Below are 45172 nucleotides of genomic sequence, written 5' to 3'. Positions count from 1 at the left end.
AAAAAAGCTCGGTTTGAAGCGTATTTTCAATGCAGTCAGCTACTGCCAATATTAAAAGAGGTTGGAACAAATCAATGAACTGCACCCAGTCAAGTAGACAAGTAAATAATTAAAAAATTGGTTATCTTTCTAAAAATGCTGTGTTTAGTTTATTAGATGAGAATATAGACAACGAATTATAATTTGTAAATGGTGTGTAGAAAAACTATGAGCGGAATTAATGTGTATTTATAGTTACGATGTTATGGTAGGTACAAATTGTATACTGATAGTAAAAATATTTATTAAATAGAAGCAAACTATAATAGGTTAGACGCTTACTTAATGAAATTGAACTGTAATGTGATTTAAATAAAGGTAAAATGTAAGATTAATCAAGCGTTGATGTTAGGGGTGTTAAAGGTGTCTATAACTAGAGGAATAAATCATATTGGTTTGACAGTACCTAATATTGATGATGCGACACGTTTTTTTACTGATGCATTAGAAGGACAAATCGCATATGATAGCCAAACAAAATTAGAACCACCAAGAGATGGAAATTTTGTGGAACATGTGCTTGGGTTAACACCGGGTGCTCAAATTGTCAAAAAACGTATGATGGTTTTTGGTAATGGACCTAATATTGAAATGTTCGAGTTTGAAAATGCGCAACAGCAACCAGCACAGCGATTACAAGATATCGGTTTTACACATATTTCATTTTATGTTGATAATTTTGAAGCTGCATTGCAACGTGTAAAAAAAGCGGGAGGACAGCCTATTTCTGAACCTCATAGCAATACTAAATACGAAGACACAGCAGATAATCAAACTGTGTACATTAAAACTCCATGGGGGAGTTTGATAGAATTACAAACAGTGCCTCATGGATATTATTACCCGGGTAATAGTGAACGTGCTGTATTTATTCCAAAGTCGCAAAAGACTTATGACTAAAGTGAGATGTCATAACTTATTTTGAAAAAATCCGCTGCGCTGAAAGCATATGTGAGTTGTACCGTAAGTCATGAATGTTTCACAAAATATAGCTGACAAAAGAAGGTGTAAGCAATGACGATAAATTTAAATTCAGTTACAGCATTTTATCAATTTATAAATAACCATGAAATTGCTGTAGTTCATGTAATGAGAGACAATTGTAGTGTTTGTCATGCAGTGCTACCTCAAATAGAAGGTGTAGTTAGTGAATATCCCAATGTCGCTTTTGGTATCATTAATCAAAGTGAAGTTGAAGCTATAGCAGGAGAACTTACAATATTTACAGTACCTGTAGATTTGATTTTTTTAAATGGCAAAGAAATGCATCGTCAAGGCAGGTTTATTGATATGCAACAATTTGAAAAGCAATTATCTTTAATGTATAACAGTTTAGAGCATTAGAGAAAGTGTTATAATCATTTTATTTTTTTACAAAATTCAAACTATGTGTATATAGTGTAGGGACTAGGACAAAATAGATTCGTCCTAGTCTCTTTTCATATTGGCAGTAGGTGAATGCATTGAAAATGCGCTTCAAATCAAGCTTTTTACAATACTAGTCATCCTTGCCGGGGTGGGACGACGAAATCATTTTTTCAAAATCAGATTTCTGTCCCACTCCCTTTGCGACTACAGGTCATCACTAAAATAAATATAATGTTTCACAATTGAATTGTATCATGTATGATATAAGTATTATCAAATAGAATATGGGGGTTAACGATGAAAATAGAACGTATAACACCAGACGAAGCTATTAACTTATATCATTGTATGAAGAAAAAAGATCAAGAATCACAATACATGTTGTACTTGCCAGATGAAAGAACTTTCGAATCTTCGAATCTATATCAAGATTTAGCAGAAAATTACTATATCGGTGTAAAGTAAAATGATAATACTATTGTTGGTTATTTATCTGTTCATATTAGTGAAATTAAAAAAATCAAACATATTGGTTATATACATACAGGACTAATGGAAGATTTTCATCAACAAGGATTTGCCACAAAAATGTTTAATGAAAGTATACAATGGGCTATGTCCCGAGGATTAAGACGTTTAGAATTGACGGTTATTACTTATAATAGCCCAGCTATCAATTTTTATGAAAAAATTGGATTTAAAATTGAAGGTATAAAACGTGAATCAGTTTATATGGATGGTTTGTATCATGATGAATTATATATGGCAAAACTGTTAGAAGGGCAAATGAGTGAAGTGATAGAGAGTATTTAGTAACGTTAAAGGGGTTTGACTAATATTTGATCGCAAAATTAGTTAAAATAAAGGTAATAGTTTGTATGGAGGTTTATGTATGATAAAAAAATTAATAGCTATTACTAGTGCAACATTTTTAGCATCTTACGGTTACGCTAAAATACTAGAGAAAAGGAGTTATTCTAGTTTTTTATATGAAATGATGTTTCGTATAACGAATATGAAACGTACTTTTATGACAGTAGAAGCGGCTCAACAAGCTTTAAAGCAAGTTGAAAATACGACAAAAGCACCTTATAAAGGGACAAGCTATGATTTTAATAATGAAGTTTTAATTGAACAAGTTCATGGTTCGACGGTATATGTGATTAATCAACAACAATCACGTCAGCAACCCGTTATACTATATTTACATGGTGGTGCATGGTTCCAAAATCCATTAAAGCAACATTTTGAATATATAGATTTATTAGCATCGACAATGGATGCTAAAGTCATTATGCCGATATATCCTAAGGTACCTCATGGGACTTACCAAGATACTTTTGACTTATTGGAGGCACTATATAGTAAGATGTTGCATCAAGTAGAACATTCACATCAACTAACGATAATGGGTGATTCGGCTGGTGGCCAACTTACCCTATCGTTTGCGCAATATTTGAAACAATTGCAATTACCGCAACCAAGCAATTTAGTATTATTATCACCAGTGTTGGATGCAACATTTAGTAATCCACAAGCAAGATTATATGAACATATAGATCCTATGTTAGGTATTGATGGCAGTAAATTTTTCTTAAAATTATGGGCTGACTCTTTACCACTCAGCAATTGGAAAGTATCTCCGATTAATGGCGATTTAACAGATTTAGGTCATATTACAATATCAATAGGAACTAAAGAAACACTGTACCCGGATGCAGTCAAATTGTCCAATATGTTAAATGAACAAAATATTACGCATGATTTTTTACCTGGTTATAAGTTATTCCATATTCATCAAATATTCCCTATACCAGAACGACAACAACTATTAGTAAAATTAAAAAATATTATTAGTAAACATTAAGATTAAACTACTTAATGAGCTAGTATGGATATATGATTAAGAGAATTAAGACATATAGAAAAACAAGGATTCAGTGAACTTACTAATGTTCAACTGAATCCTTGTTTTTCTTAGCTGTCAGGCTGTTTTTTTTAATGATAGTATAACTATCAAAATTAAAATCAACAACATACCAACAAGTTGGAATGGCAAAAATTGAATTTTTAACCATAAAACACTGGAAACTACTGCTACCACTGGTTCGATAGTACCGTATAGCGTAGTTTCTTTGGCAGATAAATATTGCAAACTATTGATGAAAAAGAAAAAAGCAATAGTTGTTCCAGCAATAATACCGAATAGTAAGTAGTTTATCGTAGCAAAATTTAAACTCTCATAGTTGAAATGCCAAATAGGTGTTTGAAAATTCATGAGTATACCTGACAGCATCATAGCCCAACCCACAACTAAAATGGGAGAAAAACTATTAAGCAGTCTAGGTGCATATATTGTATAAAAGGCAAGCGATAATCCTGAAATTATACCCCATATAAGACTTGGTGGGGCCACAACGATTTGGCTAATAGATCCATTCGTTAACAATGAAAATGTACCGGTTAAAGTTAATACTATGGCAATAATATCAAACAGTTGCAAAACTTCTTTTTTGCGTATTACATACCAAATAATCACGTAGACTGGCGCGATATATTGTAATAACGTTGCAACGGCAGCATTACCATAATTGATGGAAGCCATATATGAATATTGAACCAACAACATGCCCAATATTGAAAATAACATCAATGCAAGTAAGGTTGATTTGTTTTTGAAAATAGCAAATAGTGAGTGACGTCTATACATAAGCTTATATAACGACAATAATAGAATTCCACTAATGGTTAGTCTAGCCGTGACGTACCAGTTCATATTAATACCATGATGACGAAAAAGTTCATCAGATACAGTACCTCCGAGCCCCCAAAATGTTGCACCAATAATAGCAAAACAAATGCCAAGAAATCGTTTAGTAAAAAAATATGACATCATTTATCTCCAATCATGTAAGTTAATTATATTATAAGCAGATATTTTTTGATAAAATACTTAAAAATGAGTCGAAAATAGCAAAATATTGAGGTGAGGTCATGCCGGAGCCAATCATTATAAATGAACAACAAGAAGAATTAATACACTATCCAGATAAGCAATGGAAACATGTCATACTGCATAATGTGATGACAGATATTATGTTTGGTTATATACCTTTACATTGGCATCACGCATTACAATTTATGTATGTCATAAAAGGTGAATTGATAGTACACATTAGTGGAAGTAAGCATTATTTGAATGCAGGAGACGGGATATTTATTAATTCTAATATTATCCATGAAATAGCTGAACAACAACCATATACTGAATATTACTGTTGGAATGTGGAGTTACCTCACATAAGTCAATATGTAGAATTTGAATATGGAGATTATATTTTGCAACATACCCAGCACATACCATATATTGTACTTCGTCAAAGTGAAACTAAATATGAAGATATACTTAGTTTTATTAAAAATGCAGGTCAAACGTATGATCAACAGTCTACACATTATCAACTAACGATATTAAACTACTATTATAATTGCTTAAAATGGTTATACGATTACATGGGTCAACATGTGAATCAACAGCGTTATCAATTTGATTATCGTATAAAACACTTGATAACATTGATGCAACAAAATTATCATCATAAGATAACATTAACTGATTTAAGTGAGCACATACATATGAGCAAAGCAGAGACCATCAAGCTCTTCAAAAAATATGTAGGTTACACACCATTGAGCTATTTATTAAATTATCGACTAGAAAAAAGTAAAGAACAATTGTTATTACCATTATATTCTGTGACAGAAGTTGCTATGAACTGTGGCTTTGCCACAACTAGTTATTTTATTAAAGCATTTAAAGCGCACTATCAAGAAACACCAAAGCAGTTTCAACTGCGACAATTAAATTTAAGGTGAGACTGCGCAACAACGCAATAATTTTATAGTTATAATATATTAAAAGGTGACTGTCGTTAAGACGCAAACTATAGCGTCTCAAAAACAGTCACCTATTTTGTGTCTTAATGTGCTGATAAATAGCGTGGAATAAATTCTGTATATAAATTAATGAAAGTTAAATATTTTTCTTTGTCCACATGCTCATCTACTTGATGTGCTTGAGTTATTAAACCTGGTCCATACATAATAAATGGGAAGTTTTCATCTTTACCTACTAATAAATCAGAAGCATCAGTAACGCCAGGAGAAGCTAATGTTTCTAAATCAGTATTTAAATACGTTTGGCCCAGTTCATATGCTAAGTTCACTAACTTATTGTCACCTGTAGTATAAACAGGAGGTCTAGACATATAAGTATCAATTGTAATGTCTGTTTGAGTTGTTTCGATTTGTTTTAGAATATCATTGAAATAGGATATAAATTGCTTGTTATCATGTTCAGGTATCGTCCTAATATTAAATTCAGTTTCAGCGTATTCAGGTATAGAATTTACTTGAGTACCACCACTGAATAATGTGGCATTCATTAAGGGTTTACCTAATAAATCATTAGTTTGGTTAAATTGTGAAAACTGTTCTTCTGCTTTATAGATGAATGCTACTAATGGAGAAATGGCATTGAAGCCCCAATCAGGCATAGAACTATGTGACGCTTTGCCGTTAGAGCTGACACGAATATCCATAGAGCCTTTATGTGCGTAAATAATACGATCTTCGGAAGGCTCAGCAATTAATAGTGCCTCAACATCATCCATATAACCTTTTGAGTGAAATGCTTTCGCACCTTCACCTATTATTTCTTCTCCAGCAGTAGCGAGTAAACGGAGTGTACCTTGGGTTAATAAACCTTGTTCATGAATATCTATCATACTAATTACTAAAGCAGCTAAACCAGATTTCATGTCAGCAGAGCCACGACCGTATAATTTCCCATCAACTTCAGTAAGTTTAAAAGGATCATACGTCCATTTCTCTTCATTACCAGCTGACACGACATCCATATGACCAGAAACACCTAAGACAGGACTACCTGAACCAATTTCAGCTACAAGATTCGCACGCGTGTCATTTATTTTAATAATTTCAGATTTTATACCATAACGAGAAAACAGTTGATGTAAGTAGTTACATACTTCCAGCTCATTGTCATTTACGGATTTAATTTCTACTAAATCTCTCAAAATTTGAACTTTTTCATTTTCACTAAATTTACTCATATAAAAATCCCCTTTGTTTTATAAAATTTAACCTTTGATTACTAGTATATAGAAAAATAATCATAAATATAAAATAAAAGGAATCGTTCAATACTTTGTATATTATAATCTGGAATGTTTATATCATATTTTAAGCAGGCTGACTGAATGACGCCGTTGTATTTTGTTGAATATTAGTTTTTACTTCATTTGGTAATTCAATAGTCGAAGGCAAAGCATTTAATTTAACACTAGTCTTCTTAGTTGCACTTTCATTGTAATCGATGTTTTCAACATTTTTTGTGTTATCCGCATCCAAAACAGAACCTCGCATATCATTTCCTTGGACACTGCCGACTAAAATCATAATCAAATAACCACCACAAACAATTAGAATTGCACCAAGATAAATTGCAACAGCTAACTTTACAGATTTATTCATGTTTACCTCCAAAATAAGTATATGATATGTTTCAACTTAAAGGTAACACGTGAACTTTAATTGATTGTAAAAATCTAGTAAAAATTATATTTCTTGAAGTGAATTTTTATTGCTTTATATTTTACCTTCTAAAAATTAAAAAATTATTTTCATTTTTTTGAATGATTATTAAAGTCGTATTAAATTAGTGTTGATAAGATATTAAATGGAATTGTAAATTTAACTTTACAATTTATTTACTTGTAATTTATACGATTAAAACTAGCTAAATAACTGCATGGTAGCATAGCGTTAATAGATGGTAGAAATTAATTATTTACGATTTAAATATTTCACGAAGTCGTTTATACCGTCGGCAATTAATTTTTCACCTTAAAATAAAAGCAATACAATTACTGTGTTTAACGAAGAGAGGGACTAAGTTTGTTACTTATCATCATTTGCGTTGGCTTAATATTATGGTTAGGAATTGTAGAAAAAAAGAAACATTCCTTGCGATTATCCAAAATCCCGGTTCGAATTAATATTAATGGTATTAGGGGGAAATCCACTATTACAAGATTAATTTATGGAACATTACGTGAAGATCAATATCGAGTCATTGGTAAAACTACTGGCACAGATGCACGTATGCTGTATTGGTTTACACCAAGAGAATATCCGGTATATAGAAAGCCACAAGGGGCTAATATAGGTGAGCAACGTGATATTATTCGCAAAGTAGTAAAACAAAAAGCGAACGCACTCGTAAATGAATGTATGGCGGTTAACCCAGACTATCAAATCACATTCCAAAGGGATTTGGTAAAAGCCAATATTGGAGTTATTGTGAATGTGATGGAAGACCATATGGATGTGTTAGGGCCTACATTAAAGGAAGTTGCTGAGGCATTTACAGCAACCATACCGTATAAAGGACATCTTGTTGTCATGAAAGATGACTATACGGAATATTTCGCCAAAGTTGCGAAACGACGTAAAACGAAACTTATTGTTGTAGATAAAGATGAAGTACCTGAATCATTTTTAAGAGAGTTTGATTATTTAGTTTTCCCTGATAATGTTGCGATTGCTATGGGAGTTGCAGAGGCATTAGGTATAGATAGAAATGTAGCACTACAAGGTATGTTAGATGCACCGCCAGATTCTGGAGCAGTTGAAGTGAAATATTTCAATGCAAATCAAACAACTAATGTCTATGTTAACGCTTTTGCAGCCAACGAACCACAATCAACTAAAGCTATTTTAAATAAAATTGAATCTTATAACTATCCATATAGTAAACGGATTATTATTTTGAATTGTCGTGCGGATAGGGTGGATAGAACAAAAGCATTTGCTGAAAATTTTATCGAAGATGTGCCATTTGATACGTTGATTTGTACAGGTAAAAGTACGCAAATGGTTACTGATGTGATGCGACAATATCCAGAAAAAAATTATTTGAATTTTGAAGGTAGTGACTTTAAAGAAATAGAACAAGCGTTATATCAAGAATGTGAAAATGCGTTAGTGTTCTGTGTGGGTAATATTCATGGCCCAGGTAAAAAAATAGCAGAATTCATAGAAGGGATAAAATAATATGATAGGTTCAGAGTTATACTTTTCATTGTTTGTAGGCATCGTCTTAAGTCTACTATTTGCAGAAAAATTTGGTATTAGTCCAGCGGGCTTAGTTGTTCCTGGTTATCTAGCGTTAATTTTCGATCAACCGATAATGTTATTATCAGTATTAATTATCAGTTGTATTACATATTTTATAGTCAATCATGGAATTAGTAGGGTGGTTATTTTATACGGCCGTAGGAAGTTTGCGGCAATGATTTTAACTGGTATGGTACTGAAATTTATATTTGACTTGATGTACCCCATAACCCCCTTTGAGATGGTTGAAATGTCCGGCATAGGGGTGGTAATTCCTGGCATTATTGCGAATACAATTCAAAAGCAAGGTGCAATTATCACATTATCTACATGTATGTTACTGACATGTATTACATATGTCATCCTATTCTTTTACAGCTTTATCAACTAGTTAGGAGCATGGAATATGAAGAAATCAAAACGATTTACAATAGATGAACGTGTTCTGAAATGGACGAAGCGGCATAAAAAATATAATTTGATGTACACTTCAATTATTTTGATTATTGCTGTAGTGTTATTGATATTTGCTATGAAAGCACAAAAAATTACACCAGTAGAAGTAATGGCTAAACCTAATAATGAATTAAGGATGACTTATCTAGGAAATATCAATATGAATGACCATATCAGAAAAAATAATCTAAATGACACATTTGGTGCAGTTAAAGATATCTTGAAAGGAAGTGATTATTCAACAACTAGTTTACATTTGTCCCAATTTTCAGATGATCAAAAAGTGAATATGCAAGAAAATATTGATAATATCATGTATTTGAAATCATTGAATATGAAAAGTGTTAATTTGATAAATGAAACATTAGATAACGTGCAAGCACGAGATTTACAAAGAGCAGTTGAAGCACAGACAGGATATAACTTCTTAACAGGGAATGGTTCTAATCCAATCAATAGTAAAACAGTACAACAAGATATTAAAGGTAAAAAGGTAGCTAATGTCTCCTTTACTGATATTGAGTCAGATTACAGTGATACATTAAAAAATACAACATCAATTAGTTTAGAACCAAGCATATTTATACCGTTAATCAAGAAATTAAAAGAACAAAATGATTATGTTGTAGTTAATGTTGACTGGGGGATACCAGATGAAAGACATGTAACAACACGCCAACAAAAATATGCGCACGCGTTAGCAGATGCTGGTGCAGATGTTATTATCGGCCATAATACAGTAGTACAAGAAATTGAAAAATATAAAGATACTGATATCTTCTACAGTTTAGGTAACGTAACATCTGAAAACTTCCTTTCAAAAAACCAACAAGGATTAGCAGTACAACAAAATTGGAATGGTAAAACATCAGACTTTAAAGTAACCCCATTACGTTCGAAAGCTGGAAAAGTTTCTAAAGCAAATCCAAATAAGGTAGAAGAAAAGAAATTATTAAACACACTTGAAAGTGACACTATTAATCTTAAAAAAGAGAAAGGAGGCTACCATTATGAACCTAAAAAATAATTGGTTAAGTATTACGGTAATTTCAATCATTTTAGTTATTTTCTTGATGATTGTGTTTGCAAATGCCAATGAAGGTTTAGATAAATATGAACAAAACGAACTAGAAGCTAAACACCATCAATATTTATCTAAAGGGGCAAGCTAATATGAGTATATACAATAAGAAAACACTCATCGTCATATTGATTTTAACTATGCTTATATCGATACTCTTTTTTATGATTACCAAAAAAGATAATTATGATAAAGATGAATTATATGAAAATAAAATTGCAGATCATAACCAAACAAATGCGAATAAGAAGTATGGTGTAGCGTCAAACAATCCTATTGCTACCAAAGTGGGTAATAAAATTATTGAAGATGGAGGTAACGCAGTTGATGCATCAATAGGTGTTTCATATGCATTGGCGGTGACTGAGCCTCACTCTTCTGGTTTAGGTGGCGGTGGTGCCATGTTGTATTATGATGGACAAGAAAATGTACCACCTAAACAGTGGCAATATAAAGATATCTCTTCTTTTAAATATAAAAAAGGGGATAAAATTGGTACGCCAGGATTTGTAGATGGCATGCATACAGTACATAAAGATGCTGGGAAAATGTCTGAAAAAGATATTTTAAATCATGTTATTCCATTAGCCGAAGAAGGTTTTGAAGTAGATTCAGAATTAGAACGCAGTTTGAAACTTTATGGTTCTGATGTTGATAGAGATTCTCCTTTCTTTGATGATGAAAAAACAAAACGCGAAGGTGATGTCATCAAACAACCGGAGTTAGCTAAAACGTTAAAAGGTATTCGCGACAATGGTCCAGAATATTTTTATGATGAAATTGGTGATAAAATATCCAGTCAATTAGATGATAAATTAACAGAAAAAGATTTTGAAAGTTATAAAACTGAAAAGAAAGAACCGGTGAGTACGACGTACTTAAATCATAAAATATACTCTGCCTCTAACCCATTAGGTGGGACATTAATGTTACAAGGTTTAAAAGTGGATGAAGCAACTGGTAATGCTACAACACCCGAAAATCGTACCGATTATATTACAGGTATTTTAAAATCACGTGCTTTAATGTATCGCAATAGAGACATTGTGAATGGACAAGATCAAGATTATGATGAATATTTATCACAAGATTACTTACTTGGTAAATTAAATGAGTTGAATATGAATACTAGTATGGGTAGTGACTTCAATACAAATAATATAGATAACACGAGTACAACTCATTTTGTTGTAGTAGATAAGCAAGGTAAAATGACTAGTACAACAAACACACTATCTAGTTTCTTTGGCTCAGGTAAATATATGAAACAAGGTTTCTATATGAATAATTCATTGTCTAACTTCTCTAACAACCCGAATAGTCCTAACTTCCATGGTAAGCATAAGATTCCACGGTCATACACAGCACCTTCTATCGTGGTGGGATCCGATTATTATATGGGTATAGGAACACCTGGTGGTAACAAAATACCTACAACGCTTAATGAAGTGTTGGTTGATTACTTAAGAGGTGATGGGACTTTACAAGAATCTATCGATAAACCGAGATTTTATAATGATGGATCTACTGTATTTTATGAAAATGCTATGAGTGATGAAGATATTAATGTCTTCAAAAGTCTTGGATATAGTGTAGAAGAAAAGCGTAATGATCCAAACTTTGGCAGTGTACAAGGTGTCATTTACAATAAAAATGATAAGACTGTTGAAATAGGACAAGACGTAGGTAACAGATAATATAGACTTTAATGACTTCTGTCGTACAAACCGAATGGTTAGTGCGATAGAAGTTTTTTATTTGAACAACTTTTATTTTAATAAATATCGGGAATAGTATAACGTATATTTAGTTAATCGAGATGTTGACATATAAGGTGAGTCAATTATTCAATTACAAGTGAAACCAGTATCTATGCTTTAATAATAGTAAATAGTTACCATTTAAATAGGTTTAAATTAAATGGATATAACTAGCAAAGAAAAATGATAATTGGTATGATGATGATAATCACAAGCCTAACACAACTTAAATTTTTTTGAGTCACTTGAACAAAATAACTGTCTAGGTAGGACATGGAAGGTATATATGGAGTTAAAATACAAGTAGCTTTCGGTATACATGTTTGATAGTGTACTTAAATGAATTATTACAGAGGAGGAAATACATATGATATATGCGGGTATATTAGCAGGTGGCGTCGGATCCAGAATGGGGAATGTTCCGTTACCAAAACAATTTTTAGATTTAGATGGGAAGCCAATCATTGTGCATACAGTAGAAAAATTTTTATTAACGAGTGAGTTCGATAAAATATACATTGCTACGCCTCAAAAATGGATTTCACATACACGAGATACATTACGTAAATTTCATATTACAGATGAGCGTGTAGAAGTGGTACAAGGTGGTTCTGATCGAAATGAAACCATTATGAGTATAATTAATGTTATAGAACAAGACCATAAAATTACAGACGAAGATGTAATTGTTACTCATGATGCAGTGCGTCCATTTTTAACAAGACGTATTATTAAAGAAAATATTGATAATGTTATTAAATATGGCGCAGTAGATACAGTTATAACAGCAACAGATACTATCATCACATCTGAAGGTGGACAGGTAATTGATGAAATCCCTGTTCGAGATAAGATGTATCAAGGGCAAACGCCACAATCTTTCAATATAAATTTATTACGTGATAGTTATAATGAGCTAAGTGCAGATGAGAAAAAAATTCTCACAGACGCTTGCAAAATATTAGTTGTGTCTAACAAAAAAGTAAACCTAGTATTAGGAGAATTATACAACATTAAAATAACAACACCTTATGATCTTAAAGTAGCAAACTCTATCATTAAGGGTGGGATGATATATGATTAATCAAGTGTATCAATTAGTGGCACCACGACAAATTGAAGTTACTTATAATAATGAGGATATAACACGTGACAAAGTTATTGTACGTCCGTTATATTTATCAATTTGTGCAGCAGATCAACGCTATTATACAGGTAGTAGAAATCAAACTGTGCTAGAAAAAAAACTACCTATGTCTTTAATTCATGAAGGTGTAGGCGAAGTTGTTTATGATAGTAAAGGCGAGTATAAAATTGGGACTAAAGTTATAATGGTGCCAAATATGCCTGTCGAAGAAGATGAAGTCATTGCGGAAAACTATTTGCCAAGTAGTAAGTTTAGATCGAGTGGTTATGATGGTTTTATGCAGGATTATGTCTTTTTAGACCACGATCGTGTTGTTGCAGTGGAAGATGATATTGATTTAAGTACGATTGCTTACTCTGAACTCGTTTCAGTAAGTTGGCATGCGATTCAACGTTTTGAACGAAAATCAATAAAAAATAAAAATAGCTTTGGTATATGGGGTGATGGTAATTTAGGCTATATAACTGCCATCTTATTACATAAATTATACCCAGAAGCGAAAATCTATGTATTTGGTAAAACTGATTTTAAGCTGAGCCATTTTTCATTTGTGGAGCAAGTATATCATATTCATAATGTGCCAGAAGATGTAACTTTTGATCATGGCTTCGAGTGTGTAGGTGGTAAAGGAAGTCAATCTGCCATTGATCAAATAATTGATTTAATTTCACCTGAAGGCAGTATTGCGCTTTTGGGTGTCAGTGAATATCCAGTTGAAATTAATACCCGACTTGTACTCGAAAAGGGTATTACAATGATTGGAAGTAGTAGAAGCGGTGCACAAGATTTTCAAGATGTCGCGAACTTTTATAAAGCACATCCAGATGTAGTAGATAAATTATCGCTGCTTAAAGGAAATGAATTTGAAGTTAAAACGATAAATGATGCAGTTAATGCTTTTGAACAGGATTTATCAACATCATGGGGGAAAACTGTTATAAAATGGACGATGTAATATTGAAATATTGCAAAGTAACGCACACGACCATGCAATTGCATAAGAAAGGATTTTAAAATTGAGTAAATCGAAGATAATCATTGACGATATATATTGGGAGCGTATTCAGCTTTTTATTGAAGGACATGTAGAAAATGCTACACAAGAGCTAAATAAACGTAATTTTATCCTAAGAAATTTAACAGAAACCAAAGTGTTGCCTGCAAATAATGTAGAGATTAGCGGAAAAACATTTAAAGCACGTTTTAATGTTGCTATATTGAATGATGGCAACTATTTACCATCTGGGCAATATTTGCTTGTGTACCGTGGAGAATATGATTATATAGCTAACATTAATCATAAGCTTCTAGATCCTACTCAGTATGAATTAGATGAAACAGACATCGAAAAATATGAAGAGTTAGAAACGAAAAATGGCAAAAATAACTTTTTACTAGAATATTTCAAACATGTGTTTAAAAGAGGTGGTAATTCTAAAAAAACAACCTATACGGTAACACCTATGATTTCTAATGAAGTAAATGAATTTGTTATTGATATTTCATTTAAGGCGCCTCAACCAAAAGAGAGTTTAATACAACAAAAAATAAAAGAGTATCGTTTGAAGTACAACAAAATATCATTTAATATACGTAATTTTATATTTAAAACCATATTTGGAGTTTCTAAATTTTTCCATTTGAGAAAAGGAAACACTGTACTTTTCACTTCAGATTCACGTGCTGAAATGTCTGGTAATTTTGAATATGTATACAATGAAATGTTACGACAAAATTTAGATAAAACGTATAATATACATGCGTTGTTTAAATCTAATATTTCTGCACGTCGTGATTTTATTGATAAATTTAAGTTCCCATATTTGTTAGGTAAAGCTGACTACATATTTGTTGATGATTTCCATCCGTTATTATATACAGTGAAATTTAGAAAGAGCCAAGAAATTATTCAAGTATGGCATGCAGTCGGTGCATTTAAAACAGTTGGCTATAGTCGTACTGGTAAAAAAGGTGGTCCATTCTTTAATTCTGTGAATCACCGTAACTACACTAAAGCATTTGTTTCTTCTGAAACAGATATTCCATTTTATGGCGAAGCTTTTGGTATTAAAGAACAAAATATTATACCTACAGGTGTTCCTAGAACAGATATTTTATTTGATAAAACATACGAACAACAAATTGTAGCTGAAATGGAAGAAACATTACCAATAATAAAAGGCAAAAAGGTAATTTTATTTGCGCCAACGTTTAGAGGGAATGGACATCATACTGCGCATTATCCATTCTTTAAAATCGACTTTGCACGATTTGCACGTTATTGTAAAGAGAATAATGCAGTTGTATTATTCAAAATGCATCCATTTGTTAAAAATAAGTTAACAATTCCTAGAGAGTATCAAGAGTATTTTATAGATGTTTCAGACTTCCGAGAAGTAAATGATATACTATTTGTTACAGACATACTGATAAGTGACTATTCTTCATTAGTTTATGAGTTTGCAGTGTTCAAACGACCAATGCTATTTTATGCATTTGATCTTGAAGACTATATAACTTCTAGAGACTTTTATGAACCGTATGAAACTTTTGTTCCAGGAAAAATTGTGGAATCATTTGACGATTTAATCGTCGCGCTTGATAACGAAGATTTTGAACAAGAAAAAGTACCAAAATTCTTAGATAAACACTTTAAATATCAAGATGGCCGTTCTAGTGAACGCTTAGTTCGTAACTTATTTGGCAGTTAGTAGACGGTGTTTTTATAATATAAACTGAGGATAACAATAGTATACACCAGTAAGCGATGTATTATATTATTGTGTATCTTCAGTTTTTTAAATTAGGGGTGACTTTGTAACATGAAATTTTCAATAATAGTACCGACATATAATTCAGAAGCATACATTAAAGAATTAATGAATAGTTTGGTTAAACAAACATTAAATAAACAAGATTTTGAAGTTATTGTAGTAGATGATTGTTCGACAGATAATACACTTAAACTCGTCGAATCTTACAAAAAGAAATTGAATTTAATAGTCGATCAACTAGATCAAAACTCTGGTGGACCAGGAAAACCGAGAAATACAGCGTTTGATTTAGCTCAAGGGGAATACGTCTTCTTTGTAGATTCAGATGATTATATCCACAAAGATACATTATTGGATGTGTCAAAATTTGTAAATCAAAATAATGCGGACGTTGTCTTAGTTCGTATGGAAGGCGTTAATGGTAGAGGTGTACCGAAGTCGATGTTCCAAGAAACACGAGACGAAGTTACTTTGCTTGATTCACGTATTATTTATACTTTAAGCCCAACTAAATTCTATCGTACGTCTTTATTGCGTAATAATAACATTTATTTCCCAGAAGAATTAAAGAGTGCTGAAGACCAGTTATTTACAATGAAAGCGTATATCAACGCTCAGAAAATAGCAGTTTTAGCGGACAAATCATATTATTATGCAACGAAAAGAGAAGGTGAACATATGAGTTCAGCATATGTTGCACCTAATGAATTTTACCAAGTGATGTCACTAATTGTTGATGAAATATTACAGCGTAATTTAGAGCACACGAATGAAATTTTAGCTAAATTTATAGATCGACATTTTTCATTTTCACGTACAAAAAACTTTTCGCTCAATATTAAAGCTGAACAGCAACAACAATGGATTGAAGCTTTAGGTGACTTTATTTTAAGAGTGCCGAAAGAAGTAGATGCGTTGGTAAATGCTGCAACCCGTCCATTATTGTATTATGCACGACAAAAAGATTTTGACCATTATCAAATAGTGGAAGAAAGTTATCGCAATGGTCACTATTATAACTTCAAAGCAAACCAAAATTTATTGCAAATACAGTTTGCACAACATGAACCGTTTTTTGATTTTGAAAATGTTACTAAACCGGACATAAAAATGACGCAATTCAACTTTGACGATCAACAATTTTCATTAGAATTAACATTTTTAAAATCAATGATTAATCCAAACCAAATTGCCAATCAGTTACAACTTAAATTGGTATCACGTAATAAAAAGGAAATTGTGTATGTTCCATTAACAGTGAACAATCAAACTAACTTCAAGTTTACAACGCAATTAAATGATGTCGTACCTTATTTATTAAAAGAAAAGGTTTGGGATGCATTTTTAGAAATGCGTATAGGTAATATGACTATTGATAAACGTATAGGGAACAAACGTAATAAATATCCTTATGCAAAAGAAACAAGTACTATCGTGCAACAAAATGGCAAATATTATCGATTTACGCCATATTTTACGAAAGACTTTGATAATTTATCGTTCTATTTAACAGAAAATGAATTAACAAACATGTTAAAAGTAACAACAAAAGGCAAATTAACTGTGACAATCGAACCAATTGAATTCAATTATATATTGAGCACTGGTATGGCTTCATTGTTATATCAAGATAGCTTTGTTACTGGTTATTTATCACAGAAACCAACAAAAAATAGTTGGACGTATGAATTAGCAACTACTGACAAGTTAAAAGCTAGTGTATTGAAAAAAGATTTTGTTATTGCTACACCATCTCTTAAGTTAGAGTTTGATAATTAATATAAAAATTTATGACATAAATATCAGAAAAATAGCACTCAGATGATTTAATTCAAGTCACCTGAGTGCTATTTTGTGTTTAGGAGTTGTGGGCAGTTTTTGTGCACGCTTTCCGCGGGCACTGCCTCAGCCTGTAGTCTTCGGCAAGTGCTATTCCCGCAAGAGTCGTCCCAAAGCCCTGCCAATCTATAGAAAGCGTTTAGGATAACTAATAATTAAGATTTTACTGACAATAAAATAAGAGGTTACAGAAGAAGTTTCCGATCTTGTGGGTAGTTTTTGTACATGCTTTACTCGTACACTGTCTTAGTGTGAAGTCTTCAGTTTCTCCTGTTCCCTCAAGAATCTCGCTAAAATACGTCGGATTCATATGTGATTTTATAATAAAATATTTTTATAAAATTAGGATGTGTATCAAAATCCGACAGATACAAGAACAATGATTCTTTTTACTTGTCCATGAACTTGATGTTCCAGGCTTTTATTTAGTAGGCGCTAATATGAGATATAACAATGCATTTGATTGAAGTGAAAATGTTAACGGTTCATGTACGGAAAATAATTTATACTGTGACTGTGGATGGTTTGATTGATTGATTTGTTTAATTATAAATGTGTCGAGTTGTAAGTTTTGCATTTGTTTTGCTGATGGTAACAAATAATCAATTGAACCAAAAGAATCATTTAACAGTTTGCTAAAAACTGAAAAAGTTGTATGAAAATGATGATTAATATTTAGGGCAGTAGATGTTTCGGAATCACTATTAATCAAATCTCCATTATGGACTAACAGTTCATAATTTTGATGTTGTTTACGAAGCAGTCCCATGTTATGAAGACATACATGACAATTCATAAAAGGCGCTAACATTTGGTAAATATGCATTATTGGTAAATAATTTTCATGCACTGTCATTAACATTAATTTATTATGGTTATCACAGTATAACGGGAATCCTAAACCACGTATGCGCGAAGATAAAGATACAATAAAATCTACTAAGTGGGCATGCGTGATTTTAGTAGTTGGTGAGTAATATTGTTGCAACGCATTATAGGTTAAATGAATGAAAATTAATTTATGTGCATGCTCTTCTAAATCATCGAGAAAATAGGCAATAATATTTTTTATGTTAGTTGAGTCTATATTATATATTTTAGCTAACTGTTGCGCTAACATCGTTAAATCCATATTGATAATATAAAAATCCATAGGCAAGGCATTTAAGTGTGCCACTATATGGTTGTGAGTGACGTCAGTGGTTTGAAAGAAATCATCTACTAATAAACCACAGTTAACTGCTGCATATTTCCGTGAAATAAGATTTTTTAAAACTCTAATTTTGTTTAGTGGTAAAAGTTGCGGATTAAAAAGAAGTTGTATAGTGCTTAAGTATTCTCGACATAAACTATCATTTTTAAGTTCTACAAGAAAACTGTCATTCATTTTATTAAACATAAATAGTGAGTTTACCGGTAATAAAAGGCTGCAATTATAACTTTTTAATTGATGTAGCAACTTAATAAAATAAGCTTTATCAATCGTATTAAATATAGAGTGTTCAATATGTTCTATATATAAAATTGGATTTGGGAGGTAAGATAAGTCAAAATAATCAAGCTGAGTATGCGTAAACTTAAGAAATTCATGGAAATTTGCCAATTTTATAATCGTCTGCGGTGGTTTGAAATACATCGTAGGATAATTGTGCTGCAACTCTAAAGTATATGATTTAGGTGTCGTAATATTATACATGTAGTTATGTAGACTTAGACATATTTGATGGCTAATAGGTGAAATAGTCAAGCTATCTTGATCCATATTATTGTGATACTTGTAGTAGTAAAAAAATTTTTTAGGTGGTAACTGAATATATTTTTTAAACTGTTTAGAAAAGGTTGAAACATTGGAAAAACTATAATTTAGTGCTAAATCATGTATATTATGCTGTCCAGTCAATAAATCAATGAGCGCTTGCTTAATTTTTAAACTTGTAATATAAGGTTTAAATTGCATTTGTAAATGTGTGGAAAAAAGTATTGAGATGCAAGACTGTGAAATATAAAAACGTTGGGCTAATATTTTGGCTAATAACGGTTCAGTAATGTGATTATTAATAAATACCAAAATATTTTTCAATAATTTAGAAGTAACATTGCAAACAGGTAAATAAGGTTGTTGTAATTTAATTTGTGCTTCAGCTAGTAATAAAGTTATAACGTCAGATACCATTGATGTGTCGATGGTTTTATCGATAAATTTGGTTTTTAAGTAATAAGTTAACCATTGGTGTAACTTAGTTTTTGACCGAATTAAATTATAGTCTAGATAACTATGGGAGAATAAAGCATCACGTTCAATAAACGATGCTAATGGTATGGATAACGAAAGTAGATAATTTGTCTGTACATGTTGGTAAAGGTCACCGTGATTAATAATTAGACCATGCTTAAAAGTGTGGAGATTGCCATTAATATTGACGATATTAGATTCCGCTAAAGGCAGTAAAACTATAACTTCATTTAATCATCTACGCATAGGCGCTTTGATGTGATGAAGGATGGTAAGTGTACTTTTCATTAGTAAATACCTCAAATTATAATTTCATTTATATCAAGTGTACCGTTTTAAACAATCTATAGGGAGTGTCTACAAGAAAGATTAATAAAAACATAGTAAATACTAATATTTTTAATCGTTGTAATGGTAAAGGAGAAAATTATTAAAAAAGTGATTAAAATTTTATAGTGTTGCACTAAAAAAAGTGGGGGAATTTTAAAAAGTTAATTAACATAAAAAAGACTTAAAACTACTGCCTGAAGGTAGTTTTAAGTCTGTCCAATCAGTCTGAGTAAGACCATTGTTGAGAATGGTATAACATTGATTATATGAGCAATTGATTTAGGTGCGCTAAAGCAAAGTAAATAATTTAGACTATAATAAACTATAATGTTTGCGCTTACCATCCTCGAGATTATTATATAATTTTTATCGAATATAAACAAGATTAAATATGTTTGAAGATGTACTGGCAAACCGTATAATTTCTTTACTCAATATCTTATTGCGATTAGCGTTCCATGATATAGAGGTGTATTGATTTGCATGCAATAACAACTACAGTTACAAGTGAAAATAGTGTGAGTAAGCCATTAAATTCCGCATGGTTAAATATTTGAATAACAGTCATAGAGCTTAATGATAATAAAAATAAAGATCCACTTGTGTGCATATTAAAATAATCTAATGTAAATAGCGTTAAGACAATAAGTAATAAATAAAACAAGCCGATACTACAAAGGTTTACGATATCCAAGAAAATTTGTTTGCTCATTATCTCCACATCCTCTCTTACTTATTTATAACCACTTTAAAAGTAAAAAAAGCATGAAAAGTGAAGATTTACAAAAGTTTAACAAACTGTGGCTTGTATACATCAAGATTTATTATTTAAGTAATATAAACTGAATTCTAAATCATTGTTCAAATGCTGTTCTAATAATGCTACAGCTTTATCAGTATTTCTATTACGTAAGGCGGCAACTATTTCTGCATGTTCCTCAATTAAGCCAGGTCTACGTTTGTTTATAACAGTTTTACTAAACAAATAAATATAACTTTGTAATTTTTGATAGTTGTTTAAGATAAATTGATTATTAGTAGCTGCCATAATTTTTTTATGAAAAGCATCGTTTGTTTGAATAATTTGTTCTTCTTCTAAGGAATCCATATCAATTTCGGTATAACTTTGTAATTCTAATAAATCTTCTTCGGTATACACTACAGCTGCCTTACGCAAAGCGTAAGATTCTAGCAGTATTCTCATTTCGAAAATTTGACGATACTCTTCTGATGTCGGTATAAAGACATAACCATCTTTAATAAAATATTCTAATTCTAATTGTGTTAATGCTTCTCTTATAGGAGTTCTACTAACATTGTATTTTTTAGCTAACTTAGTCTCTGTTATTTTTTCATTTTGAATTAAATCCCCGTTAATTATGTCATTTCTGATTTTTTGATAAATAGATTGTTCTACGTTTTTCACTACTGTCACCTCACTATACATAGTGTACTATAAAAAAAATTAGAACAAAATGTATACATTTTAATTATTTTGGCATACAATAATATGTAAACGTTTTCAGTGGAGGTAAAAATATGAAAATTGGATTTATTGGTTTAGGAATTATGGGGAAAAATTTGTTGAAAGCAGGACAAACAGTTTTAGTAAATGATGTAAATAATGAAGCACAACAAGAAATGCAACAATATGGTGCTGTGATAGCAACAACTAAAGAAATAGCACAGCAAGTTGACTGTTTAATTACGTCATTGCCAAATGGGGCTATTGTTAAAGCTGTATTATATAGTGGAGAAAATGCTGTATTAAAGTATGAAGATATTGCAGTAAAACATGTAATTGATACGAGTTCGTTAACGCCCAATGAGTCATTGGAAATAAGTAAAGTGTTAGAAGAAAAAAATGTGAAATATGTTGATGCACCAGTAAGTGGTGGGGAACCATTAGCAATCACTGGAGAACTATCGGTCATGGTAGGTTGTAAAGAAGTAGACTTAGATGTCATCACAAAAATATTAGATCCCGTAGCACAATCTGTTATTAGAGTAGGAGATGTTGGAGCTGGTAGTGTTGTAAAATTAGCGAACCAAATAATCGTTAATATGAACATTTCAGCACTATCAGAAGCAGTGGTGTTAGCGAAAAAATTTGATATCAATTTAGAAGCGATGTACAGCGCTATTAAAGATGGCTTGGCCGGTTCTTCTGTGATGGATGCTAAATTTCCAAAAATGATTGAGCAAAATTATCAAGCTGGTGGCACTTTAAACATTAATCTGAAAGATTTAAAAAATGTAGTGTCTACTGCGGATACAGTTGATTTAACGTTACCGCTAACTAACCAAGTAAAAGAAATTTACAAAGCTGAAGTAATTGCAGGCAATGGTCTTAATGATCACTCTGGAATTATTAAATATTTTGAAAAAATCAACAATATGTAGGTGGAAATATGCTAAATAAAAACTTAATTTTAGAACAAAAACAAGATGAAATAGACAAAGGTTTAGAAAGTTTAACGTATAAAATAATTGTGTTAGATGACGATCCTACTGGTACACAAACTGTGAAAGATTTACCAGTTTATACAGATTGGTCATTAGAATACATTAAAGATGGCTTTCAACAAGCAAATCAAATGTTCTATATTTTGACTAATTCCCGTGCGCTTAATCAAGAAGAAACTACAATTGTGCATAAAGAAATAATGACGAACATTGAACAAATTTCTAAAGAATTAAATCAACCTTTTATAGTTATTAGTAGAGGTGACTCAACGTTACGCGGTCATTTTTATCTTGAACCTAAAGTGCTTAATGATAGCGCAAGTCATGGTTTTGATGGCGTATTTTATATACCAGCATTTTTCGAAGGACAAAGGTATACGTATAACGGAATACATTATTTACAAGAAGATGATGCCTATATTCCGATAGCCAACAGTGAATTTGCACAAGATACAACATTTGGCTTTAGTGCTGAACGTATGGATGATTTTATAGCAGAAAAAAGTAATGGTGATATCAAGTCAGACGATGTATATCACATTACTTTACAACAATTGCGTAATCGTGAGAGTGAGACGATAATGTCACTTTTCGATGACTTGCAACATTTTGATGCAGTAGTTGTTGATGCATTAAATGATGAAGATTTAGATTTCTTTGTAGCTTGTCTTACTTCTTATTTAAGTACACATAAAAAGCAATTTATGTTCCGTACAGCAGCATCATTTGTAAAAGCAATATGTGAAACACCTGGAGAAATTATAAATTTAAATGATGTCAGTGACAATTCACATGGCGGCATTATTATTGTAGGATCACATGTCAAAAAATCATCGGATCAGTTGAATCATTTAATTGCTCATTCCGATATTCAGACTATTGAATTTGATGTGACAGAAGTAACAAAACCAAGTTTAACTGACTATATAAAATCTATCATTGCACAGGTCGAAAGGTTGATTGCACAAGGTGAAGACGTTGTTGTTTATACGTCTAGAGATGTAATTAAGACAGCTGATTTAACTAATAATTTAAGTATATCGACAAATATTTCTAATTGTTTAGTCGAAATTGTTAGTAATTTAACACTTAAACCTAATTTCATTATCGCAAAAGGCGGTATTACTTCAAGTGATGTTGCCACTAAAGGATTGAATATTAAAAAAGCGACAGTTATTGGCCAAATTACTAAAGGCGTACCAATTTGGCTAACTGGTAGTGAAGCAAAATATGAAAATATGCCATATGTTATTTTCCCAGGAAATGTTGGAGCTACAGAAACATTAACTGAAGTATATCAATTAAATAAATAAAAATGAAAGTTGGGATGTTTATGTTGGGAGAGTTTTGGCCAATTATAGGTGTCGTTATAGGCGTAGCCATATTACTAATATTAATCATGGTCTTTAAATTAAATACGTTTATAGCATTAATTATTACTTCTATGGCAACTGGTATGATTTTAGGGATGCCTATAGATAAAATTGTAGAAACTATTGAAAAAGGGATGGGCGATACATTAGGACATATCGCGATTATTTTTGGATTAGGGTCCATCCTAGGTAAATTATTATCCGATGGTGGCGGTGCTACTCGCATTGCTGACACATTAATTAATACATTTGGTAAAAAATATGTTACTTGGGCAATGATTATTGCATCATTCATTATCGGAATATCTTTATTTTTAGAGGTTGCTTTTGTTCTATTAGTACCATTAGTATTTACACTAGCTAAAAGAATGTCGATTTCTAATTTATCTGTAGGTTTACCTATGGCGACTTCAATCGCTGTAACGCATGGTTTTTTACCACCACATCCTGGACCAGTCGCAATATCTGAAGCACTAAATGCGAATATCGGCCATGTATTAATGTACGGTATCATTATTGGTATTCCATTAGCAATTATCGTTGGTGGTATTTTTCCTAAAATTGCGTATAAATTGGCACCAAGCGCTTTTGCAAAAGAGGGGAATCAAGCCGTTACGGGTGATATTAAGAATATCGATGAATCAGAGATGCCAAGTTTTGGACTAAGTTTGTTAACGGCTCTAAGTCCTGTAGTATTGATGTTATTTGCGACAGTTGTTCAATTGATTACAGGTAATGAAGACGGACACGCTCAAGGTCTAGAAGGATTTATTTATTTTATAGGTTCTTCTACAACGGCGATGTTAATTGCAGTTTTGATCGCTATATATACTATGGGAATCAGACGTAAACAAACAATGAATCAAATAATGGACACTGTCTCAAATGCTATTACTCCAATTGCCATGCTACTGTTAATCATCGGTGGTGGCGGTACATTTAAGCAAATTTTAATCGATGGTGGTGTTGGCGACACTATTTCACAATTATTTCATGACTCACAAATGTCACCCCTTGTATTAGCATGGTTAGCAGCAGCTATTTTACGTGTAGCATTAGGTTCTACTACAGTTGCAGCTATATCATCAGTTGGTATTGTATTACCTTTATTACAAACCGTAGATGTTAATCTCTCATTAGTTGTGCTTGCTATAGGTGCAGGAAGTATTTTTTGTTCACATGTTAATGACGCTGGATTTTGGATGTTTAAAGAGTATTTTGGTTTAAGCATGAAAGAAACATTTTTAACATGGACTTTATTAGAATCTATATTATCTATATTAGGATTAGGATTTATATTAATTGTTAATGTAATTATTTAAATATAAAAGGTAGAATGTATCATTTTATGATTATACATTTTACCTTTTATTTTTTAGTATTAAAATTAATTAAAAAATTGTTTCAACGTTTAACTTTAGTGATAAATAATAAGTACTGATTGTTTTGTAGAGAAAGGGGTATTTTATGTATAAAGTTATTGTTTTTGATGTTTTTGGCACATTATTTGATGTTATGTCAATTAAAGATAAAGTTGCAGAGTTAAACAAAGAACATGCTACAGAAATAACTAATTTATGGCGTAAGACACAATTATATCATGCAACACTACGTCAAGTTATGGAACGTTATACAAGATATGATGAAATTACCAAAAATGCATTACGACATACTTTAGAAGTTTATAATGTACCGTATAATAGAGATGATATTAATGAATTGTTTAATGGTTATCAAAATTTAGAATACTTTAAAGAAGTGCCCAAATCTCTAGCTGAGTTAAATGACAAGCCATTAGATTTAGCTATATTGTCTAATGGAAATGATAATATGTTACGTGCATTAGTGGATAACTCTGAAATCGCTGAATACTTTAATTCAGTTATGAGTGTCGACGAAGTTAAACAATATAAGCCAAGTCCAGCCAGTTATGCATTAGTATTAAATTATTATAAAGTAAAACGTAGTGAAATATTGTTTGTGTCGTCAAATTCGTGGGACGTTACAGGAGCTGAGAACTTTGGTTTTGATACAGCTTGGGTTAATAGACGCAATGACTTATTTGATGATAATGGTGTGAAACCTACAATTGCAGTAAATAATTTGCATGAATTAGTGAAATGGATTGAAATAAATAGGTAGGTAATTTAACTATAAGATGTTTAATGTGAAGCATATATATTATGGAAATCATGGTGAATATGATTTTAACTTTTAGGGTTTAGAAGATGACAGCAATTTTACAAAATTGATGTGCACTTTTGAACCCTTTATTGTTGCAAGCTTGTGATAATTTTTGTAATTAGTGAGCAATTTTTTCGTTTTGTAAACAGAGGTATGATTTATAAAAAAACAATGCTATATTAACCATAAGTAATTCAAGTGAAAGAGGCGTAGTTAAGTTGAAACGAAGGATTAATATATTACTGTCGTTGTTAGGAATAGTATGTTTGTTAGTAGCTGTTTATTTATTGGTACAGCCTTATATAGCTAATTATTTTTATAACAAGGAAGCATCAGATAAAGTAGAACAGTATGATGCTAAGCAACTTCAGTCTACTGAGTCTACGAAACAGCAAAATGCATCAACTATGGTAGGATATTTAACTGTACCTGATGCTGATATTAAAGAGCCTGTATATCAAGGGCCGGCAACACCTAAACAGTTAGAAAAAGGCATCAGCTTTGCAGAAGCTGATGAATCATTAGATGATCAAAATATTGCAATAGCAGGTCATACACATACGAATCTTCGACATTATCAATTTACTAATTTAACTGCCTCAAAAATAGGTAGTGATGTGTATTTTAAAGTAGGACAGGACAAGCGTCATTACCAAATAACGAAAATATATGATGTGAAGCCCAGTGATGTTCATGTATTAGAGGAACAAAACAGCAATAAAAAGCAATTAACTCTAATTACTTGTGACAACTATAATTACCAAACAGGCGAATGGGAAGATAGAAAAATATTTATTGCAGAAGCGGTATAGCTCACAATAAAGTTATAAATGAAAAAATAGCGTAGCCATCTTATTTCAATGAAACGTTCGTTGAATATAGATAGCTACGCTTTTTAAGTTAAATTAATGTTTGGGAGTAGCAACAGCAGATACAAAGCGTTGTGTTATTTCTTTTGGACGTGTAATAGCACCGCCGACTACTGTACAGTGCGTACCTAATTCACTTACACGCGCAAACATATCTGGTGTCACAACATTTCCTTCAGCAACCACTTTAGTATTCACATTAGCAATTACTTCTTTTAGAAAGGCAAAATCATTTTCATATAAAACATGACCAGATGTATATGTTGTATAGCCTCTTAACGTTGTGCCAATATAATCGAAACCAAGTTCTTCTGCTTGTTTTGCTTCTTCAACAGTAGAGATGTCAGCCATTATTTCAATGTGTGGTGCTTCTTGACGGATATATGCTACTAATTCTGCTAAGCTTTCTTGTGGTCGAGGTTGATTCGTAGCTTCAAGTGCAATGACTTCACAACCACTTTCAAGTAATTCTTGTACCTCTGTTTTAGTGGCAGTAATAAAAACATTGGAATTATCGTAATCTCTTTTAACAATACCAATGATAGGTAGATCAACTGTTTTTTTAATTTCTAAAATATCTGCTTTGCTGTTTGCTCTAATTCCAACAGCACCACCTTCATAAGCTGCTAATGCCATTTTTGACATAATAAAAGATGAATGTAGTGGCTCATCAGGTAAAGCTTGGCAAGATACGATTAATCCATTAGGTAACATAAAATACACACTCCATAACATTAAATTTTAAGATATAGTGATTTAATTAAAGTAATATCAATATAACATTAGGAAAAAAATAATCAATAGTTATAGTATTAATGAAAAAACTTTTCGTTTATAGTAAAATATGGCTATATTAAAAAGGGGAGACGCACAGATGAAATTTGATAATAGAGTGCAACGCTATAAACATTTATTTACTAAAGCAGATAAAGAAATCGTTAACTATATAAAAAATAATCAATTTGATGATAACTTTTCTACTATTAATTCATTGGCGAATAGTGTAGGCATTTCACCTGCCACCATTACACGTTTTTCCAATAAATTAGACTATGAAAACTTTCAAGATATGAAATTTAATTTGCAACAGGAAATGACTAATCAAGAAATTGAGAATAGCCCGCTCATCCAAAAAATTCATAACTATCATCAAAATACAATTCAACAAACTGGCGAGTTTATTTCAGATATTGATATTCAAAATTTTGTAAATCAAATTATGCGTAGTAGACAAATAATTTTTGCTGGATTAGGGAGTTCAGGATTAACAGCAACTGAATTTTATTATAGAACGATGCGTATGGGCTTAAAAGGGAATGTATCGACAGATTCTCATCAAATGAAAATTGTAGCGTCATTATTAACAGGTTCGGATACGTTTGTCGCTATTTCGAACAGTGGTGAAACTACAGAGTTAATTTCAGCTGCAGGGATTGCACAGCAACAAGGTGCTTTTGTAGTAGCAATTACTAACTATGAAGGTAGTGCACTTACAGCATGTGCAGATTTAGTATTGATTACGACAGACCAATCCAGAAATAATGATACAAGGTTTATTAATACACAAATTGCGACACATTTTTTAATAGATATTGTCAGTTACTTATTATTAGACGATGAGCATTTACATCGAGTCTATCAAAAAACAAAAGATGTTATTTTACATGATAAACCGTAATATATAGGGCTAGAACATTATTAATGTTCTGGCCCTAAGTATTGTATAAACGGAAGTTACGACAATTATTTAATTTAGGTTAGTTGGTTAAAGTGTTATTAAACTACCTGCACCGAGTAATGCAGCATTATTTAACGCATGCGTAGTTTGAATAGGTGCATGTTCATAATTGGCAGGTAAAAAATAAGAGACATAAGGTACAATATATTGCAATAATTGATCACCTTGTGCAGAAATTCCGCCACCAATTAAAATTAACGCAGGATCATAAAGTAATTGAATTTGTGCTACGCCTTCTGCGACGTCTTTACCCCAAGTGTGTAATAAAGCACTTGCTGTTTCATCTCCTTGTTTAGCTTGAAGAAATAACGATTTAACATCTACATCAGTTGAACTATATTGATGAGTAATTTGGGTTTGTAATGCTGAAGTAGCTGCCCGTTGTTCATAAGTCGTTTCACTATCAGGACGGTATAGCATATAACCAATTTCATTGGCACGAGAGTTGGCACCTTGATATAAACCTGTTTCTGAAGTGTAAAATGCGCCTCCAATACCTGTGCCTAAAGTTAAACAAAATATTTGTTGTTGTGCATATTGATATGTGTGTAGTTCTCCTAATAGTGCGGCATCAACATCATTGCAGACATAGACAAACGGAGTAATATGACTTAATGCTTGCTTATAGTTTGTCCCTGTAAAATTAGCAATCGTGGGACTACTATAAACTACCGTTCCTGTATCGCGATTTATAACGCCAGCGCTAGAGATGCCAACGTAGACTGGATCTAAATGATACAGTTCTTTATATTGTTCTACTATTTGGATGACCTCATCTAAAATAAAATCAGTAATGTTATTAGGCGTTGGGATGCTATTAAAGGTTACTAAATTAGAATTTTCATCAAGTACAGCAGATTTTATTTGTGTACCCCCTACATCTAAAACAATTTTGTACGACATGCGATGACCTCCATTTAGACTATTTGTGAAAAATATTTTCATTAATGTGCTTATTAAACGTATATAATTTTCAGAATTCTATTGCTAAGTTTTATGGTAGCGTTTACAATTCTAGCTGTAAAGTAAAATTTCTAATAGGTAACGTTTAGTTATGTACTTAAAAAATTAAGTTTTGAGCGTAGCTAAAATAGTTAAATAGCGAAAATAATGGAGGTTTATAACATGGAAGATAATTTGAAAGGTTTGTATGCAGCGTTATTAGTTCCCTTTGATGAGGATGGTCAGGTAAAAGAAGAGGGATTAAAACAAATAGCACGTAATGCTATAGATAAAGAAGGGTTAGATGGTTTATACGTTAATGGAAGTTCAGGAGAAAACTTTTTAATTAACACTGCACAAAAGAAACAAATTTTTAAAGTAGTCAAAGATGTCATTGGAAATGACGCTAAATTAATCGCACAAGTTGGTGCACTAGATTTAAACGAATCTATAGAATTAGGTCAATACGCAACTGAATTAGGCTACGACGCAATTTCTGCTGTTACGCCGTTCTATTATCCATTTTCTTTTGAAGAAATAAAAGATTATTACTTTGAACTCATTGAAGCAACACAAAATAATTTAATTGTTTACGCTATTCCAGATTTAACTGGAGTTAATATATCAATGACACAATTTGAAGAGTTATTTTCACATGACAAAGTAATTGGTGTAAAGTATACAGCACCTAATTTCTTTTTACTTGAAAGAATCCGTGAACATTTCCCGGATAAATTAATTTTCTCGGGGTTTGACGAAATGTTGGTACAAGCAGCTATTTCGGGAGTTGATGGTGCTATTGGGTCAACGTATAACGTTAATGGTAAGCGTGCACGTGCTATTTTTGAAAATGCGCAACAAGGTGACGTTGCTAAAGCTTATGCTATTCAACATGACACTAATCATATTATTGAAGGCATCTTAGACATGGGGATTTATCCTACATTAAAAGAAATATTAAAAGCACGTGGTCTAGATTGTGGTTTACCAAAAAAACCATTTAAACCATTTAATGAAAATAATAGAGCACAGTTAGAGACACTTATAGATAAATATAACTTATAATTTTTAACTTAAGGGGTTGATTGTTCATGGAACAAGTGGGGTTTGGGTTTTGGAACTGGGTAGCTATTTTACTCTATCTTTTTATCATGTTGCTAATTGGGGTGTACTTCACTAAACGTGCAGGACAAAATACTGATAGCTTTTTTACTGCCAGTGGTAGGTTACCATCTTGGGCTGTGGGCTTTTCTATTTATGCGACAACTTTAAGTGCAATTACTTTTATGTCAACACCAGAAAAAGCCTTTTTAACAGATTGGTCTTATATAGTTGGAAATATTACTATTGTAGCAATAATACCTTTATTGATCTTTTTCTATGTACCATTTTTCAAGAAATTGAATGTCACGTCAGCTTACGAATATTTAGAAGCGCGTTTTGGACCTAGTATACGAGTGATTGGTTCTTTGTTGTTTATTTTATTCCATTTGGGAAGAGTAGCTATTGTAATTTATTTACCAACTTTAGCGGTTACATCTGTATCGGATTTAAATCCATTTGTTGTAGCTTCACTCGTAGGTATTTTATGTATCTTATATACGTTTTTAGGTGGTTTTGAAGGTGTTGTGTGGAGTGACTTTATTCAAGGTGTCATTTTACTTGGTGGCGCTGTTGTCATTATTATTTTAGGGGTTGTTCATTTACCAAATGGTATGGGGACATTGGTTACAGATGCAATGAACAATAAAAAAATAATTAGCGCTGACAATTGGAAATTCAATACAGCAGCAGCGGCTATACCGATTATATTTTTAGGTAACATTTTTAATAATTTACATCAATATACTGCAAGTCAAGACGTCGTTCAACGTTACCAAGCATCAGACTCGTTGAAAGAAACTTCTAAATCATTGTGGACAAATGGTATATTGGCACTAATATCAGCACCTATATTTTACGGTATGGGAACAATGTTATATTCGTTTTATAATCATAGTAGCGCACTACCTAATGGTTTTAATACGTCGTCTATCGTACCGTATTTTATTTTAACTGAAATGCCTCCTTTTGTTGGTGGATTATTAATTGCAGCAATTTTTGCTGCTGCCCAATCAACGATATCTTCAAGTTTGAACTCGATATCAGCATGTTTTTCTGTAGATATAAAACATCGCTTTTTTGGGAAGGGTAATGAAAAAAGTGAAGTAACGTTTGCACGTTATATCATAATTATTTCAGGCTTATTTGGTTATGCAATGTCTATCTATTTAATTGCTGCTGATTCAAATGATATTTGGGATTTATTCTTACTTATTACTGGATTATTTGGTGTGCCACTAGCTGGTGTATTTGCAGTTGGTATTTTCACTAAACGTACAAACGCATTCGGCGTAATTATTGGTTTAATTTTTGGTGTTATTTTTGCTTATATTTTTAACAATATTGGTGGGGACAATTCACCATTCTTTGTATCTATCATCTCATTTTTAATTGTGTTTATTATTTCATATTTAGCTAGTTTTATTCGACCTAACAAGGGCAAAGATATTACTGGTTTAACTATTTTTGATAGAAATGAAGCCGTTACTTACGTTTCTAAAGTGAAACAAAAAAAGGCAATTGCAGATTATGCAACAAATACTGACTATTCTAAAGAGCAGTAGTGATTATTGTAGTTTCAAACAAATATATTGTATCTATAATATTGACTCATTTAATATTAACTTATTAAATGAGTCTTTTTAGGAGGGAAAAATGTCAACTTTAGTTATTATCGCATATCCAAATATGACACAGTCAAAAGTAAATAAAGCATGGAAATTAGCTTTGCAACAACGTGATGAGGTCACTGTACATGATTTGTATTCGATTTATCCAAATGAAGTTATTGATATTGAAGCGGAGCAACAATTGTTAGAGCAATACGAAACTATTATTTTCCAATTTCCATTGTATTGGTATAGTTATCCGCCTTTATTCAAACAATATTTTGATGAAGTATTAGAGTATGGTTGGGCTTACGGTTCTACTGGGGATAAATTACAAGGAAAACAGTTTGCTGCAGCAGTTTCTGTAGGAAGTGCAGAAGAAGATTATCACGCTGAGGGTGCGGTAGGCTACACTTTAGCACAATTGTTAGCTCCTTTAGATGCGACGAGTCGCTTTGTAGGTGCGAAATTTATAGGGGCACATGCACTGTATGGCACTTTTAATGTTAATGAAGCGCAACTCAATAATAATATCGCAGACTATTTCAGCTTTATAAATCAAATAACGCAACAAGTATAATTATTGTGTGAGTATAAGGTGACAACAGCTTAACTTGTCATCTTATACTTTTCAACAATCGTTAAAATAGCTATAATGAAAGCACATACATAATTGAAAGTTTGAGGGGACAATATGATAAAAGCAATTGCGGTTGATATGGATGGCACTTTTTTAGATACTAACAAAAGTTATGATGTTGCACGTTTTAACAATATTTTTAATCAATTACAGCAAAGAAATGTGAAATTTATTGCTGCTAGTGGGAATCAATATGCTAAATTGATTTCTATTTTTGGACAGAGAGAGATGTTTTTTGTCGCAGAAAATGGAGCAGTTATATACGACGGTGAAGAATTATATGATTATCGTGCATTTAATTTTGATTTTTATCAGGAGTTAATCCATTACTTACATTATGAACGTAGTATGCAAGAACTAATTGTTTGTGGATTAAAGAGTGCCTATATTTTAAAAGATACCAGTGAAACTTTTAAAAAAGTAGCACATTTTTATTATCGTCAATTAGAAGAAATTGATTCTTTTGCTCATTTGCCAAATGATGAATATGTTAAAGTCGCATTGAATATTAATAGAGATACACATCCACAATTAGATCAGGATTTAGCTGTGAAATTTGCAGATGATATTAGTATAGTATCTAGTGGGCACGACAGTATTGATATTATTATCCCAGAAATGACTAAAGGCAATGCACTTAAACGTCTTTTAGCGAAATGGGAATTGACTGCAGATAATCTAATGGCTTTCGGTGATGCAAATAATGATTATGATATGTTAGAACTTGCTGAACATAGCTATGTTATGGAAAATAGTCATGATCAGATGTTATTTGACGTAGCAAACTTTGTTGCACCGTCTAATGATAAACAAGGTGTGTTATCAGTTATTGAAGAAACGGTATTAGCACCTGAATTGTAATGAGCAATTACCAATTCATTGGTATTAATGCTGACAATATAAGGTGAATAATGCGTGAACTACACTAGTACAATGATAAAATCTATATATAGAAGTGGTATTCGAAATAGTTAACAGTACATTTCGATATTACTTCTATTTTTTTATAAACAGATTACTTTTATCGGAAATATTATTTAGCTTATACTAGAACTTACTTAATAAATCTTTAATTTGAAAGGATGGCACTAAAGTAATGGCAGACATGAATGATAAAATTATTGAAGCATTTCAATTTCGACATGCAACAAAGCGTTTTGATGCAACTAAAAAAATTAGTGAACAAGATTTTACTACAATTTTAGAAGCAGGTAGATTATCACCAAGTTCTTTAGGATTAGAGCCTTGGAAATTTTTAGTGATTCAAAATGCTGATTTACGAAATAAATTAAGAGATATTAGTTGGGGTGCTCAAGGGCAACTGGACACTGCTAGCCATTTTGTATTAGCGTTAGCACGTAAAAATGTAACGTCTCAATCACCGTATGTTCAACATATCATTCGTAATATTAAGCAATATGCAGAGGAGACAATTCCTGCAGTCGAGAAAAAATATGATGATTTTCAAACAAATTTTCATATCAATGATAATGAACGCTCACTTGTAGATTGGGCAAGTAAGCAAACTTATATTGCATTAGGAAATATGATGACTTCAGCAGCATTATTAGGCATTGATTCTTGTCCTATTGAAGGATTTGATTTAGATGCTGTTACTGAGTTATTAAAATCAGAAAACATTATCGGTGCTGATGATTTTGTGCCTTCATATATGGTAGCTTTTGGTTATAGAGAAACAGAACCTAAAGCAAAAATTAGACAACCACAAGCAGATGTTATCGAGTGGTTTGAATAAAAATGAAGATGGGATACAAATCCCTATTTTCAAATAAGAGGAGACTGGGACAACATTGATTCGTCCTAGTCTCTCACGCATACTATTCCTCTGGGCGTCAACACGTTTCAAATCGATAGAATTTATATTTGGCTATTCAAAAAATAAGAAATTTCGAAAACAAAAGTTAAACAACATCTTTTTATCTTAAAGGCATTTCATATAATTAAAAAACGTCAATTTCTATATCTTCTCAATAGAAATTGACGTTTATTTTTTAGTCAGAGCTATTTATGTCTGGAATTCATTGCTATTTATGTCTGGAATTCATTTTAATTTTTATTCAGGGACAGTAGTACGATTGCTATGCACTGTGACACTGAATCCTTCAGGACTGATTGATGTTTCATTTTGTGCATTTGGTTTATAAATATCAATATGATAAAGGCCTAAACTATGATCATTATCGAGTCGCGGTTGGGTTGATTGCCAAACATTGACAGCAATATGATGATGATATTGGTTTGTTGACATAAATAAAGCTTGAGGATAATGAGAAATATGTTGTAAACCTAACTGAGTTATATAAAAATTACGTGCACTTTCAAGATTTGCTGTTTTTAGATGTAAATGACCTAATTTTGACTGTGATGGCATACCTTGCCAGCCTTCTGTAGTACGCTGGTTAACTAAATCTTCAGCATCTACTTGTAACGTATCCATTTTGACATAGTCATCTTCCCATTGCCATGTAGTTGCATCACGATCTTGGTAGACTTCTATTCCATTACCTTCAATGTCAGAAAGATAGAGTGCTTCACTTACTAAGTGATCACCACCACCAACTTGTATACCTAGGCTAGCTGCATGATATAAAAAATTTGCTAAATCTGCTCTAGTAGGGACTAAAAAAGCGATATGAAAAAGTCCAGCTTCTGACATTGCAGGTTTTTTAGCATCAGTAATTGCTCTTAAAGTTACTGTGTGACCAGAATTCCCAATATTTAGGATAGCTAGTGCATCGTCTTTACTAGCAAGTGTTAAACCGAGTACTTCTGTATAAAATTGTGTCATCTTAGTTAAATTTGCGACATTTAATGTGATATTAGTGACTTGCGTTGCAGTCGAATCATGAAAAGTCATAATAACCTCCTGTGGTTAACATGTATTTGTTTTAGATACAAGTTAAATATAAGTGATTTTAAGTATTAAGTCAATGTGTAAGTTTTATTTTTAAATTTCGATTTTAAAAAAATATATTGTGTATAGTGATAATTAGGCATATTGCAAAAAGAGTGGTAAGATAACGACTTAAGTATAAATTGAAAAATAGTAAAGGTTTATTCTAACAAATAAACATGGCTTAATTGTCTGTGTGTACATACAAGGAGCGACACTTTAAACGTGGAAACTTTTAAAATTAAAATTCGTTAGCATCATTATATAGCTTGATAATATTTTAGAAACTTGCATAAAGATTTGAAAATAGATAAATCTATATAAAGGATACGAGGAAACTTTAATGAAAACTAAGTTAGTAAAAGAAAAGTTAGATTGGCCGGTATTTTTAATAAGTGCTGGTGTTTTAGTTATTTTTGTAATTATGTCAGCGTTCTTTACAGGTGGCACTGCAAAGTTTGTGCAACAAAGTTTTGAGATTTCTATTAAATATTTTGGGGCTTTTTGGCAACTATTATTATTAGCAACATTTTTTATAGGATTAGTGATAGCTATTTCAAAATACGGCAAGGTCCGTTTGGGCAATGTTGATAAGCCTGAAATGAGTTACTTTAAATGGGCAGCAATTGTTGTCACGTCAGGTTTAGGTGCAGGTGCGATATTTTGGGCGGCAGCAGAACCTATGTATTACTTTTTAGATGTGCCACCAACTATGGATGACGGCATCAAAGATAAATCTGCAGCAGCAGTTCCTGCTGCAATGGCGCAAAGCTTCACATCATGGGGATTTACTGCTTGGGCAGTTTACGGTGCCATTAGCGGTATTGTAATTATGTACGCACATTATAATAAAGGGTTGAAAATGAGACCACGTACATTATTATATCCAGTATTTGGAGCAAAGATTGAAAATAATAAAATTGGTTCTTTAACTGATGTTTTTTGTATTTTAGGTGCTGTAGCCGGAACGATAGGAACGATAGGATTTTTTGGCTTCCAATTTAGCTTTTGGTTACATAGTATTTTAGGTGTACCCGACAATTTGGTCACACAGATTGTTGCTGTAGGAGGCTTGACGGTATTAGTAACTATTTCCGCTGTTACAGGTATAAATAAAGGAATTCAATTTTTAAGTACAGTGAATATTTGGTTAGCATTAGCTATTGGAGCATTTATATTATTATTTGGTCCAGGTCATTTCATTATTGATACATTTATATCATCTTATGGAACGTATATTTCTGATTTTGTTGAAATAGGCACATTTAGAGGAGATGACGAATGGGCTGGCGCGTGGATGTTATTTTTTTTTGGTTGGTTTATAGGTTATGGACCATTGATGGCAATTTTAGTTGCACGTGTATCTCGAGGACGTACCATTCGTGAAATCTTTTTCTTAGTATCAGTTGTAGCTGCAGTGGTATCTCATTTTTGGTTTACCATTTTAGGTGGAAGTGGATTATTTTATGAACAACAACATAACGGTTCGGTGAGTGGACCATTAGCAGATAATGGTTTACCTGCTGCAGTTATCGCATTAGCCAATCAATTGCCTTTAGGTGATGTTTTAGTATTTGCCATATTAATTTTAACGTTTGTTTTCGTTATTACAACTGCAGATTCAATGTCATATTCCATTTCAATGGCTGTAACAGGTGAAGGGAATCCACCTAAATTAATACGCTTGTTTTGGGTTATTATTATGGGTCTGATCTCTGTTATTTTAATTAATATCGGAGAAGGTAGTATTGATGCATTACAATCATTTATAGTCGTCACGGCAGTACCGATTTCGATAATTATGCTGCCGGTACTGTGGACTGCCCCTAAAATAGCGCATGTTTTAGCCATAGAACAGGGAATTACGTCAACGCATAAAAAAGGACAACAAGTCGTAGTATTTGAGGAAAGTAAAAAAGAGCAATAAAGCAATAGTTGTGAAAATTAGATTTAACTTTTTTGTCAAAGAATAAGACAAACGAAAAAAAGAGTGAATACACACATTTAACTATAATAAGTTGGTGTCGTGTATTTGCTCTTTTTGTATGTAATTAAACACTTAAATCGTTAATGCAAGGTATGGTAAGATGTATTTAATATAAACCAAAAGGGGTGACTATAATGGGAGTGTTTTTAAAATTAACATGGTTTTTTAAAGCCCAAAGATTCAACTATATCTTAGGTTTAATCATGTTAATTGCAATAGCTTTAATTGAATTATTACCACCTCAAATTATTGGTAAAACAATAGATGGTATGACCAATCAAGTGCTAACAGGCAAAATGTTAATGATATATTTAAGCATTTTGGTCTTGGCAGCGCTCTTGCTATATGGTTCTCGATATGTCTGGAGATTATCTATTTTTGGGACGAGCCAAAAATTAGGTAACATATTGCGTCGTTATTTATATCGTAAATATACAGAAATGAGTCCGTATTTTTATCAAAATAGACGTACAGGTGACTTAATGGCACATGCTACTAACGACATAAATGCTGTCCAAAATGCAGCGGGTGCTGGTATTTTAATGATTGCAGATTCATTAATTACTGGTGGTATGGTAATTATAACTATGGCACTGACCGTAAGTGTAAAATTAACGTTAATTGTGTTAATACCACTACCTATTATGGTAATAATGACGCGCTATTATGGAAAATTATTGAGCCATGGCTTTAAAAAAGCACAGGCGGCATTTAGTAAATTAAATGATAAAACACAAGAAAGTGTTGCGGGTATTAAGGTCACTAAAACATTTGGTTATGAGACAGAAGATCAAGCTGATTTTAAGGGGCTTAGTGATGAAGTGGTTAGAAAGAATTTATATGTTGCAAAAGTTGATGCACTTTTTGACCCAACAATAATGTTAGTATTTGGTACAAGTGAGTTTTTGGCAATTACTTTTGGTTCGTTCATGGTACTAAATGATGAAATTACTTTGGGACAGTTAATTACGTTTGCAACATATCTTGGCATGCTAGTGTGGCCACTATTAGCATTGGGCCTGTTTTTTAATATAGTACAGCGTGCAAAGGCTTCTTATGAACGAATAGAAGTAATCTTGAATACGCCGAATAGTGTTGATACAGAGTCCAATACAACAGCTCAGCCACAAGGTGATATTGTATTTAATATTGCACAATTTCATTACCCGGGAAATAAGGAAAAAGATCTTCACGATATACATTTTACTATACAACCAGGTATGACTATTGGCATAGTAGGGCGTACAGGTTCAGGTAAAAGTACATTAATCAAGTTACTGTTGCGTCAATTTGATACTGACAACCCCAATGATATTACATATGGTGATATACCGTTACGTCATTATCAATTAGGTCAATTACGTGCGCAATTTGGTTATGTACCGCAAGAGCATTTTTTATTCTCTACTTCAATCCGCAATAACATTGCTTTTGGTCATATGGCAGCAAATGATTCACAAATTTATGAGGTCAGCCGGTTAAGTCATGTGCATAAAGATATCGAACAGTTTACAGAGGGATATCATACTGTTGTAGGGGAACGAGGCGTATCATTGTCTGGTGGTCAAAAACAACGTATTGCTATCGCACGTGCACTCCTTATTGATCCAGAGGTGTTAATATTAGATGATTCATTATCAGCTGTAGATGCACAAACAGAAGAAACTATTTTAGCTAATATGCATACGTTACGACAAGGAAAAACGAATATTATCACTGCGCACCGTATGAGTGCGGTAAAACATGCGGATTTAATTATTGTTATGGATAGTGGCACAATCTTAGAACGTGGTACCCATCAAACATTATTAGAACGAAAAGGATGGTATTTTGATACTTATACTGCACAAGCATTACAAGAACAACATGCGCAACACCTCAATGATTTGACGGAAGGAGATGAAGGAAATGTCTAAGATAACTTCACTCTCAGCGAAGGATCAAGGTAAAACGGTGTTTCGTTTAATCAAATATACCTCACCATATAAAGGTATTATTGCGTTGGCATTTTTAATGTTAACGTTAGCGACCGTCACTAGTATGTTGACGCCGTACTTAATAAAAGTTTTTATTGATGACTTTTTAACACCTAACAACTTTCCACAAAATAAATTAATATTATTAGTAGGATTTTTTATAGGGATACAGATTATTGGCGCAATTGCTACATATATTAATGATTATATGTTTCAATACTTAGCCTTCAAAGTAATTCAGCAATTAAGAATAGATGCATTTAATAAACTTGGGTCATTAGGCATGCGCTATTTTGATAAAGTTTCTGGTGGAAGCATCGTTTCTAGATTGACAAATGACACAGAAACAATAGTTAATATGTTTATCGGCGTTTTTTCTACTGTAATTATGGCCGTATTCATGATGATTTCTAGCTATATTATGATGTTCATTTTAGATGTCAGACTCGCCTTATATGCACTCATCTTTTTGCCAATCATCATATGCTTACTGATTATTTATAGAAAATATTCCGCTATACTATTTAATAAGTCAAGACAATTGTTGTCAGACTTAAATTCGAAGTTAGCTGAATCTATTGAAGGTATGACGATGATCCAAGCATTGAATCAACAAAAAAGATTAAATGATGAGTTTAATCAAATTAATGACGAGCATTACGATTATATGATAAAAACAGTGAAATTAGATAGTGTTTATTACTACGACCTGCAATTAGTATGCTTGCTATTTTTGCGACGGTTATGATTTTAGGTTATTTTGGAATTATTAGTTTTAGTGCAACAATTACGGCAGGCGTTGTGTTTGCTTTTATCCAATATATGGAACGTTTTTTTGAACCTATAAATCAAGTGAGTCAAAATTTAAACGTGTTACAGCAAGCTATAGTATCTGCGAGTCGTGTGTTTGAACTTATAGATGATGAAACATATGAACCGAAGCAAGATGTGAATAATGAGCACCGAATCACAGAAGGAAAAGTGACATTTGAAGATGTCAGTTTTAGTTATAATGGCGAGACAGACGTGCTTAAGCATATTAGTTTTACAGTAAATCCAGGTGAAACAGTTGCCCTTGTCGGTCATACTGGGTCAGGAAAAAGTTCTATTATTAATTTGTTTATGCGTTTTTATGAATTTGAAAGAGGTCAAATTATGATTGATAATCAATCTCTTAAATCATTTTCTAAAGACGAATTAAAATCAAAAATTGGGCTTGTACTACTAAGTAGTTCAGTTTTGGAGTACAAAAAGTGAAAATGTAAACCTAAATGAGTATCAAATTGCAACTGAATTTGATACTCGTTTTTTATTGTTAAATCAACGTTTGTTGTTAATTTACACCACAAAATGTAAGTTAAAATGTATATAAAAATGCGAACGTGAAATAATTATTGTAGTAATGCAAATTGGTGTGTTAAAATGGTTACAATTTACTAAGCAAAAAGGGGTGCATTTTCCTATGCAATTTCTTGAGCCAAAAAATAAGAACGCTAAGTCTGTGGATTGGGAAATATCAGAGCAAGTAAGGGTGATAGTTAAGCAATACGCTGAATATGCAGAGCGTACTGAAAGCGAAGCAGTGGATGAATTCTTATTGAACATTTTAGACGATAAGAAGTTTATTGAATGGATTGCCAACAAGCGAAGTAATAAGCGGATTGTTGAAAAAATGGGTATCAAAGATAGAGTGGGTTGATAGACAATGACCAAGCTTAAAAGATTAGCCACGAAGGAAGATGAAATTGTAGATGTTAAAATTCCGATTTCAAACGAAGAATTAAAAGATAGGGCTAAACAATATGATTTATTAACTCCAAAACGATTTGCAACAAGGTATAACAAAATGTTGTTCTTGCCAACGTCTTTTAAATGGAACGGTTCTGAATATCCCATTCAATATAATTACTGCATCAATCCGTTTTGTTGTAATTTTGGGAAAGAACAGCACAAATTCAAAGATGTAAAAGGGAAACCAAGTCGATATAAAATGACTGGTAGTTCCAAAGATAAAGGTCATAAAGGTATGTACTGCAATGACAATCCTATTGGCAGAGGTGTATCGCAAAACTGTACAGTAACCCCTTTATCTAATTGGTCTGTTGTTGAAGAAATTAAACGCCTTATAGAAATCAATAGCATCCAAGATGTTGAGCCAGATTATCAATTTCATAAAGAAGGCTGCTCGGAAGAAGAATCAACCCCATTCAATGAGCCGAAGCAATTTTACAAAAGGGGGAAAAGTAGGGGCAAATCTCAACGCTATCAATGTAAGGCGTGTAAGAAGTTCACTAATGTTCTACCAAAAAGAGAAGAAACCACTACTTATCACCAACAAAAGAACACCATTCTTCCAATGTTCGCTAAGATGGTTGTTGGAAGGGTTTCAGTCAGTCGTACTTGTGATATTTTAGGAATTGGAGTTGGAACCTACTATCATAAGCTGGAGTGGCTGTATAGGCGTTGTTTGGAGTTTTTAGAACGATATGAGACACAACCCCTTCAAACAAAGAAATTTAACGAGATGTGGCTTAATACGGACAAGATGCACTACTACCTAAATAACGTCCGTAAGAAAGGACAAGGTTCAAAGAAATATACGGGGTTTGAAGACCTTAATATGCAAACGTATATAGTTGTATCTGCTGAGGTCTTATCAAGATATGTGTTCCGTTCTGATGTTGCCTATGATTGGAATATTTCAATGGATGAATTAAATGAAGATACAAGAAAATTCAAAGAAGACCATCTCAATACTTTTAGTCGTAAAAATGATAGGTTAGATTGGTCTTATTATCCACAAGAACCATCCGCTAACGATAGCGAAAATAGGAATGCTTATCTTCACGAATTAGGGAAAATTACTAATAGGAGTAGATTTGTCGATGGTTTAAATGTTGATGCTCCTTATACTACAACTGCTCACTATTGGTTAATTAAACAAATGGTTAATGCCGACGAATGGCGAATGATTAGTGATGATGACTTCTCTATTAGAAACGCCTTTTATAGAGTATTCACGAAAGAATTAAGGTTGAGCGATGCACATCATTTTATTTGCCAAGTTAACAAGACGAAAAGCAGAAAACAATGCTTAAAAGAATTCGGACAAGCAAAAGCAGAACTGCTCGATTGGGGAGATATCAGAGGATTCAAAACAAAGTTTCTACGGACTTTGGCATCTCATTATCTAACTGAATTACTAACAAGTCATCAATTCCACGAAGAGGCTATTAGTAAAGATGGAGAAAGATATCGCAAATATGCCGATAACCCTATCAAACATCCATTAGCCACTAAGGATAAAGGATTTTATTCAGTTGATTGTAGAACGGATTTATCTGCTCTGGAACCAAACGAAATCGCAAAGATGCTATTAAATGTTAATGACCATTCGACCAATAGCTTTATTCAACAGATAAGACGTTATATATCATCTCTTGAAAGACCATTAACAACAGCTCGTGGTGATAAGAAGAGCTATATTTACGCTAACTTCAATCCGAAGTATGCTCAATTTGCGATTACAATTCTAAGAACTTACTACAACTTTTGTCGCCCTTTTAAATCAGCGGATAAAAAGGTTTTGACACCTGCTCAAAGATTAGGGATTACAGATAAACAATTTGATTGGAAAGATATAATTTATTTCAAATGACAAAAAGAGCTTGGAGTAATCCCAAGCTCTTGTGCTTTATCTTTACTGTTCTTCTTCAATTAACGCACCCGTTAACTCAATAAGTTTTTTCTTTCATATACATGAAAATAGTAGTTATACGGATTTTTATCATTCTTTATCCCTTTTTGGGCAAATACCTCATTCCATTCCTCATAATTCACTTCTGGAAAAAAAGTATCTCCTTCGAATTCATGATGTATTTTTGTGATGTACATTTTCTCAACATAAGGGAAAAACAAATTATAAATCTGTTCTCCTCCGAAAATAAAAATTTCTTCTTCGTTTTTACATAACTCAAAAACATCTTCTATTGAATGAACAATTTCACAACCATTAAAGGTAAACCCCTTATCTCTCGTCAGAATAATATTTCTTCTGTCAGGTAAGGCTCTTCCGATTGATTCAAGGTTCTTCCTACCTAATATTATCGGATGTCCCTTTGTAGTATTTTTAACATATTCCCAGTCCTTGGGAATCCTCCAAGGAATGTCATTCTCTTTGCCAATCACTCTATTCTTATCCATCGCAGCAATCAAAGAAACTTTCATTTATAACACAGCCTTTTTAACTAATTTACCATCTAATTTCTTATTTCTATCAAAAAACCTTTTCTCATTATCCTGCCCGTTAGTTGAATAAGCAATTTTTTCTATAAGTTATATTATCATAATACCACAAAATCACAAATTTTCATTCAATTATCATTTTCAATTGCATTTTATAAATCATTTTGTATGTAATTTGGTATGTAAGTTAAAATGAAAAAAGTAGTCCATTTTGAAGTACATTTTGTCATTTTGTACTCCAAAACTGAACTACTTATTGTACTACAAGATGCTTTTATATTTTACGGCACTATTTTATCGAATATTAAACTGTATCATCCAAAAATGACTTTTGAACAGGCTCAAGCTGCAGCATCTTTTGTGCAAGCTGATCGCTTTATTCAGCAATTAGATGGACAATATGAACATAAAGTGACAGAAAAAGGTAGTGCTTTTTCCAGTGGTGAACGGCAATTAATAGCTTTTGCTCGTACTATGGCAGTTGATCCTAAAATACTTATACTTGATGAAGCTACCGCTAATATTGATTCTGAAACAGAAGAACAAATTCAAGCTGCATTAAATCATATGCGTCAAGGTAGAACAACAATTGCTATAGCGCATAGATTAGCAACAATTCAAGATGCAGATCAAATATTAGTCTTAAATAATGGCGAAATCGTAGAACGCGGAACACATGATATGCTTATCTCACAACAAGGCATATATTATCAAATGTATCAATTACAAAAAGGGAGTGGGACAGAAATCTGATTTTGAAAAAATGATTTCGTCGTCCCACCCCGGCAAGGGTGACTAGCGTTGAAACAAGCTTGGTTTGAAGCGCAATTTCAATGCAGTCAGCTACTGCCCTATGAAAAAAGGTTTCGAATAACACATAGAGTGGGACAGAAATCTGAT

General features: G+C 32.3%; 40 protein-coding genes and 2 pseudogenes. 32 read left to right on the top strand and 10 right to left on the bottom strand.

All coding sequences use genetic code 11. The annotated features are described in order from the left end of the window. Window positions 1–402 precede the first annotated feature (402 nt). The 5 genes from JVU85_RS00910 (at window position 403) to JVU85_RS00895 (ending at window position 3274) form a co-directional block, all read left to right on the top strand. On the top strand, window positions 403–939 hold the full coding sequence (locus JVU85_RS00910; RefSeq protein ID WP_142019367.1) for a VOC family protein: 537 nt from the start codon (window positions 403–405) through the stop codon (window positions 937–939). A 114-nt stretch (window positions 940–1053) separates the two neighbouring features. Continuing rightward, window positions 1054–1383 (top strand): thioredoxin family protein, encoded by a 330-nt coding sequence (locus tag JVU85_RS00905; protein ID WP_103388552.1) that lies wholly within the window; start codon window positions 1054–1056, stop codon window positions 1381–1383. 321 nt (window positions 1384–1704) lie between these two features. Next, the gene (locus JVU85_RS13905) at window positions 1705–1872 is read left to right on the top strand and encodes a hypothetical protein (protein WP_239441150.1); all 168 of its coding nucleotides are present in this window, start codon (window positions 1705–1707) and stop codon (window positions 1870–1872) included. Between the two features lie 12 nt (window positions 1873–1884). Continuing rightward, window positions 1885–2220, top strand: coding sequence for a GNAT family N-acetyltransferase (locus JVU85_RS13900; protein WP_343283662.1), 336 nt, complete (start codon window positions 1885–1887; stop codon window positions 2218–2220). Window positions 2221–2299: 79 nt separating this feature from the next. Continuing rightward, window positions 2300–3274, top strand: coding sequence for an alpha/beta hydrolase fold domain-containing protein (locus tag JVU85_RS00895; protein ID WP_204171586.1), 975 nt, complete (start codon window positions 2300–2302; stop codon window positions 3272–3274). Between the two features lie 117 nt (window positions 3275–3391). Here the strand turns inward: JVU85_RS00895 and JVU85_RS00890 are convergent, their stop codons facing one another. Next, a complete protein-coding gene (locus JVU85_RS00890) occupies window positions 3392–4303 on the bottom strand; it encodes a DMT family transporter (RefSeq protein WP_481906198.1) in 912 nt (303 codons plus the stop codon). 98 nt (window positions 4304–4401) lie between these two features. Here JVU85_RS00890 and JVU85_RS00885 point away from each other — a divergent pair, with 98 nt between their 5' ends. Beyond that, window positions 4402–5283 carry an AraC family transcriptional regulator gene (locus JVU85_RS00885; protein ID WP_204171584.1) on the top strand — a complete coding sequence of 294 codons (882 nt, stop codon included), beginning with the start codon at window positions 4402–4404 and terminating at the stop codon, window positions 5281–5283. Between the two features lie 104 nt (window positions 5284–5387). Here the strand turns inward: JVU85_RS00885 and JVU85_RS00880 are convergent, their stop codons facing one another. After that, on the bottom strand, window positions 5388–6542 hold the full coding sequence (locus JVU85_RS00880; protein ID WP_002509567.1) for an ArgE/DapE family deacylase: 1155 nt from the start codon (window positions 6540–6542) through the stop codon (window positions 5388–5390). Between the two features lie 130 nt (window positions 6543–6672). Then, window positions 6673–6963 carry a hypothetical protein gene (locus JVU85_RS00875; protein WP_204171583.1) on the bottom strand — a complete coding sequence of 97 codons (291 nt, stop codon included), beginning with the start codon at window positions 6961–6963 and terminating at the stop codon, window positions 6673–6675. Between the two features lie 423 nt (window positions 6964–7386). On the opposite strand from JVU85_RS00875, the gene pgsB reads away from it, so the two are divergent. From pgsB to JVU85_RS00830, 9 genes are all read left to right on the top strand, one after another. Beyond that, window positions 7387–8544, top strand: coding sequence for a poly-gamma-glutamate synthase PgsB (gene pgsB / locus JVU85_RS00870; protein WP_002509565.1), 1158 nt, complete (start codon window positions 7387–7389; stop codon window positions 8542–8544). 1 nt (window position 8545) lies between these two features. Next, window positions 8546–8998, top strand: a complete 453-nt coding sequence (gene pgsC / locus JVU85_RS00865; protein WP_021459592.1) for a poly-gamma-glutamate biosynthesis protein PgsC — start codon at window positions 8546–8548, stop codon at window positions 8996–8998. 15 nt (window positions 8999–9013) lie between these two features. Beyond that, window positions 9014–10090, top strand: coding sequence for a CapA family protein (locus tag JVU85_RS00860; protein WP_103388555.1), 1077 nt, complete (start codon window positions 9014–9016; stop codon window positions 10088–10090). Further along, the gene (locus tag JVU85_RS00855) at window positions 10074–10235 is read left to right on the top strand and encodes a hypothetical protein (protein ID WP_002509562.1); all 162 of its coding nucleotides are present in this window, start codon (window positions 10074–10076) and stop codon (window positions 10233–10235) included. Before JVU85_RS00860 ends, JVU85_RS00855 begins: the two co-directional genes overlap by 17 nt. Window position 10236: 1 nt before the next feature. Continuing rightward, a complete protein-coding gene (locus tag JVU85_RS00850) occupies window positions 10237–11841 on the top strand; it encodes a gamma-glutamyltransferase (protein ID WP_107374072.1) in 1605 nt (534 codons plus the stop codon). 430 nt (window positions 11842–12271) lie between these two features. After that, window positions 12272–12988, top strand: coding sequence for a D-ribitol-5-phosphate cytidylyltransferase (locus JVU85_RS00845; protein WP_002509560.1), 717 nt, complete (start codon window positions 12272–12274; stop codon window positions 12986–12988). Beyond that, window positions 12981–14006 (top strand): ribitol-5-phosphate dehydrogenase, encoded by a 1026-nt coding sequence (locus tag JVU85_RS00840; protein WP_021459590.1) that lies wholly within the window; start codon window positions 12981–12983, stop codon window positions 14004–14006. Before JVU85_RS00845 ends, JVU85_RS00840 begins: the two co-directional genes overlap by 8 nt. 61 nt (window positions 14007–14067) lie before the next feature. After that, on the top strand, window positions 14068–15762 hold the full coding sequence (tarL, locus tag JVU85_RS00835) for a teichoic acid ribitol-phosphate polymerase TarL (RefSeq protein ID WP_204171582.1): 1695 nt from the start codon (window positions 14068–14070) through the stop codon (window positions 15760–15762). A 111-nt stretch (window positions 15763–15873) separates the two neighbouring features. Continuing rightward, window positions 15874–17604 (top strand): glycosyltransferase family 2 protein, encoded by a 1731-nt coding sequence (locus JVU85_RS00830; protein ID WP_002509557.1) that lies wholly within the window; start codon window positions 15874–15876, stop codon window positions 17602–17604. 481 nt (window positions 17605–18085) lie between these two features. On the opposite strand, the gene JVU85_RS00825 is transcribed toward JVU85_RS00830, so the two are convergent. The 3 genes from JVU85_RS00825 to JVU85_RS00815 all read right to left on the bottom strand — a co-directional run bounded on the left by JVU85_RS00825 (window position 18086) and on the right by JVU85_RS00815 (window position 21653). Continuing rightward, a complete protein-coding gene (locus tag JVU85_RS00825; protein WP_204171581.1) occupies window positions 18086–19837 on the bottom strand; it encodes a helix-turn-helix domain-containing protein in 1752 nt (583 codons plus the stop codon). An 838-nt stretch (window positions 19838–20675) separates the two neighbouring features. Further along, window positions 20676–20939, bottom strand: coding sequence for a hypothetical protein (locus JVU85_RS00820; RefSeq protein ID WP_002509555.1), 264 nt, complete (start codon window positions 20937–20939; stop codon window positions 20676–20678). A 102-nt stretch (window positions 20940–21041) separates the two neighbouring features. Beyond that, on the bottom strand, window positions 21042–21653 hold the full coding sequence (locus JVU85_RS00815) for a GntR family transcriptional regulator (RefSeq protein ID WP_021459587.1): 612 nt from the start codon (window positions 21651–21653) through the stop codon (window positions 21042–21044). Window positions 21654–21766: 113 nt separating this feature from the next. Here JVU85_RS00815 and JVU85_RS00810 point away from each other — a divergent pair, with 113 nt between their 5' ends. The 5 genes from JVU85_RS00810 to srtA all read left to right on the top strand — a co-directional run bounded on the left by JVU85_RS00810 (window position 21767) and on the right by srtA (window position 27062). After that, entirely contained in the window at window positions 21767–22630 is an 864-nt protein-coding gene (locus JVU85_RS00810; protein WP_204172039.1) for an NAD(P)-binding domain-containing protein, read from the top strand. Window positions 22631–22638: 8 nt separating this feature from the next. Then, a complete protein-coding gene (locus tag JVU85_RS00805) occupies window positions 22639–24006 on the top strand; it encodes a four-carbon acid sugar kinase family protein (protein WP_021459585.1) in 1368 nt (455 codons plus the stop codon). A gap of 20 nt (window positions 24007–24026) precedes the next feature. After that, a complete protein-coding gene (locus JVU85_RS00800; RefSeq protein WP_002509551.1) occupies window positions 24027–25388 on the top strand; it encodes a gluconate:H+ symporter in 1362 nt (453 codons plus the stop codon). A 145-nt stretch (window positions 25389–25533) separates the two neighbouring features. Further along, window positions 25534–26208 carry a haloacid dehalogenase type II gene (locus JVU85_RS00795; protein ID WP_002509550.1) on the top strand — a complete coding sequence of 225 codons (675 nt, stop codon included), beginning with the start codon at window positions 25534–25536 and terminating at the stop codon, window positions 26206–26208. A gap of 260 nt (window positions 26209–26468) precedes the next feature. Further along, on the top strand, window positions 26469–27062 hold the full coding sequence (gene srtA / locus JVU85_RS00790) for a sortase (RefSeq protein ID WP_204171580.1): 594 nt from the start codon (window positions 26469–26471) through the stop codon (window positions 27060–27062). 93 nt (window positions 27063–27155) lie between these two features. Here the strand turns inward: srtA and JVU85_RS00785 are convergent, their stop codons facing one another. Further along, on the bottom strand, window positions 27156–27833 hold the full coding sequence (locus JVU85_RS00785) for an N-acetylmannosamine-6-phosphate 2-epimerase (protein WP_002509548.1): 678 nt from the start codon (window positions 27831–27833) through the stop codon (window positions 27156–27158). A 160-nt stretch (window positions 27834–27993) separates the two neighbouring features. Here JVU85_RS00785 and JVU85_RS00780 point away from each other — a divergent pair, with 160 nt between their 5' ends. Then, window positions 27994–28797 (top strand): MurR/RpiR family transcriptional regulator, encoded by an 804-nt coding sequence (locus JVU85_RS00780; protein WP_002509547.1) that lies wholly within the window; start codon window positions 27994–27996, stop codon window positions 28795–28797. An 87-nt stretch (window positions 28798–28884) separates the two neighbouring features. On the opposite strand, the gene JVU85_RS00775 is transcribed toward JVU85_RS00780, so the two are convergent. Then, window positions 28885–29760 (bottom strand): ROK family protein, encoded by an 876-nt coding sequence (locus tag JVU85_RS00775; RefSeq protein WP_204171579.1) that lies wholly within the window; start codon window positions 29758–29760, stop codon window positions 28885–28887. Between the two features lie 222 nt (window positions 29761–29982). Between JVU85_RS00775 and JVU85_RS00770 the strand changes: the two genes are divergently transcribed. From JVU85_RS00770 to JVU85_RS00750, 5 genes are all read left to right on the top strand, one after another. Further along, window positions 29983–30864, top strand: a complete 882-nt coding sequence (locus tag JVU85_RS00770; RefSeq protein WP_103388562.1) for an N-acetylneuraminate lyase — start codon at window positions 29983–29985, stop codon at window positions 30862–30864. A gap of 26 nt (window positions 30865–30890) precedes the next feature. Continuing rightward, a complete protein-coding gene (locus tag JVU85_RS00765) occupies window positions 30891–32465 on the top strand; it encodes a sodium:solute symporter family protein (protein WP_204171578.1) in 1575 nt (524 codons plus the stop codon). A 91-nt stretch (window positions 32466–32556) separates the two neighbouring features. Continuing rightward, complete coding sequence (locus tag JVU85_RS00760; RefSeq protein ID WP_204171577.1) at window positions 32557–33090, top strand: NAD(P)H-dependent oxidoreductase; 534 nt, start codon at window positions 32557–32559, stop codon at window positions 33088–33090. Window positions 33091–33204: 114 nt separating this feature from the next. After that, complete coding sequence (locus tag JVU85_RS00755; RefSeq protein ID WP_002509542.1) at window positions 33205–34011, top strand: Cof-type HAD-IIB family hydrolase; 807 nt, start codon at window positions 33205–33207, stop codon at window positions 34009–34011. Between the two features lie 235 nt (window positions 34012–34246). Further along, entirely contained in the window at window positions 34247–34906 is a 660-nt protein-coding gene (locus JVU85_RS00750; RefSeq protein WP_204171576.1) for an NAD(P)H-dependent oxidoreductase, read from the top strand. A 318-nt stretch (window positions 34907–35224) separates the two neighbouring features. On the opposite strand, the gene JVU85_RS00745 is transcribed toward JVU85_RS00750, so the two are convergent. Then, window positions 35225–36028: a VOC family protein gene (locus JVU85_RS00745; RefSeq protein ID WP_002509540.1), complete on the bottom strand. Its 804-nt coding sequence runs from the start codon at window positions 36026–36028 to the stop codon at window positions 35225–35227. Window positions 36029–36407: 379 nt separating this feature from the next. Here JVU85_RS00745 and JVU85_RS00740 point away from each other — a divergent pair, with 379 nt between their 5' ends. The 5 genes and pseudogenes from JVU85_RS00740 to JVU85_RS00720 all read left to right on the top strand — a co-directional run bounded on the left by JVU85_RS00740 (window position 36408) and on the right by JVU85_RS00720 (window position 43685). Further along, entirely contained in the window at window positions 36408–37991 is a 1584-nt protein-coding gene (locus JVU85_RS00740) for a BCCT family transporter (protein WP_204171574.1), read from the top strand. A 194-nt stretch (window positions 37992–38185) separates the two neighbouring features. Beyond that, the gene (locus tag JVU85_RS00735) at window positions 38186–39967 is read left to right on the top strand and encodes an ABC transporter transmembrane domain-containing protein (protein ID WP_204171573.1); all 1782 of its coding nucleotides are present in this window, start codon (window positions 38186–38188) and stop codon (window positions 39965–39967) included. After that, a pseudogene (locus JVU85_RS00730) lies at window positions 39960–41251 on the top strand (ABC transporter ATP-binding protein); the annotation flags it as partial. The gene JVU85_RS00735 and the pseudogene JVU85_RS00730, both read left to right, overlap by 8 nt. A 238-nt stretch (window positions 41252–41489) precedes the next feature. After that, entirely contained in the window at window positions 41490–41726 is a 237-nt protein-coding gene (locus tag JVU85_RS00725) for a hypothetical protein (protein WP_001159903.1), read from the top strand. A 6-nt stretch (window positions 41727–41732) separates the two neighbouring features. Then, window positions 41733–43685 (top strand): hypothetical protein, encoded by a 1953-nt coding sequence (locus tag JVU85_RS00720; RefSeq protein WP_000163792.1) that lies wholly within the window; start codon window positions 41733–41735, stop codon window positions 43683–43685. A 71-nt stretch (window positions 43686–43756) separates the two neighbouring features. Here JVU85_RS00720 and dfrG read toward each other — a convergent pair whose 3' ends face one another. After that, complete coding sequence (dfrG, locus tag JVU85_RS00715; protein WP_000868795.1) at window positions 43757–44254, bottom strand: trimethoprim-resistant dihydrofolate reductase DfrG; 498 nt, start codon at window positions 44252–44254, stop codon at window positions 43757–43759. A 273-nt stretch (window positions 44255–44527) separates the two neighbouring features. Between dfrG and JVU85_RS00710 the strand changes: the two are divergent. After that, window positions 44528–45025 (top strand): annotated as a pseudogene (locus JVU85_RS00710) (ATP-binding cassette domain-containing protein); the annotation flags it as partial. Window positions 45026–45172 lie beyond the last annotated feature (147 nt).

The sequence above is a fragment of the Staphylococcus sp. GDY8P72P genome, assembly GCF_016890655.1.
Taxonomy (GTDB): Bacteria; Bacillota; Bacilli; order Staphylococcales; family Staphylococcaceae; genus Staphylococcus; species Staphylococcus arlettae.
Note: the sequence above shows the minus strand (reverse complement) of the source record. Positions and strands in the feature narration are given on the sequence as shown.

Excerpts from the sequence above, each read along its gene's own strand:
- JVU85_RS00755 (WP_002509542.1), top strand. The coding sequence starts at position 33,205 with ATGATAAAAGCAATTGCGGTTGATATGGATGGCACTTTTTTAGATACT.
- JVU85_RS00740 (WP_204171574.1), top strand. The coding sequence starts at position 36,408 with ATGAAAACTAAGTTAGTAAAAGAAAAGTTAGATTGGCCGGTATTTTTA.
- JVU85_RS00805 (WP_021459585.1), top strand. The coding sequence starts at position 22,639 with ATGCTAAATAAAAACTTAATTTTAGAACAAAAACAAGATGAAATAGAC.
- JVU85_RS00780 (WP_002509547.1), top strand. The coding sequence starts at position 27,994 with ATGAAATTTGATAATAGAGTGCAACGCTATAAACATTTATTTACTAAA.
- JVU85_RS00795 (WP_002509550.1), top strand. The coding sequence starts at position 25,534 with ATGTATAAAGTTATTGTTTTTGATGTTTTTGGCACATTATTTGATGTT.
- JVU85_RS00800 (WP_002509551.1), top strand. The coding sequence starts at position 24,027 with ATGTTGGGAGAGTTTTGGCCAATTATAGGTGTCGTTATAGGCGTAGCC.
- JVU85_RS00775 (WP_204171579.1), bottom strand. The coding sequence starts at position 29,760 with ATGTCGTACAAAATTGTTTTAGATGTAGGGGGTACACAAATAAAATCT.
- JVU85_RS00885 (WP_204171584.1), top strand. The coding sequence starts at position 4,402 with ATGCCGGAGCCAATCATTATAAATGAACAACAAGAAGAATTAATACAC.
- JVU85_RS00770 (WP_103388562.1), top strand. The coding sequence starts at position 29,983 with ATGGAAGATAATTTGAAAGGTTTGTATGCAGCGTTATTAGTTCCCTTT.
- JVU85_RS00875 (WP_204171583.1), bottom strand. The coding sequence starts at position 6,963 with ATGAATAAATCTGTAAAGTTAGCTGTTGCAATTTATCTTGGTGCAATT.
- JVU85_RS00745 (WP_002509540.1), bottom strand. The coding sequence starts at position 36,028 with ATGACTTTTCATGATTCGACTGCAACGCAAGTCACTAATATCACATTA.
- JVU85_RS00880 (WP_002509567.1), bottom strand. The coding sequence starts at position 6,542 with ATGAGTAAATTTAGTGAAAATGAAAAAGTTCAAATTTTGAGAGATTTA.
- JVU85_RS00765 (WP_204171578.1), top strand. The coding sequence starts at position 30,891 with ATGGAACAAGTGGGGTTTGGGTTTTGGAACTGGGTAGCTATTTTACTC.
- JVU85_RS00845 (WP_002509560.1), top strand. The coding sequence starts at position 12,272 with ATGATATATGCGGGTATATTAGCAGGTGGCGTCGGATCCAGAATGGGG.
- JVU85_RS00850 (WP_107374072.1), top strand. The coding sequence starts at position 10,237 with ATGAGTATATACAATAAGAAAACACTCATCGTCATATTGATTTTAACT.
- JVU85_RS00820 (WP_002509555.1), bottom strand. The coding sequence starts at position 20,939 with ATGAGCAAACAAATTTTCTTGGATATCGTAAACCTTTGTAGTATCGGC.
- JVU85_RS00830 (WP_002509557.1), top strand. The coding sequence starts at position 15,874 with ATGAAATTTTCAATAATAGTACCGACATATAATTCAGAAGCATACATT.
- JVU85_RS00810 (WP_204172039.1), top strand. The coding sequence starts at position 21,767 with ATGAAAATTGGATTTATTGGTTTAGGAATTATGGGGAAAAATTTGTTG.
- JVU85_RS00785 (WP_002509548.1), bottom strand. The coding sequence starts at position 27,833 with ATGTTACCTAATGGATTAATCGTATCTTGCCAAGCTTTACCTGATGAG.
- JVU85_RS00860 (WP_103388555.1), top strand. The coding sequence starts at position 9,014 with ATGAAGAAATCAAAACGATTTACAATAGATGAACGTGTTCTGAAATGG.
- JVU85_RS00720 (WP_000163792.1), top strand. The coding sequence starts at position 41,733 with ATGACCAAGCTTAAAAGATTAGCCACGAAGGAAGATGAAATTGTAGAT.
- JVU85_RS00895 (WP_204171586.1), top strand. The coding sequence starts at position 2,300 with ATGATAAAAAAATTAATAGCTATTACTAGTGCAACATTTTTAGCATCT.
- JVU85_RS00760 (WP_204171577.1), top strand. The coding sequence starts at position 32,557 with ATGTCAACTTTAGTTATTATCGCATATCCAAATATGACACAGTCAAAA.
- JVU85_RS00840 (WP_021459590.1), top strand. The coding sequence starts at position 12,981 with ATGATTAATCAAGTGTATCAATTAGTGGCACCACGACAAATTGAAGTT.
- dfrG (WP_000868795.1), bottom strand. The coding sequence starts at position 44,254 with ATGAAAGTTTCTTTGATTGCTGCGATGGATAAGAATAGAGTGATTGGC.
- JVU85_RS00825 (WP_204171581.1), bottom strand. The coding sequence starts at position 19,837 with ATGGTATCTGACGTTATAACTTTATTACTAGCTGAAGCACAAATTAAA.
- JVU85_RS00725 (WP_001159903.1), top strand. The coding sequence starts at position 41,490 with ATGCAATTTCTTGAGCCAAAAAATAAGAACGCTAAGTCTGTGGATTGG.
- JVU85_RS00735 (WP_204171573.1), top strand. The coding sequence starts at position 38,186 with ATGGGAGTGTTTTTAAAATTAACATGGTTTTTTAAAGCCCAAAGATTC.
- JVU85_RS00905 (WP_103388552.1), top strand. The coding sequence starts at position 1,054 with ATGACGATAAATTTAAATTCAGTTACAGCATTTTATCAATTTATAAAT.
- JVU85_RS00750 (WP_204171576.1), top strand. The coding sequence starts at position 34,247 with ATGGCAGACATGAATGATAAAATTATTGAAGCATTTCAATTTCGACAT.
- JVU85_RS00890 (WP_481906198.1), bottom strand. The coding sequence starts at position 4,303 with ATGATGTCATATTTTTTTACTAAACGATTTCTTGGCATTTGTTTTGCT.
- JVU85_RS00855 (WP_002509562.1), top strand. The coding sequence starts at position 10,074 with ATGAACCTAAAAAATAATTGGTTAAGTATTACGGTAATTTCAATCATT.
- pgsC (WP_021459592.1), top strand. The coding sequence starts at position 8,546 with ATGATAGGTTCAGAGTTATACTTTTCATTGTTTGTAGGCATCGTCTTA.
- JVU85_RS13905 (WP_239441150.1), top strand. The coding sequence starts at position 1,705 with ATGAAAATAGAACGTATAACACCAGACGAAGCTATTAACTTATATCAT.